The organism is Dyadobacter chenwenxiniae, from assembly GCF_022869785.1.
GTDB lineage: Bacteria > Bacteroidota > Bacteroidia > Cytophagales > Spirosomataceae > Dyadobacter > Dyadobacter chenwenxiniae.
The window spans coordinates 4729067-4784773 of record NZ_CP094997.1 but is presented as its reverse complement, the minus strand read 5'-3'; the positions used below and the strand labels follow the sequence as shown (position 1 = coordinate 4784773).

66 protein-coding genes (2 of these 66 only partly in view) are annotated in these 55707 nt (G+C 43.1%); 55 read left to right on the top strand and 11 right to left on the bottom strand.

Translation table 11 applies throughout. The annotated features are described in order from the left end of the window. The 37 genes from fusA to MUK70_RS20260 all read left to right on the top strand — a co-directional run. Positions 1-328, top strand: the final stretch of a protein-coding gene (fusA, locus tag MUK70_RS20440; protein WP_234607837.1) for an elongation factor G. Its footprint begins 1793 nt before the window's first position; the window shows 328 of its 2121 coding nt (coding positions 1794-2121); its start codon lies beyond the left edge, outside the window; the stop codon is at positions 326-328. A gap of 140 nt (positions 329-468) precedes the next feature. Beyond that, positions 469-774 (top strand): 30S ribosomal protein S10, encoded by a 306-nt coding sequence (rpsJ, locus tag MUK70_RS20435; protein ID WP_026631228.1) that lies wholly within the window; start codon positions 469-471, stop codon positions 772-774. A 280-nt stretch (positions 775-1054) separates the two neighbouring features. After that, positions 1055-1675 carry a 50S ribosomal protein L3 gene (gene rplC / locus MUK70_RS20430; RefSeq protein WP_233854311.1) on the top strand — a complete coding sequence of 207 codons (621 nt, stop codon included), beginning with the start codon at positions 1055-1057 and terminating at the stop codon, positions 1673-1675. Between the two features lie 4 nt (positions 1676-1679). Beyond that, on the top strand, positions 1680-2309 hold the full coding sequence (gene rplD, locus MUK70_RS20425) for a 50S ribosomal protein L4 (RefSeq protein ID WP_234654906.1): 630 nt from the start codon (positions 1680-1682) through the stop codon (positions 2307-2309). 2 nt (positions 2310-2311) lie between these two features. After that, positions 2312-2599, top strand: coding sequence for a 50S ribosomal protein L23 (gene rplW / locus MUK70_RS20420; protein ID WP_056280041.1), 288 nt, complete (start codon positions 2312-2314; stop codon positions 2597-2599). A 41-nt stretch (positions 2600-2640) separates the two neighbouring features. After that, positions 2641-3465 carry a 50S ribosomal protein L2 gene (rplB, locus tag MUK70_RS20415; protein WP_234654905.1) on the top strand — a complete coding sequence of 275 codons (825 nt, stop codon included), beginning with the start codon at positions 2641-2643 and terminating at the stop codon, positions 3463-3465. Positions 3466-3474: 9 nt separating this feature from the next. Next, positions 3475-3753 (top strand): 30S ribosomal protein S19, encoded by a 279-nt coding sequence (gene rpsS, locus MUK70_RS20410; RefSeq protein WP_026631233.1) that lies wholly within the window; start codon positions 3475-3477, stop codon positions 3751-3753. A 53-nt stretch (positions 3754-3806) separates the two neighbouring features. Then, on the top strand, positions 3807-4196 hold the full coding sequence (gene rplV / locus MUK70_RS20405) for a 50S ribosomal protein L22 (RefSeq protein ID WP_234654904.1): 390 nt from the start codon (positions 3807-3809) through the stop codon (positions 4194-4196). Between the two features lie 19 nt (positions 4197-4215). Further along, entirely contained in the window at positions 4216-5073 is an 858-nt protein-coding gene (rpsC, locus tag MUK70_RS20400) for a 30S ribosomal protein S3 (protein WP_233854315.1), read from the top strand. A gap of 44 nt (positions 5074-5117) precedes the next feature. Beyond that, complete coding sequence (gene rplP, locus MUK70_RS20395; RefSeq protein WP_026631234.1) at positions 5118-5549, top strand: 50S ribosomal protein L16; 432 nt, start codon at positions 5118-5120, stop codon at positions 5547-5549. A 36-nt stretch (positions 5550-5585) separates the two neighbouring features. Continuing rightward, complete coding sequence (gene rpmC / locus MUK70_RS20390) at positions 5586-5780, top strand: 50S ribosomal protein L29 (protein ID WP_233854316.1); 195 nt, start codon at positions 5586-5588, stop codon at positions 5778-5780. 15 nt (positions 5781-5795) lie between these two features. After that, complete coding sequence (rpsQ, locus tag MUK70_RS20385; protein ID WP_233854317.1) at positions 5796-6059, top strand: 30S ribosomal protein S17; 264 nt, start codon at positions 5796-5798, stop codon at positions 6057-6059. Positions 6060-6062: 3 nt separating this feature from the next. Next, entirely contained in the window at positions 6063-6431 is a 369-nt protein-coding gene (gene rplN, locus MUK70_RS20380) for a 50S ribosomal protein L14 (RefSeq protein WP_026631237.1), read from the top strand. A gap of 41 nt (positions 6432-6472) precedes the next feature. Beyond that, positions 6473-6814 (top strand): 50S ribosomal protein L24, encoded by a 342-nt coding sequence (gene rplX / locus MUK70_RS20375; RefSeq protein WP_233854319.1) that lies wholly within the window; start codon positions 6473-6475, stop codon positions 6812-6814. Positions 6815-6887: 73 nt separating this feature from the next. Continuing rightward, complete coding sequence (rplE, locus tag MUK70_RS20370) at positions 6888-7448, top strand: 50S ribosomal protein L5 (protein WP_026631239.1); 561 nt, start codon at positions 6888-6890, stop codon at positions 7446-7448. 26 nt (positions 7449-7474) lie between these two features. Continuing rightward, complete coding sequence (gene rpsN, locus MUK70_RS20365; RefSeq protein ID WP_233854322.1) at positions 7475-7744, top strand: 30S ribosomal protein S14; 270 nt, start codon at positions 7475-7477, stop codon at positions 7742-7744. 76 nt (positions 7745-7820) lie between these two features. Further along, positions 7821-8219 carry a 30S ribosomal protein S8 gene (rpsH, locus tag MUK70_RS20360; protein WP_026350532.1) on the top strand — a complete coding sequence of 133 codons (399 nt, stop codon included), beginning with the start codon at positions 7821-7823 and terminating at the stop codon, positions 8217-8219. 21 nt (positions 8220-8240) lie between these two features. Beyond that, positions 8241-8798 carry a 50S ribosomal protein L6 gene (rplF, locus tag MUK70_RS20355; protein WP_234607832.1) on the top strand — a complete coding sequence of 186 codons (558 nt, stop codon included), beginning with the start codon at positions 8241-8243 and terminating at the stop codon, positions 8796-8798. Positions 8799-8841: 43 nt separating this feature from the next. Continuing rightward, on the top strand, positions 8842-9195 hold the full coding sequence (gene rplR / locus MUK70_RS20350; protein WP_234607831.1) for a 50S ribosomal protein L18: 354 nt from the start codon (positions 8842-8844) through the stop codon (positions 9193-9195). A gap of 14 nt (positions 9196-9209) precedes the next feature. Next, positions 9210-9725 carry a 30S ribosomal protein S5 gene (gene rpsE / locus MUK70_RS20345; RefSeq protein ID WP_082217001.1) on the top strand — a complete coding sequence of 172 codons (516 nt, stop codon included), beginning with the start codon at positions 9210-9212 and terminating at the stop codon, positions 9723-9725. Positions 9726-9757: 32 nt separating this feature from the next. Next, positions 9758-9937 (top strand): 50S ribosomal protein L30, encoded by a 180-nt coding sequence (rpmD, locus tag MUK70_RS20340; protein ID WP_031528736.1) that lies wholly within the window; start codon positions 9758-9760, stop codon positions 9935-9937. A 12-nt stretch (positions 9938-9949) separates the two neighbouring features. Further along, entirely contained in the window at positions 9950-10396 is a 447-nt protein-coding gene (rplO, locus tag MUK70_RS20335) for a 50S ribosomal protein L15 (protein ID WP_234607830.1), read from the top strand. A gap of 59 nt (positions 10397-10455) precedes the next feature. Further along, positions 10456-11769 (top strand): preprotein translocase subunit SecY, encoded by a 1314-nt coding sequence (secY, locus tag MUK70_RS20330; RefSeq protein WP_234607829.1) that lies wholly within the window; start codon positions 10456-10458, stop codon positions 11767-11769. A gap of 8 nt (positions 11770-11777) precedes the next feature. Continuing rightward, positions 11778-12575 (top strand): type I methionyl aminopeptidase, encoded by a 798-nt coding sequence (map, locus tag MUK70_RS20325; RefSeq protein WP_234654903.1) that lies wholly within the window; start codon positions 11778-11780, stop codon positions 12573-12575. 12 nt (positions 12576-12587) lie between these two features. Beyond that, on the top strand, positions 12588-12806 hold the full coding sequence (infA, locus tag MUK70_RS20320) for a translation initiation factor IF-1 (protein WP_026631247.1): 219 nt from the start codon (positions 12588-12590) through the stop codon (positions 12804-12806). A gap of 41 nt (positions 12807-12847) precedes the next feature. Next, positions 12848-12964, top strand: coding sequence for a type B 50S ribosomal protein L36 (ykgO, locus tag MUK70_RS20315; RefSeq protein WP_015813811.1), 117 nt, complete (start codon positions 12848-12850; stop codon positions 12962-12964). A gap of 5 nt (positions 12965-12969) precedes the next feature. Further along, positions 12970-13347 (top strand): 30S ribosomal protein S13, encoded by a 378-nt coding sequence (gene rpsM / locus MUK70_RS20310; protein ID WP_233854328.1) that lies wholly within the window; start codon positions 12970-12972, stop codon positions 13345-13347. 41 nt (positions 13348-13388) lie between these two features. Next, positions 13389-13784, top strand: a complete 396-nt coding sequence (rpsK, locus tag MUK70_RS20305; protein WP_026631249.1) for a 30S ribosomal protein S11 — start codon at positions 13389-13391, stop codon at positions 13782-13784. 86 nt (positions 13785-13870) lie between these two features. Next, complete coding sequence (rpsD, locus tag MUK70_RS20300) at positions 13871-14476, top strand: 30S ribosomal protein S4 (protein ID WP_026631250.1); 606 nt, start codon at positions 13871-13873, stop codon at positions 14474-14476. A gap of 124 nt (positions 14477-14600) precedes the next feature. Next, positions 14601-15590 carry a DNA-directed RNA polymerase subunit alpha gene (locus MUK70_RS20295; protein WP_026631251.1) on the top strand — a complete coding sequence of 330 codons (990 nt, stop codon included), beginning with the start codon at positions 14601-14603 and terminating at the stop codon, positions 15588-15590. 72 nt (positions 15591-15662) lie between these two features. Then, the gene (gene rplQ / locus MUK70_RS20290) at positions 15663-16244 is read left to right on the top strand and encodes a 50S ribosomal protein L17 (protein ID WP_234607827.1); all 582 of its coding nucleotides are present in this window, start codon (positions 15663-15665) and stop codon (positions 16242-16244) included. Between the two features lie 153 nt (positions 16245-16397). Then, positions 16398-17501 (top strand): glutamine-hydrolyzing carbamoyl-phosphate synthase small subunit, encoded by a 1104-nt coding sequence (carA, locus tag MUK70_RS20285; RefSeq protein ID WP_234654902.1) that lies wholly within the window; start codon positions 16398-16400, stop codon positions 17499-17501. A 91-nt stretch (positions 17502-17592) separates the two neighbouring features. Beyond that, complete coding sequence (gene eno, locus MUK70_RS20280) at positions 17593-18864, top strand: phosphopyruvate hydratase (RefSeq protein ID WP_234607825.1); 1272 nt, start codon at positions 17593-17595, stop codon at positions 18862-18864. Positions 18865-18922: 58 nt separating this feature from the next. After that, positions 18923-19255: an FtsB family cell division protein gene (locus MUK70_RS20275; protein ID WP_026631255.1), complete on the top strand. Its 333-nt coding sequence runs from the start codon at positions 18923-18925 to the stop codon at positions 19253-19255. 43 nt (positions 19256-19298) lie between these two features. Next, positions 19299-20831 carry a 2,3-bisphosphoglycerate-independent phosphoglycerate mutase gene (gene gpmI, locus MUK70_RS20270; protein ID WP_234654901.1) on the top strand — a complete coding sequence of 511 codons (1533 nt, stop codon included), beginning with the start codon at positions 19299-19301 and terminating at the stop codon, positions 20829-20831. Between the two features lie 91 nt (positions 20832-20922). After that, a complete protein-coding gene (locus MUK70_RS20265) occupies positions 20923-21534 on the top strand; it encodes a hypothetical protein (protein WP_234654900.1) in 612 nt (203 codons plus the stop codon). A gap of 327 nt (positions 21535-21861) precedes the next feature. Continuing rightward, positions 21862-22815 carry a DUF8428 domain-containing protein gene (locus MUK70_RS20260; protein WP_234607821.1) on the top strand — a complete coding sequence of 318 codons (954 nt, stop codon included), beginning with the start codon at positions 21862-21864 and terminating at the stop codon, positions 22813-22815. 63 nt (positions 22816-22878) lie between these two features. Here the strand turns inward: MUK70_RS20260 and MUK70_RS20255 are convergent, their stop codons facing one another. The 4 genes from MUK70_RS20255 to MUK70_RS20240 form a co-directional block, all read right to left on the bottom strand. Then, positions 22879-23772, bottom strand: a complete 894-nt coding sequence (locus tag MUK70_RS20255; protein ID WP_234654899.1) for a polyphosphate kinase 2 family protein — start codon at positions 23770-23772, stop codon at positions 22879-22881. A gap of 30 nt (positions 23773-23802) precedes the next feature. Then, positions 23803-24378, bottom strand: a complete 576-nt coding sequence (rdgB, locus tag MUK70_RS20250; RefSeq protein WP_234654898.1) for an RdgB/HAM1 family non-canonical purine NTP pyrophosphatase — start codon at positions 24376-24378, stop codon at positions 23803-23805. Between the two features lie 85 nt (positions 24379-24463). After that, on the bottom strand, positions 24464-25363 hold the full coding sequence (locus MUK70_RS20245; RefSeq protein ID WP_234607818.1) for an FKBP-type peptidyl-prolyl cis-trans isomerase: 900 nt from the start codon (positions 25361-25363) through the stop codon (positions 24464-24466). Positions 25364-25418: 55 nt separating this feature from the next. Next, positions 25419-26453, bottom strand: a complete 1035-nt coding sequence (locus MUK70_RS20240) for a DHH family phosphoesterase (protein WP_234607817.1) — start codon at positions 26451-26453, stop codon at positions 25419-25421. Positions 26454-26655: 202 nt separating this feature from the next. Here MUK70_RS20240 and MUK70_RS20235 point away from each other — a divergent pair, with 202 nt between their 5' ends. Further along, positions 26656-27075, top strand: a complete 420-nt coding sequence (locus tag MUK70_RS20235) for a nucleoside-diphosphate kinase (RefSeq protein ID WP_234607816.1) — start codon at positions 26656-26658, stop codon at positions 27073-27075. 72 nt (positions 27076-27147) lie between these two features. On the opposite strand, the gene MUK70_RS20230 is transcribed toward MUK70_RS20235, so the two are convergent. Beyond that, complete coding sequence (locus tag MUK70_RS20230; RefSeq protein WP_234654897.1) at positions 27148-27657, bottom strand: fasciclin domain-containing protein; 510 nt, start codon at positions 27655-27657, stop codon at positions 27148-27150. Between the two features lie 95 nt (positions 27658-27752). On the opposite strand from MUK70_RS20230, the gene MUK70_RS20225 reads away from it, so the two are divergent. The 10 genes from MUK70_RS20225 to MUK70_RS20180 all read left to right on the top strand — a co-directional run bounded on the left by MUK70_RS20225 (position 27753) and on the right by MUK70_RS20180 (position 40487). Next, positions 27753-28388, top strand: coding sequence for a 3-keto-disaccharide hydrolase (locus MUK70_RS20225; protein ID WP_234654896.1), 636 nt, complete (start codon positions 27753-27755; stop codon positions 28386-28388). Between the two features lie 128 nt (positions 28389-28516). Then, complete coding sequence (locus MUK70_RS20220) at positions 28517-30676, top strand: TonB-dependent receptor (RefSeq protein ID WP_234654895.1); 2160 nt, start codon at positions 28517-28519, stop codon at positions 30674-30676. A gap of 33 nt (positions 30677-30709) precedes the next feature. Continuing rightward, positions 30710-31369, top strand: a complete 660-nt coding sequence (locus MUK70_RS20215; RefSeq protein WP_234654894.1) for a hypothetical protein — start codon at positions 30710-30712, stop codon at positions 31367-31369. Positions 31370-31390: 21 nt separating this feature from the next. Next, positions 31391-32839, top strand: a complete 1449-nt coding sequence (locus tag MUK70_RS20210; protein WP_234654893.1) for a histidine kinase — start codon at positions 31391-31393, stop codon at positions 32837-32839. Further along, a complete protein-coding gene (locus MUK70_RS20205; protein ID WP_234654892.1) occupies positions 32823-33605 on the top strand; it encodes a LytR/AlgR family response regulator transcription factor in 783 nt (260 codons plus the stop codon). The genes MUK70_RS20210 and MUK70_RS20205 overlap by 17 nt, the downstream gene beginning before the upstream one ends. Before the next feature lie 319 nt (positions 33606-33924). Next, a complete protein-coding gene (uppS, locus tag MUK70_RS20200) occupies positions 33925-34677 on the top strand; it encodes an undecaprenyl pyrophosphate synthase (protein WP_234654891.1) in 753 nt (250 codons plus the stop codon). Positions 34678-34683: 6 nt separating this feature from the next. Continuing rightward, positions 34684-37281, top strand: a complete 2598-nt coding sequence (gene bamA, locus MUK70_RS20195) for an outer membrane protein assembly factor BamA (RefSeq protein WP_234654890.1) — start codon at positions 34684-34686, stop codon at positions 37279-37281. Positions 37282-37333: 52 nt separating this feature from the next. Then, positions 37334-37957: an OmpH/Skp family outer membrane protein gene (locus MUK70_RS20190; protein WP_234654889.1), complete on the top strand. Its 624-nt coding sequence runs from the start codon at positions 37334-37336 to the stop codon at positions 37955-37957. A 7-nt stretch (positions 37958-37964) separates the two neighbouring features. Further along, positions 37965-38633, top strand: a complete 669-nt coding sequence (locus tag MUK70_RS20185) for an OmpH/Skp family outer membrane protein (protein ID WP_234654888.1) — start codon at positions 37965-37967, stop codon at positions 38631-38633. A gap of 255 nt (positions 38634-38888) precedes the next feature. Next, positions 38889-40487, top strand: coding sequence for a hypothetical protein (locus MUK70_RS20180; RefSeq protein ID WP_234607805.1), 1599 nt, complete (start codon positions 38889-38891; stop codon positions 40485-40487). A gap of 33 nt (positions 40488-40520) precedes the next feature. On the opposite strand, the gene MUK70_RS20175 is transcribed toward MUK70_RS20180, so the two are convergent. Next, complete coding sequence (locus MUK70_RS20175) at positions 40521-41333, bottom strand: lipoprotein signal peptidase (RefSeq protein WP_234654887.1); 813 nt, start codon at positions 41331-41333, stop codon at positions 40521-40523. A 51-nt stretch (positions 41334-41384) separates the two neighbouring features. Then, a complete protein-coding gene (locus MUK70_RS20170) occupies positions 41385-42587 on the bottom strand; it encodes a proline dehydrogenase family protein (RefSeq protein WP_234654886.1) in 1203 nt (400 codons plus the stop codon). A gap of 187 nt (positions 42588-42774) precedes the next feature. Between MUK70_RS20170 and MUK70_RS20165 the strand changes: the two genes are divergently transcribed. Then, on the top strand, positions 42775-43869 hold the full coding sequence (locus tag MUK70_RS20165; RefSeq protein ID WP_234654885.1) for a chorismate mutase: 1095 nt from the start codon (positions 42775-42777) through the stop codon (positions 43867-43869). A 67-nt stretch (positions 43870-43936) separates the two neighbouring features. Here the strand turns inward: MUK70_RS20165 and MUK70_RS20160 are convergent, their stop codons facing one another. Next, a complete protein-coding gene (locus MUK70_RS20160) occupies positions 43937-44572 on the bottom strand; it encodes an SGNH/GDSL hydrolase family protein (RefSeq protein WP_234654884.1) in 636 nt (211 codons plus the stop codon). Further along, positions 44569-45156: a thymidine kinase gene (locus tag MUK70_RS20155; protein WP_234654883.1), complete on the bottom strand. Its 588-nt coding sequence runs from the start codon at positions 45154-45156 to the stop codon at positions 44569-44571. Before MUK70_RS20155 ends, MUK70_RS20160 begins: the two co-directional genes overlap by 4 nt. A gap of 102 nt (positions 45157-45258) precedes the next feature. Here MUK70_RS20155 and MUK70_RS20150 point away from each other — a divergent pair, with 102 nt between their 5' ends. Continuing rightward, on the top strand, positions 45259-46371 hold the full coding sequence (locus tag MUK70_RS20150) for a DUF8457 domain-containing protein (protein ID WP_234654882.1): 1113 nt from the start codon (positions 45259-45261) through the stop codon (positions 46369-46371). A gap of 4 nt (positions 46372-46375) precedes the next feature. On the opposite strand, the gene MUK70_RS20145 is transcribed toward MUK70_RS20150, so the two are convergent. Together MUK70_RS20145 and MUK70_RS20140 are read right to left on the bottom strand one after the other, a co-directional pair. Continuing rightward, a complete protein-coding gene (locus MUK70_RS20145) occupies positions 46376-47218 on the bottom strand; it encodes a hydroxymethylglutaryl-CoA lyase (protein WP_234654881.1) in 843 nt (280 codons plus the stop codon). A gap of 227 nt (positions 47219-47445) precedes the next feature. Further along, a complete protein-coding gene (locus MUK70_RS20140) occupies positions 47446-48507 on the bottom strand; it encodes an NAD-dependent epimerase/dehydratase family protein (protein WP_234607797.1) in 1062 nt (353 codons plus the stop codon). 250 nt (positions 48508-48757) lie between these two features. Here MUK70_RS20140 and MUK70_RS20135 point away from each other — a divergent pair, with 250 nt between their 5' ends. The 5 genes in view from MUK70_RS20135 to MUK70_RS20115 are tightly spaced (at most 23 nt apart) and all read left to right on the top strand, a layout consistent with a single transcriptional unit that may run on beyond the window. Further along, a complete protein-coding gene (locus MUK70_RS20135) occupies positions 48758-49483 on the top strand; it encodes a hypothetical protein (protein WP_234607796.1) in 726 nt (241 codons plus the stop codon). Beyond that, a complete protein-coding gene (locus tag MUK70_RS20130; RefSeq protein ID WP_234607795.1) occupies positions 49480-52251 on the top strand; it encodes a TonB-dependent receptor in 2772 nt (923 codons plus the stop codon). The genes MUK70_RS20135 and MUK70_RS20130 overlap by 4 nt, the downstream gene beginning before the upstream one ends. Before the next feature lies 1 nt (position 52252). After that, positions 52253-53404, top strand: a complete 1152-nt coding sequence (locus MUK70_RS20125) for a DUF4249 domain-containing protein (protein ID WP_234654880.1) — start codon at positions 52253-52255, stop codon at positions 53402-53404. Positions 53405-53427: 23 nt separating this feature from the next. Beyond that, complete coding sequence (locus tag MUK70_RS20120) at positions 53428-54105, top strand: hypothetical protein (RefSeq protein WP_244784483.1); 678 nt, start codon at positions 53428-53430, stop codon at positions 54103-54105. Further along, positions 54074-55707: the 5' portion of a hypothetical protein gene (locus MUK70_RS20115; RefSeq protein WP_244784481.1), read on the top strand. Its footprint extends 118 nt past the window's final position; only the first 1634 of its 1752 coding nucleotides appear in the window; its start codon is at positions 54074-54076; its stop codon lies beyond the right edge, outside the window. Before MUK70_RS20120 ends, MUK70_RS20115 begins: the two co-directional genes overlap by 32 nt.

The following is a 55707-nucleotide window of genomic DNA, read 5'->3' as shown; positions in this document are numbered from 1 at the left end:
TTTCAAAGAGGCTGCGCGTCACGCCGGTTCAAAATTGATGGAGCCGATTATGCACGTTGAAGTGCTTACACCTGATGAATATACAGGACCAATCACTGGTGACCTTAACCGTCGTCGTGGTGTGATGAGAGGAATGGATTCACGTAATGGTGCACAGGTTATCAAATGTGATGTTCCTTTGTCTGAATTGTTCGGTTATGTAACGGATCTTCGTACCATGTCATCTGGTCGCGCTACTGCATCTTTGACATTCGCTTACTACGAGATTGTTCCTAATAACATCGCGGAAACTGTAATTGAAAAGGCAAAAGGTTTAGTTAAAGCATAAATGAAATGATCCGCTATCTGTGAAAATAGATAGCGGATCATTTTTATATAGAAGCTTGCGAAGTAAATGGTTCTTTCGCTGGTGGATTGTCGAAACTTGTTTCGTTCAAATGTTCTCAGAACCGGAAATAATAAAACAAAATGAATCAAAAAATCCGTATCAAACTTCGCTCTTTCGACCACAATTTGGTTGATAAGTCAGCTGAGAAAATTGTTAAAGCTGTAAAGGCAACTGGTGCTATTGTTAGCGGTCCAATTCCTTTGCCAACTAAAACTGAGAAATTCACTGTTCTTCGTTCTCCACACGTTAACAAGAAATCACGTGAACAATTCCAGCTTTGTACTTATAAACGTTTAGTAGATATTTTCTCTACAAGTGCAAAAACAGTTGATGCTTTGATGAAGCTTGAATTGCCAAGCGGTGTTGACGTTGAGATTAAAGTGTAGTAAAAGCGGCTTATTAACTTAGGCCAATTACATAGAATTGGATGAAGGTCCTTTTAGGAAACCACATCTGAGCTCATGAAAGTGATTGAACGTAGGCACATTTCGGTGCAGTTTAATTACAATCAGAATTAGAGGTCAGATGGTTCAAATCATCTGACCTTTTTTGCTGATTATCAGCGAGAAATATTGAATAACTGTTTGGATACCGGAATTTGATTTCCTACCTTTGCAGTCCGTTTTAAAGAATAAGGGTTTTACCTGCTAATTTTAATTTCAAAACATGTCTGGTTTAATTGGTAAGAAAATCGGAATGACTAGTTTGTACAATGCTGACGGGCAGGCTCTGGCATGTACTGTGATTCAAGCTGGTCCTTGTGTTGTTACACAAGTTAGGTCCGAAGAAAAGGATGGCTATAAGGCTATCCAATTAGGTTTTGGTGAAAAGAAGGAAAAGAGCTCTTCCCAGCCTATGATTGGTCACTTCAAAAAAGCCAACACAACTCCTAAACAAAAGGTTGTTGAGTTTAAGGAATTTGAAGTGGAGCATGAACTTGGAACTTCATTATCTGTTACGGATATCTTTGAAGAAGGCGAGTTTGTTGACGTTGTTGGTTCTGCCAAAGGCCGCGGTTTTCAAGGTGTTGTAAAACGCCATGGTTTCGCAGGGGTAGGTGGTCAGACTCACGGTCAGCACAACAGAGCGCGTCACCCAGGTTCGATTGGTGCTTGTTCATTCCCATCACGTGTATTTAAAGGTATTCGTATGGGTGGACGCATGGGTAACAATCGTGTAAAAATTCAGAATTTACGTATTCTGAAAGTGATCCCTGAGCAAAACCTTCTGGTTGTTAGTGGCTCGGTACCTGGTTCAAAGAATTCATTTCTAATCATTGAGAAGTAGCACGATGGAACTGTCCGTATTAAATATAAAAGGAGAAGATACCGGCAAGAAGGTAAGTGTGTCAGAAGAAATTTTTGGCATCGAACCTAACACGCACGCGATCTATCTCGATGTGAAGTTGTACTTGGCTAACCAACGCCAGGGAACGCACAAATCAAAAGAACGTGCAGAGATTAATCACTCTACTCGTAAAATCAAACGTCAAAAAGGAACAGGTGGAGCTCGTGCTGGTAGCATTAAATCTCCGGTGTTCATAGGTGGTGGTCGTATTTTTGGACCAAGACCTCGTGACTATGGTTTTAAAATTAATAAGAAAGTTAAGTCATTGGCTCGTAAGTCAGCTTTCTCTGTTAAAGCTCAGTCTGATTCGATTTCTGTTCTAGAAGCATTCACATTTGATGCACCAAAAACGAAATCGTATTTGAATGTTTTAAACTCACTAGCATTAGTGAATACAAAAACATTACTTATTCTTCCATCTGTTGACAGCAATGTATATCTGTCAAGCCGTAACATTCCAAAAGCAAAAGTTACAACAGTGGACGCGGTCAATACGTATGACCTGATGTATGCAGACCGTCTTTTGATAAGTGAATCTGCTCTGTCTATTTTGGAAACCCAATTGAACAAATAATCATGAGTGTACTGAAACGTCCGATTATAACCGAAAAGGTAACGGCTCAGGGTGGTCAAGGAAAATATGCCTTCGAAGTATCCCTTACTTCTAATAAAGTAGAGATCAAAAAGGCTATTGAGAAACTGTTCGGGGTGACCGTAGAAAGCGTTCATACAATGCGCAGCATTGGAAAAAGCAAATCCCGTACATCGGGTGGTAAGTTTGTAAGTGGAAAAACTTCAACTATCAAAAAGGCTATCATCACGGTAGCTGAAGGTGAAATCATCGATATCTACGGTGAAGCATAAGAATAGTTGAGCGATTCAAATCTTTGACGAGTTAATAGCAAATGGCAGTTAAAAAATTAAAACCGACAAGTGCTGGTCAGCGTTTCCGTTCGGCTCCTACATTTGAGGAGATTACTACCGCGAAACCTGAAAAGAGTCTACTGGAAACCATCAAAAGAACAGGTGGTCGTAATAGCCAGGGACACAGAACCATGCGACATATAGGTGGCGGGCATAAAAGAAAGTATCGTGTAATTGATTTCAAAAGAAATCGTTTCGATGCACCGGCCACAGTTCTTACAATTGAATATGATCCAAACCGTTCAGCGCGTATTGCGTTGGTGCAGTTTGAGGATGAAGAAAAAAGATATGTAATTGCGCCAAACGGACTGAAAGTGGGACAAGTAATTGTTTCAGGCAGTTCAGTAGCACCGGAAGTTGGTAACGCACTTCCATTAGGGTCTATGCCGATAGGTACAATTGTTCACAATATCGAGTTGACTCCTGGTAAGGGTGGTCAGTTTGCACGTAGCGCAGGAGCTTATGCTCAGCTTGTTGCCAGAGAAGGAAAATACGCAGTTTTAAAAATGCCTTCTGGCGAAATGCGTATGATACTTTCTACTTGTATCGCAACAGTTGGAACAGTTTCTAATGCAAGTCACATGAATGTGGCATTAGGAAAAGCAGGTCGTCGTCGTTGGTTAGGTCGCCGTCCACGAGTTCGTGGTGTTGCAATGAACCCTGTCGATCACCCAATGGGTGGTGGTGAAGGTCGCTCATCAGGGGGCCAGCCTAGATCAAGAAACGGACAGTTCTCTAAGGGACTTAAGACTCGTGATCGCAACAAGCATTCTGAGAAATTGATTATCAGCCGTCGTAAAAAATAATAGTATAACATGGCACGCTCATTAAAAAAAGGACCATATATCGATTTTCGTTTGGAGAACAAAGTAACTGTGATGAACAGTGCTTCTCGGAAATCAGTAATTAAAACTTGGTCACGACGCTCTATGATATCGCCGGATTTTATCGGGCATACATTCGCGGTGCATAACGGAAACAAGTTCATTCCAGTTTATGTAACTGAAAATATGGTTGGTCACAAATTAGGAGAATTTTCTCCTACTCGTAACTTCCGTGGCCACACTGCAAAAAAAGATAAAGGTAGAAAATAATTAGTCGACGATAGCTGGTTCTGTAACAGGAACGAGCCTATATCTGAAAGAACATGGAAGCAAGAGCTATATTAAAAGATGTGCCTACTTCTCCTCGCAAGATGAGGTTAGTAGCCGACATGATTCGCGGACAAAGGGTCAGCAAGGCGTTGGCACTATTAAAGTTTCAACCGAGAGCTTCTTCACCGGTTTTGCACAAAGTTTTACTTTCTGCAGTTGCTAACTGGCAACAATTGAATGAAGATGCGAAGCTGGAAGACGCTGATCTTATTGTCAAAACCGTATTTATTGACGGTGGACGTATGTTAAAGCGTTTGCGCCCTGCACCGCAAGGAAGAGCACATAGAATCCGCAAGCGTTCTAACCACATTACAATTGTGATTGACGATGCTTCTGTTTCTATCGCAAGCGCAGACAAAGAATCAGTAATCACCGAATCATAAGTAAAACGATCTATATCGAATGGGACAAAAGGTAAATCCTATAGGTCTGAGACTAGGAATTGTTAGAGGATGGGAGTCAAGTTGGTATGGAGGAAAAGACTTCTCTGATAAATTAGTTGAAGATGAGAAAATCCGTAACTACATCAAAGCACGTATCCCAAAAGGATCGATTTCGAAAGTAGTTATTGAAAGAACATTAAAACGTATCACATTGACAATTCACACGGCTCGTCCGGGTATTGTGATTGGTAAAGGTGGTAGCGAGGTTGATAAAATCAAAGAAGAGCTTAAAAAGATCACTGGAAAAGACGTTCAGATCAACATTTATGAGATCAAGCGTCCTGAGATCGATGCGAAATTGGTAGGCGAGGCAATCGCACAGCAACTTCAAGCTCGTATTTCATATCGTAGAGCAATGAAGCAATCAATCGCTTCTGCAATGCGGGTTGGAACACAAGGAATTAAAATTCGTCTTGCTGGACGTCTTGGTGGAGCTGAAATGGCTCGTACTGAAGAGTATAAGGAAGGAAGAATTCCACTACATACTTTGAGAGCTGATATCGATTATGCAATCTCAGAAGCACAAACTATCTACGGTAAGATCGGTATTAAAGTTTGGATCTTCAAAGGAGAGCTTTACGGTAAAAGAGATTTGACACCAAGTGCTGCAACGGCTGCATCTGATAGAGCAGAAAGAAGCGCATCAGGCGGAAACGACCGTGGTGGAAATGATCGTGGCGGAAGAGATCGGAGAGGTGGCGGCCGTGATGGTGGTGCACCACGTGGTGAAGGCGGAGGCGGTGGAAGCGAAGCTGATCGTCGTAAACGCAACGCCAGCGGTGGTGGCAACAATAACAATAGGAATAAGAAGAAGTAATCAGACATTTTCCGATTTCGTATCGGGTCAAATAGATTAAAATCATGTTACAGCCGAAAAGGACAAAATTTCGCAAGCAACAAAAAGGCAAGGGCTCATACAATGGTTTGGCTACTCGCGGACATGAAATCGCATTTGGTTCTTTTGCTATCAAAGCGCTTGAACCAGGTTGGTTGACTGCTCGTCAAATCGAAGCTGCACGTATTTCAGTAACTCGTGCTATGAAACGTGAAGGCCAAGTATGGATTCGTGTTTTCCCTGACAAGCCAATTACCAAGAAGCCAGCGGAAGTTCGTATGGGTAAAGGTAAAGGAGCTCCTGAATATTGGGTTGCACCGGTCAAGCCAGGAACAATCATCTTCGAAGCAACTGGTGTTACTTTGGATACCGCTAACGAAGCATTGCGTTTGGCTGCACAAAAGTTGCCAATCAAAACGAAGTTCGTTGTACGTCGGGATTATCAAGAAGCGAATTAACCCGAATGTTATTAAGAACGCTAATTATTTAAAGCAATGACTAGTCAAGAAATTAAGGATCTGTCGCAGGATCAGCTAAAAGAGCAAATTGCTCAGGAGCGGGAGCGCTTATTGCGATTGAAATTCGCACATGCGATTTCACCCATTGAAAACCCTTTGCGTATTCGTACCTCGCGTAAGGAAATTGCAAAACTCTTAACCGAGCTGTCGGCTAAAAGTAACCAACAGTAAATCAGTTTAGAAATTATGGAGGCAACAGAAAGAAATTTACGTAAAGAAAGAGTTGGCAAAGTAGTGAGCAACAAAATGGAGAAATCCTGCGTGATCACTGTGGAGCGTAAAGTGAAGCATGCCAAGTATGGTAAGTTTATGACTAAAACTACCAAACTTATGGTGCATGACGAAACCAATCAGGTTGGCATCGGTGATACGATCCGCGTGATGGAAACACGTCCGCTTAGTAAGAACAAGCGTTGGAGATTAATAGAAATCCTTGAAAAAGCTAAGTAACAAATGGTACAGCAAGAATCAAGACTGTCGGTAGCAGACAACAGTGGAGCGAAGGAAGTACTCGTTATTCGTGTACTTGGCGGAACTGGCAAACGCTATGCCTCAGTAGGCGATAAAATCGTCGTAACAGTAAAATCAGCTCTTTCTTCGAGCAATATGAAAAAAGGAACGGTTTCAAAAGCCGTTGTGGTTCGTACCAAAAAAGAAGTACGCCGTAAAGATGGAACCTACATCAGATTTGAAGATAACGCAGCTGTTTTGTTAAACAACAATGACGAGCCACGTGGTACACGTATCTTTGGACCGGTTGCAAGAGAGTTGCGTGAAAAGCAATTCATGAAAATCGTTTCATTGGCACCAGAGGTGTTGTAAGAACTCTAGTATTTCTTTGAACTGATAAGAGAATATCTAAAATGGAAAGCAAAAATAAAAAAGCACCAGCTAAGTTGCACATTCGCAGCGGAGATACTGTAAAGGTAATCTCAGGCAATGCAAAAGGTGAAACTGGTGTTATCAAGAAGGTGGATATTGAAAAGCTTAGAGCTGTTGTTGAAGGTGTAAACATGATCACAAAACATGTTAAGCCAAATGCACAAACTCCACAAGGAAGCATTGAAAAGCGTGAAGGTGCAATACACATTAGTAACCTAATGGTGGTTGATCCTAAAACTGGCGAAGCGACCAGAACTGGTCGCAAAGCTGATGACAAAGGTAAGCTTCAGCGTTTTTCGAAAAAGACAGGAAATATTTTGTAATTCTTTGTTCACGTTGAACTTGGAATAGAATATAAACGGTGGGTCGGTAATCCACAATAATATCTTCAAAAAGATGGCACAGCCGAGATTAAAAGAAAAGTATGTAAGCGAAGTTGTTTCGCAACTGAAAGATAAATTTCAGTACAAGTCAGTAATGCAAGTTCCCCGTTTGACAAAGATTGTTATCAATAAGGGAATTGGTGCAGCAGTAGCTGACAAGAAATTGGTTGATACTGGTGTAGAAGAATTGAGCCAGATCACTGGTCAAAAAGCCATCGCAACGATTTCCAAGAAAGCGGTTTCTAACTTCAAGTTGCGTGAAAACATGCCGATTGGAGCAAAGGTAACACTTCGTGGCGATCGCATGTATGAGTTCCTTGATCGTTTGACTGCGATTGCAATGCCCCGGGTTAGAGATTTCAAAGGTATCAGTGACAAAGGATTTGACGGACGCGGAAATTATACTTTCGGTGTTAAAGAGCAAATCATTTTCCCTGAGATTAGTATAGAAAAGGTGAATAAAATCACCGGGATGGATATCACATTCGTTACTTCAACTAATTCTGACGAAGAGAGTTATGAATTGTTGAAGGCACTGGGTATGCCGTTTACAAATGCGAACAAACAAGGATAATTCTTAATATAAGATATTTACCGACAATGGCAAAAGAATCAGTTAAAGCACGGGAGAGAAAGAGAGAAGCCTTAGTAGCTAAGTTTGCTGAAAAGCGTACAAAATTAAAAGCTGCGGGTGACTGGGTTGGTTTAGATAAATTACCACGTAACTCTTCTGCTGTACGTTTGCATAATAGATGCAAAATCACGGGAAGGCCTCGGGGTTATATGCGCAAATTCGGAATTTCAAGAGTTTGTTTCCGGGATATGGCTTCTGACGGCAAGATTCCGGGTGTTACAAAATCAAGTTGGTAAGAATACTTTCAATTCTGATTTCAATTACTTAACTTTGCACTCCCGTTTCAAAGGGGTGTTTAAACTAGGCATAAAAATGTTAACGGATCCCATAGCAGATTATCTGACGAGACTCAGAAACGCTATCAAAGCGAAGCACAGGGTTGTTGAGATACCTGCATCCAACATAAAAAAAGAAATAACTAAAGTACTTTTTGATAAAGGGTATATTCAGAGTTATAAATTTGACGAAGTAGGTCCTCAGGGTGTAATCAAAATAGCTTTGAAATATAATCCTGTGACAAAGCAATCTGCAATTGTGAAATTGGAGAGGGTTAGTAAGCCTGGACTTCGTAAATATTCAGGTTCATCAACATTACCACGCGTATTGGGTGGTTTAGGAACTGTTATCATCTCAACCTCAAAAGGTGTTATGACTGACAAAGAAGCTAAAACGCTTAATGTTGGCGGGGAAGTGTTATGTTTCGTGTATTAATATTTAAAAGTTATTCAGGAAATGTCACGTATAGGAAATAAAATTATCGTTTTGCCAGCAGGTGTTTCTGTATCAGTTGCAGAAGGTAATGTAGTGTCGGTAAAAGGACCTAAGGGAACGCTTCATCAAACAGTTGATAGCGACATCAGTGTTGAAATTGAAGGTAGCGAACTGAAAGTTAGTCGCCCTACTGAGCAGAAGCGTCACAAAGCACTTCATGGGTTGTACAGATCTTTGATCAATAATATGGTGATCGGAGTGGATGCAGGGTATAAGAAGGAGTTAGAAATTATTGGTGTGGGTTACAAGGCAAGTGCGGCAAATAATGTGCTCGAATTGCAGTTGGGATATTCTCACAATATTTTTATGGCTATTCCGCAGGAAATTAAGCTTACAACGACTTCTGAAAAGGGACAGAACCCTAAGGTTATTTTAGAAGGCATCGACAAGGAGCTGATTGGATCAGTTGCTGCGAAAATCAAATCATTGCGTAAGGTTGAACCTTACAAAGGAAAAGGGATTCGTTTTGTTGGTGAGGTTGTTCGTCGTAAGGCTGGAAAATCTGCTTCTAAAAAGTAGTAAGTCACGGAATTAGTTTATAACAAGTAAGATAAGTTGAAAAATGGCTACCGCAAAAGCAGATAGAAGACAACGCCTTAAATATCACATTCGTAAGAAGGTGAAAGGTAGTGCAGAGCGTCCGAGATTATCGGTTTTCCGTTCTAACACGAGTATTTACGCGCAAATTATAGATGATATCAGTGGTGTTACACTTGCAAGTGCATCATCGGTTGATCTTGGCGGAAGAAAAGAAAATTCTAATGTCGAGTCAGCTCTTCAGGTTGGTAAAAAAATAGCTGAGAAAGCGCAAGAGGCGGGTATCCAAACTGTCGTTTTTGACAGAAATGGATATTTGTACCATGGTAAAGTAAAAGCATTGGCCGAAGGAGCTCGTGAGGGTGGCCTGAAATTCTAAGTATAACAAAGACTATGTCTACAAATACAAAACCTTCAAAGGTTAACGAATCGGACTTGAAAGAACGCGTAGTAGCGATCAATCGGGTAGCAAAAGTAGTAAAAGGTGGTCGTCGTTTTAGTTTTTCGGCTATCGTAGTGGTAGGAGATGGAAATGGTGTAGTTGGATACGGGCTTGGAAAAGCTAATGAAGTAACTGACGCAATTGCCAAAGGAATCGATGACGCAAAGAAAAATTTGATTCAGATTCCGATGCTGAAACATACAGTTCCTCACCAAATGGAAGGTAAGTTCAGCGGTGGATTTGTGCTTATCAAACCTGCTGCGCCTGGAACAGGTGTACTTGCTGGTGGTCCAATGCGTGCTGTACTGGAAAGTGCTGGAATTAAAGATGTACTTGCGAAATCCAAAGGCTCATCTAACCCACACAACGTAATCAAAGCTACAATTGATGCTCTTCTGAAAATGAGAGCTCCACATCAGGTGGCATTCCAGAGAGGCGTTAAATTAGATAAAGTATTTAACGGATAATCCATTGGATTGTCCCTTTACCTGAAGTAATCATGTCAAAAGTACGTATTACCCAAGTTAAAAGCACAATTGATCGTCCTGAGAGACAAAAACTTACCATCAAAGCATTAGGCTTAGGTAAGCTGAACAGATCTGTTGAGAAAGAAAATAGCGATGCCATTGCTGGTATGATCCGCAAGGTGAGCCATTTGGTTAAAGTAGAGGAAATTTAACATATAGTAAATATGAATCTTAGTTCATTAAAGCCAGCTGCTGGTTCTGTTAAAACAGGAAAGAGGGTTGGACGTGGTCAGGGCTCTGGTAAAGGAGGAACATCTGCACGTGGACATAAAGGAGCACAATCTCGTTCAGGTTATAGCCGGAAAGTTGGATTTGAGGGTGGTCAAATGCCACTTCAAAGACGTCTTCCAAAATTTGGGTTCAACAATATTAATAGAGTGGAATTCAAGGCGCTTAACCTGGATGCAATTCAGGCGCTTGCGGAGAAGACAAGTGCTTCGGTGATTACGCTTGACTTAATTCGTGAAAATGGTTTGTGTGCAAAGAAGGATCTTGTAAAGATTTTGAACAGAGGCGAAATTTCTGCGGCTGTCGAGGTTCAGGCAAATGGTTTTTCTGCGGCTGCAATTGAGTCGATTGAAAAGGCAGGAGGCAAAGCGGTTAAACTATAATTTTGCTGTTTGTGTTAAGCACTGGTTGTTTTCACAATTAGCTAATGTAAGCCCACGACATGAAACGATTTTTAGAGACTATAAAACATATATTTGCAATTGAAGAGTTGAGAACGCGAATTCTCAACACTCTTTTGTTTATAACGATTTTCCGTTTGGGGTCTTATGTGGCTTTGCCTGGTGTCGAACCAGATCAAATGAACGTATCCACTCAGGGGCTTTTGGGTCTTCTTGATACTTTTTTGGGAGGAGCGTTTAGTAAGGCGTCTATTTTCGCCTTGGGCATTATGCCTTATATTTCCGCATCTATTGCGATTCAGTTGCTGACTATGGCATTGCCGTATTTCCAGAAGATGCAGAAAGAGGGTGAGTCAGGAAGAAAGAAATTGAATCAGATTACCCGCGTATTGACGATCGTTGTCACGTTGGTACAAGGAACTGCTTATTTAAATACAACTGTACCCGATGAGGCTTTACTAGTATCTAGGAGCCTTTTCTCTATCTCATCTGTTTTTGTTTTAACTGCTGGAACAATGTTCTGTATGTGGTTGGGAGAAAGGATTACTGATAAAGGAATTGGTAATGGTATTTCGATGCTAATAATGATTGGTATTGTTTCGAGATTCCCAGGTGCCATTTATAAGGAATTTGTTTCTCGGGGAAGTGGACAGATTTTATTGACGGTTCTTGAAATTGTCGCATTGTATTTTGTAATTATGGGCGCTGTAATGCTTACACAGGCAGTGCGCAGAATTCCTATCCAATACGCGAAGCAGGTCGTTGGAAACCGGGTTATGGGTGGCCAGCGTCAATATTTGCCTTTAAAACTTAATGCTGCGGGCGTTATGCCTATTATTTTTGCACAGGCATTAATGTTTATTCCTTCGTTAGGAGCGTCATATTTTGCTGAGAAAAGCGATTTTGCAAGTAATGTCGCAACAATTTTTGCAAACTATACGACTTGGCAGTACAATTTACTTTTCGCATTTCTGATTATCGTTTTCACGTTCTTCTATACAGCTATTTCGGTTAATCCGCAGCAAATTGCTGATGATATGAAAAGAGGTGGTGGCTTTATTCCAGGTGTGAAACCAGGTCAACAGACGTCTGAATATATTAGCTCTATCCTAGATAGGATAACATTCCCTGGTTCTCTGATGCTTGCGATTGTGGCTATATTACCAGCATTTGCAAGTCTTTTAGGCGTGTCAACAGATTTTGCTCACTTCTTTGGAGGAACATCGTTGCTGATTATGGTGGGTGTTGTGTTAGATACATTGCAGCAGATTGAAAGTTACCTGTTGATGCGAAGATATGAAGGTTTGATGAAATCAGGACGGGTGACGGGAAGAACGGAGAGCGTTGCGATCTGATATTAGGCATGATTTATCTTAAAACGGAAGAAGAGATTGAGCTTATCAAAGTAAGTGCTCAAATTTTAGGAAGAGCTCATGCAGAAGTGGCTCTTTGGGTAAAACCAGGTGTAACAACGCAAAAATTAGATTCTGTTGCAGAGGAATACATAAGAGATCATGGTGGAATTCCTTCGTTTAAAGGATTTAACAAGTTTCCGGCATCATTGTGCATCTCGGTTAACGAAGTAGTCGTTCACGGAATCCCTAGCAGTTATACGTTAAAAGAAGGAGATATTGTTTCGATCGATTGCGGTGTTAAGTTGAATGGGTTTCATAGCGATAGCGCTTACACTTATCCCGTTGGTGAAGTTAGCCCGGAAGTTATGAGTCTCTTAACTGCAACTAAGCGATCGTTATATAAAGGAATCGAGCAGGCGACGGAAGGAATGAGAATTGGAGACATTGGCTTTGCAGTTCAGAGTTTCGTTGAAGAAAAAGGATATACAGTTGTAAGGGAACTAGTAGGACATGGCGTTGGAAGAGATCTTCACGAAAGCCCGGAAGTTCCAAATTACGGGAAACGCGGGAAGGGAATCCGCCTAAAAGAGGGGATGGTTCTTGCGATTGAGCCCATGATTAATTTGGGAGTTAAATCAGTGATGCAAGAACGGGATGGATGGACGATTCGAACTAGCGATAGAAAGTATTCGGCGCATTTTGAACACACAGTCGTTGTTCGTAAAGGCAAAGCCGAAATTCTGACAACATTCGATTATATAGAAAAAGTGACGGCCAACACCAGCCTTATGGTTGAAGTAATGTAATTAACGCTACGAATGGCAAAACAAGCATCAATCGAACAAGACGGAGTAATTTTAGAAGCGCTTTCCAATGCAATGTTTCGTGTAATTTTAGAGAATAAACATGAAGTGATTGCGCATATTTCAGGAAAGATGAGAATGCACTATATAAAAATATTACCGGGCGACCGTGTTAAGTTGGAAATGTCTCCTTACGACTTATCAAAGGCAAGAATTACTTACCGGTACAAATAAGGAGAAGACGACCTCATTATTAACAACAAGTAACATTCGAGATGAAAGTCAAAGCATCAGTAAAGAAACGCAGTGAAGACTGCAAGGTTATACGCCGAAAGGGTAAAGTGTATGTTATTAACAAGAAGAACCCACGGTATAAACAAAGACAAGGTTAATCATTATGGCACGTATTTCAGGAGTTGATATTCCCGACCGTAAAAGGGGCGAAATCTCACTAACTTATATCTTCGGAATTGGACGCAGTTCAGCGAAAAAAATTCTAGAAAAAGCAGGAGTTGACATCAATAAGAAAGTTGTTGACTGGAATGATGAAGAGTCCGGTGCAGTTCGTGCGGTTATAGCAGGTGAATATAAAGTAGAAGGTGCACTTAAATCAGAAGTTCAACTGAGCATTAAGCGCTTAATGGATATCGCTTGTTACAGAGGTCTTCGTCACCGTAAGGGTTTACCGTTGCGCGGACAAAGGACAAAGAACAACTCTCGTACTCGTAAGGGTAAACGCAAAACAATCGCGAACAAGAAAAAGGCTACTAAATAATCAGTGAGCGGTGGTGAAGACCACATTTCTATCCATAAGCAATGGCACAAAATAAAAGAAAAGATAAAGCAAAAAAGAGAGTTGTAGTAGTGGAGTCGGTGGGTCAAGTACACATCAAAGCTTCATTCAACAACATTATCATCTCTATTACAAATAACAATGGTCAGGTGATTTCCTGGGGATCTGCCGGTAAGATGGGGTTTCGTGGATCGAAAAAGAATACACCTTACGCAGCACAAACTGCAGCCCAAAGCTGTGCTCAGGTTGCTTTCGATCTAGGCATGCGTAAAGCTGAGGTTTTTGTTAAAGGACCAGGATCTGGTCGTGAATCAGCAATTCGTACTATTCAAAATGCTGGAATCGAGGTAACTACAATCAGAGATATTACTCCGCTTCCACACAATGGTTGCCGTCCTCCAAAACGTCGGAGAGTATAGTATTTCAATCTAATGCCCATTCGTAATTTGGACACTGGGGTTACAGAATGGTTTTTAAATAATTTAAGTAAAATAAAAAGTTTTTAATGGCACGTTATACAGGTCCCAAATCAAAGATTGCAAGACGCTACGGAGAACCCATTATGGGCCCGAGCAAAGCTCTTGCAAAAAAGAATTACCCTCCCGGAGTTCACGGAAAGGGTCGCCGCTCTAAAAAATCGGAGTATGCTTTGCAATTGATGGAAAAGCAGAAGGTGAAATTCATCTACGGTATTCTTGAAAGACAATTCCGTAATCTATTCGAAAAAGCTTCGGTTAAAGAGGGTATTACTGGTGAGAACCTGTTGAAATACTGCGAAGCTCGTCTTGATAATACAGTTTACCGCTTGGGTATCGCTCCAACCAGACGGGCTGCCCGTCAGCTTGTTTCCCACAAACATATACTTGTTGATGGTGAAATTGTTAATATTCCTTCTTATTCTCTACGTCCTGGACAAATCGTGACAGTTCGTGAGAAATCGAAATCTCTTGAATCAGTTTCAGAGAGCCTTGCTGGTCACAGCTCTAAAGGATTCAACTGGTTGGAATGGGATGGTCAACAATTGACAGGTAAATTCGTAACCTTCCCAGAACGCGAACAAATCCCTGAAAACATCAACGAACAGCTTATCGTTGAGTTGTATTCTAAATAATCTTCATATTACAGCACGCCTAGTTTACCAGGCGTGCTTTTAGCCGAAATCGGCAATTTTGCGATCGCAAAGGTAACGGTAGCGTGATCAACTATCATTTACTACTATAAAAGGAGCAAGGACTATGTCAATATTAGCTTTCCAAATGCCTGATAAGGTCGTCATGGAAAAAGCAGACGACTTTCACGGGTTGTTTGAGTTTAAGCCTTTAGAGAAAGGATACGGCGTAACCATTGGTAATGCATTACGTAGAATACTTCTTTCATCTTTGGAAGGTTATGCCATTACGAGCGTGAAGTTCCCTGGTGTGCTTCATGAGTTTTCTTCTATCGAAGGTATAGTTGAGGATGTAACAGAAATCATCCTGAACCTTAAAATGGTTCGTTTTAAAAAAGTTTCTGATCTGAACGAAAGCAGGATCGTTGTGAACCTTAAAAATGTATCCGTTATCACAGCGGGTGACATTGGTAAGTTTACTAATGCATTTGAAGTTTTAAATCCAGATCAGGTTATTTGCCATATTGATGACCAGAAAGAGTTCGAAATGGAACTTCTTTTGGACAAAGGAAGAGGGTACGTCCCTGCTGATGAGCCGCGTGCAAATGAATTGCCGTTTGGATACATTGCAGTGGATTCTATTTATACCCCGATTAAAAATGTTAAATACAGTGTTGAAAATACACGTGTCGAACAACGCACAGATTACGAGCGTCTTTTGATCGACATTCAAACAGATGGTTCAATCCATCCGGAAGATGCGTTGAAAGGTGCAGCGAACATTTTGATCCAACACTTTATGCTATTCTCTGATCAAACAATGACGTTTGAGAAGCAGAAAGCAGAAGAAGACAATCAGGTGGATGAAGAAATGTTGCGTATGAGAAAACTACTTAAGACTTCATTGTCAGAGCTGGACCTTTCTGTGCGTGCATACAACTGTTTGAAATCAGCTGACGTTAAATCACTTGGTGATCTGGTTAGACTTGAAATTTCAGACATGATGAAATTCCGCAATTTTGGTAAAAAATCTCTTACTGAGTTGGAACAGCTTGTAGCTGATAAGCAACTCACATTTGGAATGGACGTTGCCAAATATCGTTTGGACGAAGATTGATAAATAATTCCATAATAAGTATGTATTCTGTAGCGCGCTAGCCGCCGCTCGAAGCAACTAAACAACAAAACAATGAGACACGGTAAGAAAGGTAATCACTTAGGAAGAACGGCATCTCACCGCAAGGCGATGCTATCAAATATGGCTTCTTCTTTGATTATCCACAAAAGAATTGAAACAACACTTGCTAAGGCTAAGGAACTTCGTAAATATGTTGAACCTTTGTTAACTCGCGCCAAAGAAGATTCTACCCACAATAGAAGGGTTGTATTCTCTTATCTAAATGATAAAGAATCTACAAAAGAACTTTTTGGAGTTGTTTCAGACAAAATTGCATCTCGTCCAGGTGGTTACACCCGTATCATCAAACTTGGAAGCAGACTTGGTGATGCTGCGGAAATTGCACTGATTGAACTTGTAGATTTCAACGACGCATTGCTTCTTGCTAATGCTGACAAGCCTGCAAAAACAAGACGTAGCAGAAGAGGAGGAGCGAAGAAAGAAGGAACAGAAGTAGCAGCTGCTGCACCTGTTAAAAAAGAAGATCATCCGGTAGTTGCAGAAGCGGAACCAGTTGCTGACGAAGCACCTGCAACCAATGACGAAGCTGCTGAAAATAATGAGGCGCCAGAATCTAAGACTGAAAAGGAATAATTTTGGATAAACATTAAGAATATACAGAAAAGGGTTGAACGTTTCGTTTAACCCTTTTTTATGGGTAAAATTTTATAATTTTGCACCGCAGTTTAAAAACACCCGCGCATTGCGCTCAGACAAATAGTAGGCAACAATAGATTTAGCAATAAAATGAGTCAAAAAAAGGAAGCTCTGTTATTACTTGAAGATGGAACGGCATACAAGGGAATCGCTTTGGGAATAAGCGGGACCACCGGCGGAGAAATTTGTTTTAACACAGGCATGACAGGGTATCAGGAAATCTACACTGATCCGTCTTATTATGGTCAAATCATTGTTAATACCAATTCACATATTGGAAATTACGGAGTTCAGCTCGAAGACGAAGAGGAATCTGCTTCGGTGAAGATTCGTGGAATGGTTTGCAACACCTTCTCCCCAATCTATTCAAGACATACAGCTGATTTTTCGTTGCAGGAATATTTTGAAAGGGCCAACATTGTTGGTGTAAGCAATGTGGATACAAGACACATCGTGCGTCATGTGAGGCAACGCGGTGTGATGAATGCAATTATTTCGTCAGAAATTCTGGACGAAAAAGAGCTGATGGCCGAATTGAAAAAAATCCCTTCCATGGATGGCCTCGAATTGTCCTCTGAAGTGACCACTGAGAATGCTTACTTTGTTGGCGAAGAATCTTCAAGCCAATGGAGAATTGCAGTAATGGACTACGGAATCAAGAAAAGTATTCTGCAAAATTTGACGTCGAGAGGATGCTATTGCAAGGTTTTTCCGGCAAAAACGCCTTTTGAAGAAGTAATGTCTTGGCAACCTGATGGATTCTTTATATCCAACGGGCCAGGTGACCCGGCAGCAATGCTTTATGCGGTGGAGAGTGTAAATCAGATGATCAGGACTAGCAAACCGCTTTTTGGAATTTGCCTGGGACATCAGCTTCTTGCATTGTCAAGTGGGATTAATACTTATAAAATGCACCATGGCCACCGTGGGTTAAACCACCCTGTTAAAAATCTGATAACTGGGTTCTGTGAGGTCACTTCACAAAATCATGGTTTTGCGGTGAACCCTGACGAAATTGAAAACCATCCTGATATCGAAATCACGCACGTGAATTTGAATGACAAAACAATTGAAGGAATTCGCAGAAAGGATTATCCTGCGTTCTCAGTTCAGTATCACCCTGAGGCGTCGCCAGGTCCGCACGATTCGCGATATCTATTTGATGAATTTATTAAATTGTTAAGAGCAAGCTGAAAATATCGAAATCCTCTGTAATGCAGAGGATTTTTTGTGTTATTTTGTACCGTTAAAAAATTCTATTTTAAATCAAAACCACAAGCTGCAAATGAGTACGATTCAATCAGTACATGCAAGACAAATTCTGGATTCAAGAGGAAACCCAACAATAGAAGTAGATATTCGTACTGAAAATGGCTATTTAGGACGTGCTGCTGTTCCGTCTGGAGCTTCTACCGGAAAGCATGAGGCCGTTGAACTTCGTGACGACGACAAAAGCGTATACGTAGGAAAAGGAGTTTTGAAAGCCGTTGAGAACGTCAACGATATTATTTTCCCTGAGTTGATCGGTTGTTCAGTATTTGAGCAAAATCTGATTGATAAAATCATGCTGGAATTGGACGGAACTCCTAACAAAGCGAAGTTAGGGGCAAATGCTATTCTTGGCGTATCCCTTGCCGCTGCGAAAGCTGCCGCTCAGGAAGCTAACTTGCCACTTTATCGTTATGTAGGTGGAACCAACGCAAATACATTGCCAGTTCCAATGATGAATATCCTGAATGGTGGAAGCCACGCGGACAATTCTATCGATTTTCAGGAATTCATGATCATGCCTGCGAAAGCAGATACATTCTCTCAGTCATTGAGAATGGGTGTTGAGGTTTTCCATACACTGAAAACGGTTTTGAAAAGCAAAGGATATTCTACTAACGTAGGTGACGAAGGTGGTTTTGCTCCAAACATCAAATCCAATGAAGAAGCTATTGAAATAGTAATCCAGGCGATCGAGAAAGCTGGTTACAAGCCAGGCGAAGATATTTTCATCGCCATGGATGCTGCTGTTTCAGAATTCTACGAAGATGGGTTTTACCACTTCAAAAAATCAGACGGACGCAAGTTGAGCTCTGATGAGATGGCTGATTACTGGACACAGTGGGTTGCTAAATATCCAATCATTTCTATCGAAGATGGTATGGACGAAGACGACTGGGCTGGCTGGGCAACACTTACGCAATCTGTTGGTAAGAAAATCCAGTTGGTTGGGGACGATTTGTTCGTAACGAACGTAACGCGTTTGCAACAAGGAATCGAGTCGCAAATTGCGAATGCTGTGCTTGTAAAAGTAAACCAGATTGGTTCATTGACGGAGACAATCGACACAGTTAACCTTGCAAAACGCAATAGCTACAAGAGCATTATGTCGCACCGTTCAGGTGAAACAGAAGATTCTACAATCGCCGACTTGGCAGTAGCATTGAACACAGGACAGATCAAAACAGGTTCTGCTTCTCGCTCTGACCGTATGGCGAAATACAATCAGCTTCTTCGGATCGAAGAAGAATTGGGCGAAAATGCATATTTCCCAGGATTGAAATTCTGATATCATGAATCAAAACCGGAGCTCAATGCTCCGGTTTTTGTATACACCCGCTTCCCTTATGAAAAAAGGATCATTCTGGTCTCTCCAGACGCTCAAAAACTTCTACATAGCCACTTTTCTTGCGTGGTTTGTCTGGATCCTTTTTCTTGATAATAACAATATGCGGATTGTGATCTCCAACCGGATGAAGATGAAGGAACTGGAACACGAAAAAGGCATTTTGCTCGGAAAAATCAAAGAAGTTAAAAAGGAACGGAATGAAGTTTTCGGTAATCCGAAAATGCTTGAAAAATGGGCCCGCGAGAATTTCATGATGCGCAAGCCCAACGAGGAAGTATATGTAATCGTTGACGAGAAAAATCAACCGGTCGAAGGCAAAAAGAGCGAGTAAGCTTGCGTCGATCATTGCGTGTTAATATCTAATTTTTAAGACATTGAGCAAAAAAGTAATTCTTATAATCATGGACGGCTGGGGCATTGCCAAAGCAGGCGAGGAAAGCCGTTCCGCTGTTTTAGCTGCCAACACTCCTTTTTACGACAGCATTATGCAGAAGTATCCGCACAGCAGACTTGCTGCCAGCGGCCTGGCTGTCGGTCTCCCGGACGGACAGATGGGGAATTCAGAAGTAGGGCATACGAATCTTGGCGCAGGACGTGTGGTTTACCAGGATCTGGTTAAGATCAATCTGGCCGTTACCGAAGGAACATTGGGTAACGAACCTGTGCTGACCAGTGCTTTGGATTTTGCCAAAACAAATAATAAAAAAGTGCATTTCATTGGTCTGGTGTCCGATGGTGGTGTTCACTCACACATTGATCATTTAAAAGGTCTTGTTAAGATAGCTGCCGACAGTGGTTTGACAAATGTTTTTGTTCATGCATTCACAGACGGTCGTGACTGCGATCCGAAAAGTGGTTTGGGCTTTTTAACAGAGCTTCAACAAACATTAGATCAGACAACGGGCCGCATTGCGAGCGTTACGGGCCGCTACTATGCAATGGATCGTGATAAGCGTTGGGAGCGTGTGAAGCTTGCTTATGACGCAATGGTGCATGGCGAAGGTGCTCACGTAGCATCCGGTGAGGTGTTAAAAGCAATTAAGGATTCCTACGAAACGGGCGTTACTGACGAATTTATCATGCCTATCGTTGCAACAAATCCGGATGGGACGCCAATCGGTGTTATTGAAGATGGCGATGTTGTGTTATGTTTTAATTTCCGGACCGACCGGGGCCGCGAAATTACAGAAGTGCTGACGCAGCAGGATTTCCATGAGCAAAACATGCACAAGCTGAACCTTAGATACATCACAATGACCAATTATGATGATACATTCAAAGGCGTAGATGTGATTTTTGATAAAGACAATCTCAACAATACATTGGGAGAAGTGCTCGAAGCAGCTGGTAAAAAGCAGATCCGCATTGCTGAAACTGAAAAATATCCGCACGTAACATTCTTCTTTTCAGGTGGACGCGAAAAGCCATTTGAAGGTGAAAGCCGTTTACTTTGCCAATCGCCAAAGGTTGCTACTTATGATCTGCAACCTGAAATGTCAGCATTTGGCATTAGGGATTCGATCGTGCCTGAATTGGAGAAAGGGGAAGTGGATTTTGTTTGCCTCAACTTTGCGAACCCGGATATGGTAGGCCATACAGGCGTGTTCGAAGCGGCGGTTAAAGCGTGTGAAGTTGTGGATCAATGCGTGCAGACCGTCGTTACAACGGGACTGAATCACGGCTATTCCTCCATCATCATTGCCGATCACGGAAATTCAGATTACATGCTGAATGACGATGGCTCACCCAATACTGCACATTCACTGAACCTGGTGCCTTGCGTGCTGGTTGATAATAATTATCAAAATCCGATAAAAGATGGAAAGCTGGCTGATATAGCGCCTACAATTCTTGAATTGATGGGGATTCCCAAGTCAGCTGAAATGACAGGAGTTAGTATCTTATAAACTAAACCTGTTACAATGATGTTGTTTACCGGAGAGTCCATTGGGCTCTCTGTTTTTTTAGATCTTCTGTGCGATAAAGTCAACATTACCAATGCGTTTTATTTCAAAACTGCCTCCCAGCCGTCCGGTGTTCATTAAATGCATATCTGTTCTTATTGTCGCATGCTTCATCACATTAGTCGGTTGCAGGGATGCTGCAACGGATCCTAATGAGAAAAAGGCTTATTATGATCTCAAAGGTTTCATAGAAAATCAGATCGTTTATCTGAATGAGAAAAAGGCAAAAGTGACCAAAACTGTCCAATTAGATGGAAAGGAAGAAGTGCGCTTGGAGACCGGAACGGATTGGAAAAAAGAGCTGGAATTATTCGTACAAGCTGACATTAATAAGCCTGCGTATCGAAATAGCTATGTAGTTACAAGGAGCGATTCGTCTGTTTATGAATATAAAATCAAAGATGGAGAGAATTTGCCCGTCCGTTTGTTAACGATCAAAGTCGACAGTGCAACACAGCAACCAGTAATGGTAAAAGCGCTGCTGCGGTCTGAAAACAGGATATATAGTTCTGAAAAGACCATCGAATTGACATCAAGCCGGCGAGATAATTTGCTGGAAGTTTCTTCCTATTCTGTGAAAGGTTATCAAAAGCTTTTGTTCATGGACCGCAAGTCTTTTAATATTACAGCAAAAATAGGATTTTAGCGGGTTTTGGGATGAAGTTTGTTTGTTCCGTTACACCATACTTTGGGTAAACATTACCCAATTTCCAAAGCGCCTCCCTCCATACAGCCGTTCAGCACTAATTTTCCCCATTTAATAATACATTTCAAAAAGAGGCTTAGAAAGTTGCTATGCCTCTTTTTTGGTATTATTTATATAATTTAATATGCAGGAAAAGGCTGCGGGATGTAGAAAGTGGCAATTCGGCATAGAATTAGAGATTTAAGTTACAAATCCATGTAGACCCGGATAACTTTTTAACCTGTCAACATGAAAACTAAATCATATTAAATAAATTCTCTAAAATCAATGGAACAAGAACAGAAAAATAAGCAAAGTATCGCCTGGGCAATGGTTGTTGTCCTTGGGCTTGCGACAGCCATGTTTGGCTACTTGTTTACCACTCAGAAAAACGAGTTGACTCAACAGGAAACAATGGTGGTTGAAAAAGCGAGAGAATTGGCTGTAACCAAAACTAAATTAGACTCCATTTCGACCGTGCTGGACGCGAAGATCGCTGAAATTGAAAAACTAGGTGGTGACGTATCAGAATTAACGAAAGTTAAAGAAAAACTGGAAGCAGATAAACTGGCTTTCAGCAGAAGCAAAAGAGTTGAAACTAACAAATATCTTGGCAAGATTAAAGAATACGAAAAATTCCTTGTAGAAAAAGACGAGGTGATTGCTCAGTTGAAACTTGAAAACGAGAAGTTGGTAGCATCAAACGATTCTTTGAGCACACACGTGGGAAGTTTGACCAGCGAGCGTGAGAAGTTAGTACAGCGTCAAGCTGAGCTTAGTGACTCAGTTGTTACTTTCACAGCTGCTAATAAGGAACTTAGCGATAAAGTAACAAAAGCTGCTGCATTGAAAGCACAAAATCTGAAAATCCTTACAGTTAATTCAAGAGGTAAGGTAAAAGATAAAGAAGAGTATAAAGCAAGCCGTGTTGACAAAATCAAAATGGTGTTCACGCTTCCTGAAAATGAGTTGACAGCACAAGAATCGAAAGACATCTATGTTCGTGTGCTTGATCCTGAAGGAGCGGTTGTATCAGATGACGCAACTGGATCCGGAGAGTTCGAAGTTGACGGAGCTCCGTCTAAGTTTACAACGCGTGAGTCTATTGCTTACCAAAACAACAACCAGAAAGTAGAATTGTTGTATGACAATAGCTCACAGTTCCGCCCAGGTAAATACAATGTGGAACTGTATGCCGAAGGATATAAAATTGGTGGTGGAAACTTCACTATCAAGAAATAAGGATTAGACTTCACACCATGCATAACTATCAAAGGCGGCTGAATTCAGCCGCCTTTTTTGTGTTTAACTTTCTGTATTCTGAGCATTTATCACATCAATAAAATGATGTAACTCTTCCGAACGTTCCGGCCCGGACTCGGGATAAGACATATTCATCTTCGTAAGTTCTTCCACAATAATTTTAGACACTGTTAGACGAAGATTTTTCTTGTCGTCCGCCGGGACGACGAACCAAGGTGCTTTCTTCGACGCCGTGTTGTTAATGCAATCTTCATAAGCCTGCATATATTCATCCCACTGCCCGCGCACTTTTACATCCTGCTCCTCGAATTTCCAGTTTTTAGATGGATCCTCTATGCGCTCGATCAGGCGTGAAGCTTGCTCTTCCTTAGATACATTCAGGAAAAATTTGATAACGCGGATTCCATTTCTATATAAATATTTTTCCAGGTTTCTGATATCTGAATATCTGTTCTTCCAAAGCTTGTCCATGTCTTCTGTCAGCTCCACGGGCAGCCGCTGGGAAGTTGTGACGATTTCCGGGTTCACTTTCGCAACAAGCACTTCTTCATAATAACTGCGATTAAAGATAGTGATCGTGCCTCGTTGGGGGAGCACGAGATTGCTACGCCATAAATAGTCATGTTCAAGTTCAGTTTCTGTGGGCCGTTTGAACGAATGTATTTTCACCCCTACCGGATTTACGCCTGCAAGCACGTGTTTGATCGTCCCGTCCTTACCGGCCGCGTCCATAGCCTGAAATATAACCAGTAACCCGTAGCGGTTGTGTGCATACATCATGCTTTGCAGCACATCTAGCTCCTTCGCCGAGTCATCCTGCATGGACTCATATTCTTCCTTATCCTTATAAATATCTTTGAAGCGCGTTTTTGCTTTTTTGATCTGAAATTTCTGCGTCCCATCCACGCGATATTCGTCTGAATTGAAGTCTGGCATAATGAATGCTGTTTAAGAATGATGTTGTTATTACACTTGTCTCAAAAACCCGACCAGCTTGGCAAATGCACGTGCTCTGTGGCTCAGCAAGGATTTTTCATCGAGCGTCATTTCCGCAAATGTCCGGGTTAAATCGCTGGGCATGAACACAGGATCATAACCGAATCCATTACTGCCCCTTTTTTCACTGATAATGTGCCCTTCGACTGTTCCTTCAAACTGTTGATATTCTCCATCAATTACCAATGTAATTACCGTAACAAATCGAGCGCTGCGGTCACTTTCACCAGCCAGATTGGTTAGTAACAGGTCAATGTTATCGTCCGCATTCCGCTGAGGACCCGCATAGCGCGCGGAATATACGCCTGGCTCACTATTGAGCGCGGCTACTTCCAGTCCAGTGTCGTCCGCAAAGCAATTGATCCTGTAATGGTCCCATACATATCTTGCTTTTGCGGCAGAGTTCTCAGCGATTGTTTCAAATGGCTCAGGAATGTCCGTTTCGCAGCCGATATCGCTGAGCGTAACCAGCTCAAACTGATTGCCCAATAGTGCCTGGATTTCCTTTAACTTATGAAGATTGTTGGTGGCAAAGCAGAGTTTCATGGGAATTAATATTTGTTCAAAATGCATTTTACACAAAAAAACGGCTACTCTTGTGAAGCAGCCGTTTTAATTCGTTTCTATTTGATTATCTCGCAGGAGGACCAGGTTGTTGTGCCGGTGCTTTTCCGAAATCGATCAATTCCACATCAAACAACAAAACTGAGTTGGCAGGAATAGCTCCTGGTGATCCCTCAGCTCCATATGCTAGCCCTGATGGGATGATCAAAGTGCGTTTTCCGCCTTTTTTCATCAGCATAATACCTTCTTCCCAGCCTGGGATTACCATGCCTACGCCCACCTGGAAATCAATGGGCGGTCTGCCGCCGTTTTTGGAGCTGTCAAATACTTTTCCATCCAAAAGCTTTCCTGTGTAGTGAACCTTTACATTGTCACCAGCCTTAGGGCTTTCGCCAGTTCCGACCACGTCATCTATGTAAGTCAGGCCGGATGCTGTTTTCTGCGCTTTTGCTTTCAGGTTATTTTTAGTCAGGTAATCTTCGATCACCTTGGCGTCGATTGCTTTTTGTTTTGTTCCTGCTTCCGAAAGTTGCTTTTGGAATTCCTCAGAAGTAAGGACACTTACCACCTTAACCGTAAAATTAAGGTCAGAGCCTTTTTTGATCATCGGAGGCATTGGTTGACCGATTTTTGCAAACATTGTATCCGCATTGATCGATATTTTGGCGCTATCGCCGCTTGCCAGCAAAGCAAGGCCCTCTTCAAAGCTGCCTTTGTATTGAGGAGCCTGCAAAACCATTTTCTGAGGGGCGCCTTCTTTATATGTGTCGCGAAGCGTGGAATCGGTGCCGTTTTTCAAAACAAAGTGGAACGTCATAATATCTCCCAACTTAGCTTTTCTTGCGTCATCTTCGTGTTCGAAAATCTGATATTTCAGACCGGATTCAGTAACCTGCGTTCGGTGTTGGTTGCAAGCGGCTGCTAGAATAGTTACGCCCATTGCATAACCGATTGTTTTTAAATTCATTGGATTGTGTTAATTGGAAAGATTATGATGTGATTTTTGAAGTATAAATTTAAGACTAATCAACGTTTAAAAGTTCTTGCTGGTATTCAGGAAGGATACTTAAAAAAGTTGCAACTGTTTCATTTACTGATTGTTCTGATCTTCCGCCGGAAGCATTCTTATGTCCTCCGCCACTGAAATACGTGCTCGCCAAATCCCTTACCGAGAATGTTCCCACAGAGCGGAAAGAAATTTTCACCTCGCCTTTTCTTTCAATGAACATGGCAGACATGACCACATTTTCGACCTGCAAGCCATAATTAACGATTCCTTCGGTTTCTCCCGTGCTGGAATTGAATTTCTGCAATTCTGCTTCCGTTAAAACCATATAAGCCGTTCTGTATTGGGGTAATACGACCAATTTTTGAGAGAGTACGTAACCTAGAAATTGCAACCTGGAAAGCGGCGCATTGTCGTAAATGAGCCTGTGAACGCGGCTGGAATCAAAACCGGTCAACATCAGGTCTGCAACGGCCAAATGAACTTCCGGGGTGACATTACCGTGTCTGAAAGAGCCAGTATCCGTCATAATGCCTGCATACAAACATTCCGCCATTGGAATATCAAATATTTCAGTCACAGGAGAATCGCCTTCCAGTTCTTTGATCAGTTTGTAAATAAGCTGGGCCGTAGCGGCTGCATATGTGTCCCATACCATCCATTTTGCAAAATGTTCAGGTTCAAGATGATGATCCACCATTAATTTGGGGGCGGCAGCTTCTTCCACGACCTTGCCCAGATCTTTAAGCCTCGAAAGAGCTGAAAAATCCAGGCAGCATATCAATGTCGCCTGCGCAATTTTATTCTTGCATTTAACCTGATCTGCTTGCTTTTCATAAACCAAAACATGCTCAATACCAGATAGCCAGCGCAAATTCGCAGTATAATCCGTTGGGCTGATGACCGTAACTTCGTGCCCTTTCTTGATTAAATAACTTGCCCAGCCCAATGACGATCCCAGCGCGTCGGCGTCGGGGTCACGATGCATCGTAATGATGATTTTTTGTGGTTGGGATAGAAAAGAGCTAAGCTCTTCAACGGTTTGATTCACAGCTACTTAATTCGGACAGAAGAAAATTTGCTTTGCATTGAGCCCACAAAATTAATAAAACTGTTGGGATTTGCTCAATGTTGTCCCCTAAAGGCTGGTTATCAGGCAATGTTTTGATGGTTACGCCGACATACGAAGAGAGGGGCAAGGATATAAAATGAAAAATTGTATAGTTTTGCAGCAAATAAATTTAGCCGATAGTATGCCAACAAATAGAACATTCACAATGATTAAGCCGGATGCCGTTCAAGACGGTAATTCGGGAGCAATTATCAAAATGATTGAGGAGGCCGGATTCCGGATTGTAGCCTTGAAAAAAACACAGCTTACCCCGGAACGCGCCGGAGAATTTTATGCAGTGCACAAGGAGCGCCCTTTCTACAATGATTTATGCAAATATATGTCTTCCGGCCCGATCGTTCCGATGATTTTGGAGAAAGACAATGCCGTTGCTGACTTCCGTACGCTGATTGGCGCCACTAACCCTGCCAATGCTGACGAAGGCACAATTCGTAAGTTATTTGCGAAATCCATCGAAGCCAACGCAATCCACGGTTCCGATTCCGATGAGAATGCTGAAATAGAGGGAAATTTCTTCTTTGCTCACATCGAGCAATTCTAAGTATTAAAGTATCCAATAAAACGGCCCGGCTGAACATTCAACCGGGCCGTTTTATTTACAAATCTTATGGTCTCACCTTATGGCAAGACTGTCGATAATGTGGATGACACCATTTGCAGCGCTGATATCAGAAAGGATAATGTCCGCTCTGTTTACAGAAAAGATGCTGTCCGTTTTGGTAATGCTCAGTTCTTTGCCTCCGATCGCCTTCTTCTTTCCTTCTTTAAGGCTTTTATAGTCAAGCCGCTCTTTTCCTACAATGTGGTTATTTATAAGTTTCCGAACCGAATCTTCTGGCATCGCGGTCAATACGGAGGAAGAGAAAATATTGGCACGGCCAAAGGCAGCATTGTCAGGTGCAAAAAAAGTTACTTCACCGGTCCGCAATCCGTCACTCATTTTGGCATAAAGCATCAGATCTTTCAGAATGCTAAATCGCTCATTCTCCATGATGACCTCTGTAATCGTTTTGCGCTTTACGATGTCCTCATTCTTTTCTTTGCAGGAAATAATTACTCCCGAAGACAACACTGCAAGTAAAAAAAATGCCACATAAGGCCATACAAAACGGTTTTTTTTCATAGCTTTCCCATTGGTTAATTTCCGTAAAACTAATGGAAAATGTATTTTGACCGAATTCTTAATGTAATTTTTTTAATCCTAACCCCCAATCCATTATGTTAAAACTTAGACAACTAGCTGTGCTCTCTGCGGCCATTTTGCTCCTTAACTCAGCATTTCTCGCTTATAAGGCACCCGTTCCCAACCCGTTAAAAAAACCTGTTAAATTATTTAACGGAAAAGATCTGACCGGCTGGAAAGTAAACGGAACAGAAAAATGGTATGTAGAAAACGGCGAATTGATCTGCGAAAGCGGCCCTGATAAGAAATATGGCTATTTGACGACGGACAAGTTTTACAAGAATTTCGACCTTTCCCTGCAATTCAAGCAGGAAGCCAATGGTAACAGCGGCGTATTTTTCCGCTCGACCGTGGACGGCACAAAGGTTGCAGGCTGGCAGGTTGAAGTTGCACCGCCAAACCATGATACAGGCGGAATTTACGAGTCCTACGGTCGCAACTGGCTTGTACAAATCCCCGATGAAAAAGAAGGTTTTCTGAAAATGGGCGAATGGAATACATTGAGAATCCGTGCGGTGGGCGATAATGTTAAAACCTATTTGAATGGTAATCAAATGGTTGATTTCACGGACGCGAAAATCGGCGCTGGTGAAGGCTCAATCGCATTGCAGATCCACGATGGTGGCGGAATCAAAGTACGGTGGAAAAATATTACTGTCGAAGAGCTTTAATCCCGATTTTTCATTCCGGTCGAAACGAAGTTCATACGTTTCAAATGCGCAGTTCGTCGGAAATTACTTAGCATACGGCTTCATGGCTGATAGATTTGTGTCAACAAGGAACACAAATGCTGTTAGCCATGAAGCTTTTTTTTTATTTACTATTATTGATCTCCCCGCTTTGCTCTGCCCAAAAGACAGTAAGCGGGAAGGTTACCGATAAGAAAGGGAATGCTTTACCGGGAGCCAATGTATTTTTAAAAGGCACCTACGACGGGACCACCACAGATGCCAACGGGAGTTTCAGCTTTCAAACAAGCGAGACAGACACCGCTACACTCGCCGCAACATATGTTGGTTATGAAGCATTCGAAAAGAAAATTGGAATAAAGGACAATGCAACCGACCTGTCGGTAAAAGTGGAAGAGCTGGCCAATGAATTGAACACCGTGGTCATTACGGCAGGCGCATTTGAGGCATCCGACGAAAAACGAATGGCTATGTTGAAGCCACTCGACATTGTAACCACCGCCGGTGCAGCCGCGGATATTACCGGCGCCATGCAGTTCCTCCCGGGCGCCCAGCGCGTAGGAGAGCAGGAAGGGCTTTTCGTAAGAGGCGGTTCCGGGCAGGAAACCAAGGTTGTGATTGATGGAATGATCGTTCAGAATCCATTTTTCAGTTCCTTGCCTGACGTGCAATCGCGTGGCAGGTTTAATCCATTTATGTTCAAAGGGACTTCATTTAGCACAGGCGGTTACTCTGCGCAGTATGGACAGGCGCTTTCCTCCGTTTTGCTGCTTAATACCACAGATAAGGTTAGTAATAATGGTTTGGGGATCAGTCTGAACCTTGCCAACGCAGGGCTTAATTACGATTATGCGACCAAAAACCAATCTATCTCTGCTGTTGCTTATTATGGTAATCTCAAACCACTTTTTTCTCTCGTAAAACAGAATGTAGACTGGTTGCAAGAGCCTGAATTCAAAGGCTCTTCATTGACATACCGCCTTAGGCCAACAAAAAACGGCGTCCTGAAAGTCTATGGAATGTATTCGGCCAGTGATTTGAGCATGAATTCCAGGGCACCTGCGAGTGATTCGGGCCAAATGAAGCTGGATCTTGAAAATAAAAATTCCTTCGTAACGAGCACCTATACAGACTCCTGGAAGGATGGACGCTGGTCACTGAACTCCGGATTTTCTTACAGCCGCAACAATGACAACACGACATTAGATGGTTTTAATTTTGACCGTTTCGATGAAAGAACACAGGGCCGCGTTGTGCTTTCAAGGCTTCTTTCAGGGAATAATACGATCCTTTTCGGTGCAGAGGCGCATGCGATCCGTTTGAAAAACGGTGTTGCTGGTAAATTATACAACCTGAAAGACCGCTATACAGCCGCTTTTATTGAATCTGAAATCTACATTACCCGGGAGCTTGCCGGCCGCATTGGGCTTCGGGCGGAATATTCCTCCATTCTCAGAGACGTCAATCTGGCGCCGCGCCTTTCGTTTGCTTATAAAACAGGAAAATACAGTCAGGTTTCACTAGCGGCAGGTCAGTTTTACCAAAATCCCGACTACAAATATCTTTACACCAATAAAAACCTGGATTACGAGCGCGCTGACCATTTGATCCTGAACTATCAGATCATTAAAAACCAGCGTACATTCCGGGCAGAGGCATTTTACAAAAACTACGCGCAGCTTGTGCGCGAATTTACAGGCCAGAAATTCGACGCCGATCCTTACCGTTTTCCCTGGGGCCGAACCAACAATGGTGGAGAAGGCTACGCACGCGGTTTCGATTTTTTCTGGCGGGACCAAAAAACGATCAAAAACTTCGATTACTGGATCACGTACAGTTTTGTGGATTCCGAAAGGCTTTTCCAGCAATTTCAAGAATCCACTACGCCCACGTTCATTTCCAATCACAACATTAGCCTGATCGCGAAGAAGTGGTTTCAGAAAATAACCACCAATGTAAGCATGACTTATGCTTTCACGAGCGGCAGACCCTATTACAACCCCAACAACGAACAATTTCTCGGCGATAAAACAGCACCTGTTCATAATGTGAACATTCAGGCCAGCAAGCTTCAAAATGTGTTGGGTAACCTGGTTATATTCTACGCCTCGGTGGACAACATTTTAAATACAAAAAATGTATTCACCTACCGCTATACGCCGGATGGGAAGACGCGCTATGCCGTCGGCCCGCAGAGTTACAGGAGTTTCTTTGTAGGCATGCAGATCATGCTTTCCAAAAAGGCAAAGGTTTCAAAAGATGACATTTGATCAGAACAGTAATCTATTTAAACAACTATAATTATGAAAAAGACGATTTTCACCGCACTCGCATTCGTGCTTTCAATGTGTATGGTTTTGGCGCAAAATGAAAAATACACGCAGGCTATGACGACAAACATCCAGGCTTTGAATGGACTGGATAAGGAAAAACCGGACGCAAAGGCATTACAGGACATTGCTAACCGTTTTGAGCGCATTGCAGCGGCAGAACCCAAAGAGTGGCTTCCCAAATATTATGCAGCACATTGTAACGTAATCCTGGGCTTCGTTGGGGCCAGTCTGGAGGAAAAAGACAAGTATCTGGAGAAAGCGGGCGCCTTATTAAAGGATGCAGAAGCGATTGCAGGAAAGCCGAATGATGAAATATTGGTGATGCAAGCCTTTCATTCTCAAATACACCTCGCTGCCGATGCGGCGAACAGGTGGGAAGCAGACGGTGCTAAATTTGCGGAATATATAACATCTGCCAAAAAAGTAAATGCAGAGAATCCTAGAATATATTACCTGGAAGGGTCCAGCGTGTTTTTTACTCCAGAGGAATTTGGAGGCGGTAAAAAGCCGGCGAAAACATTCCTGGAAAAGGCAAGCCAAAAATTTGCCGCATTTAAACCCGAAACCAGCATTCATCCCGACTGGGGCAAAGCCGAAACTGAATGGATGCTGGCCCAAACTAATCAGTAAAATGCGTTATCGTTAGGAAATATGGACGACAAAGGAACGAAGCGCCTGCGGATGACGGCTTCATCGCTGGATGGAAGGGATTTTAGTAATATGGACCTGGAAAATGCTGATTTCAGTTTTTCGAGTCTGAAGGACATTAATTTTGATGGAGCCAATCTGCGGAATGCAAAGCTTCGGTTCTCCGCGCTGGACAGGACCACATTCCGGAACTCGGATCTGCGCAATGCAGACCTGAGTTTTAGCAGTTTAACAGACGTAGATCTGACAGGAGCAAAAGTTGAAGGAGCGAATTTTAGTTTTACTTCGCAGGAAAAATCATTCAACTGGCGGGATTTCAGCCTGATCGGCATCATTCAGAACCAGGGCTGGATAGGCACAATGGTTGCGGCAATCCTGGGCGCCGTCCTTTTATATGGGATCAATGCGATTTCCTATTTTACAGCCGAAATTTCCTTCACAAATGAGCCTGTACGCATTAAATTGTACCAATATCTGATCTCACAAAATATCATTGCAGGCGTTTTCACCATTCTGCTGACACAAGGAATCACCATTTGGCTTGATGTATTCATTAAGCGGAACTTTGTCAAGCATTTGATATTGTCAATCATTGTACTGATTTTCAATAACCTGCTGAGCATGGCAATTTATTTCTTATTTGGCGTGGCACTTGTAAGCAATTACCGGACGCTCTACCCCAATGAGTCTGCGCAGAATGCGCCCTGGTATTGGTATATGTGGGGACCGATCATCGTGGCCAACGTATTTTATTTTTTAAGCCGTGAAGGCAAGCAGATTTCAAGAAAAATCTCAGATCAGGAATACCAGCTTCTTAATCTGGAAAAACTCAAAACACGCGCTGAACTGGACGCATTGCAGGCGCGCATTAATCCTCATTTTTTATACAATTCATTAAACAGCATTGCCAGCCTTGTGCATGAAAATCCGGACAAGGCGGAGGAAATGACACTTTTGCTCTCAAAACTTTTCAGATACACGACCGGGAGAAAAACCAACGACTATTTTGACACCATAGAAAATGAACTGGAAATGGTAGCCACGTATCTGCAGGTGGAAAAAGTCCGGTTTGGCGATCGGCTCCGGTTCACCGTGGAAGTAACCGATCCTGCCTTGAAAGAATTACAGGTTCCCAAGTTCATTCTGCAGCCTATCGTTGAGAATGCAATCAAGCATGGTGTCTCCAAAATGGCTGAGCAGGGAGAAATTGTTGTTAAAATTTATGAGGAAAATGACTGGCTGCACTTATGCGTGCATGACAATGGCCCTTCATTTTCCGACACAATGGGCGCAGGTTATGGCATCAGGAGTATTCAGGATAAATTAAAGCTGCTTTATGGAGAAGATGCCCGCCTCGAGCTGCATAACAACCCTCGCAAGTCGGTAAATATTTCCATTCAAAAATCTGCCATCATACAAAATCAACAGCATAGCCATGCAATTCCCACTTAAAACGATACTGATAGACGATGAACCATTGGCATTGAGCCGCCTTCGAAGACTTTTGGAGAAGCATAGTGACGTTTTTTCCATCGTTTCCGAAGCAAAAAATGGCGCAGAGGGTTTGGTTGAAATAGATAAATTTAATCCCGATATCATTTTTCTGGACATCGAGATGCCGCTTTTGAACGGTTTCGAAATGCTTTCCAAACTCACCAAAATGCCCCTGGTAATATTTTCGACAGCCTATGATCAATATGCGATCCGTGCTTTTGAAGAAAATTCTGTGGATTATCTGTTAAAACCGGTGGAGAACGAGCGGCTTATCAAGACCATTGAAAAGATTCGGAATATCACCAAAGCGGGCGCGAACAATGTTGCAGGAATAAACCCTTATTCGGAAAACCTCCTCAAATTATTGGAGGAAATGAAGCCCAAAAAAGAAATTTTCTCGCTTTCCGTGAAATCAGGCGACCGGATCCTGCTGATCCCGTTAACCGAAATCACTCATTTTGAAGCAGAAGAAAAATACGTCTTTCTCAATACATTGGACGGACAAAAATATCTGCTTAACTACACCCTTACCTCGCTTGAAGAGAAGCTTCCAAAGCAATATCTGCGCGTCAGCCGTGCCGGGATCGTAAATTCTCACCACATCAAAGAGATTCAAAAGCATTTCAACAGCAAGTATGTCATTATCATGCGCGACCGCAAGGCATCCCAGGTCACAAGCGGCAGCACATATGGCGATGCAATACGCCATCTTCTTGATAATTAATTGGGTTACTAGTTCAAGCGACTGGAAATATTGATTTTGAAGAGGCCATACTTATTCCTAAATTGCGCCCTGATTTTAAATTCCACTACTATTTTTAAGGTTAATCAGCTGTTCATCAGAAGGTTTGCAAATATTTGAAGCGCCGGTAAGACTAATATTTTTTTAGTCTTCGACACAGAATACTGCAATCCTGCGTATCGTGATGTACAAAGTGATCCCTTTTAGAAAAGCGGGGAAATTTAAAATTCGGTCTGAATTGATAAGATCCTTGTTTATAGTTCATTTGTTTTGTTAAAAAAGGTTAAAGGGGTCAGGAATAATGAAGGAGCTCATTGATACGGGCAATCTGCCTAAGCACATAGCCGTTATCATGGACGGTAACGGAAGATGGGCCCAAAACCAGGGAGCAGCGCGCATTTTCGGCCATCGCAATGCGATTAAGGCCGTTAGGGAAGTAACCGAAGGTTGTGCGGAACTAGGGGTCGGATTTCTGACACTCTATGCATTTTCTACCGAAAACTGGGCCCGCCCCGAGTTTGAAGTAAGGGCTTTGATGGAATTATTGGTTCAGTCGATCAGCAACGAGCTGCCTACCATGCTCAAAAACAATGTGAAGCTGGACACGATAGGGGACACGGATAGTTTGCCAAGAAGCTGCCGCAATACCTTAGCAGAGGCCATTGAAGCAACCAAAGACAATACAGGCCTCAACCTGATCCTGGCGCTCGGATACAGTGGAAAATGGGACATAACCCAGGCTGCGAAGAAGATAGCGGAGGATGTGAAAAATGGGGTTATAACTCCCGAGCAGATCAACGAAGAAATGCTGGCAACCAAACTGGCAACAAAAAGCCGTCCGGAGGTGGATCTCATGTTGCGTACTGGAGGCGATCACAGGATCAGCAACTTCCTGCTTTGGCAGCTTGCTTATGCCGAGTTGTATTTTTACGAAAACCTTTTCTGGCCGGATTTCAGGCGGGAACATTTATACGAGGCGATTGCTGCATTTCAAAACAGAGAGCGTCGTTTTGGCAAAACCGGTGAACAAATAAAAGCAAATAGTGCTAAGTAGAATAATATGAATCTTGTGAAAAATTTGAATAAATCATTAGCACACCTTAAAACTTTCTTAGCATTAATCTTGCTTTGCTGGTGTTTTTCAGCGAATGCACAAAAGATTGGGCTTGGGGCTTCAGGCTCAAAACCTGCTACTGCTGCTGCCAATTTGGGGATCGACCCAGCTAATCCAAAGGAATTTACAATTGCGGAAGTAACCGTTTCGGGAACTCAGTTTCTGGACCCGAATTCCATGGTTTCCATCTCAGGATTAAAACCAGGTGATAAAATAAGAGTTCCGGGTCCTGCTATCCCATCATCGATCAGAAGAATGATGGACTTCGGGACATTGAACGACGTAGAGATCATGGCTACGAAAGTGGAGGGAGAAAAGATCTGGCTGAACATTCACATCAAAGAACGTCCACGTCTTTATAAGGTTTCCTTCTCGGGCATTCGCAAAGGCGAGCGCGAAACATTGAATGATAAGGTGAAATTGATCAAAGGACGCGTGATTACGCCAACCGTAATCAAGAACACGCAGCTTGTCATTAAGAAATATTATATGGATAAAGGGTTTTACAACACGAAAGTTAAAGTGTTGCAAATTCCGGATTCAACGCGCGGACAGGCTACGCTTAACTTTACCATTACAAAAGGTAAAAAGGTTAAGATTGAGAAAATAGATATCCAGGGAAATACAGCGGTAAGCGACAAAATCCTTAAACGCAAAATGAAAGGCACCAAGCAAAAACGAATTGGCCGCCTTTTTAACCCATCCAAATACATTCCTAAAAAATACGACGAGGATAAGGAAAAACTCATTGCTTACTATCGCAAGAACGGATACCGCGATGCTACAATCGAATTTGACTCCATCAAGAATGGTGACGAGACGATCAGCATTGTGATGAAAATTGATGAAGGGACTAAATATTTTTATCGTGACATTACCTGGTCTGGAAATTACCTTTACACTTCTGCCTATCTGGGTGAGCGTTTGGGTGTCAAAAAAGGTGATGTTTACAACCCGGAAGAACTTGATAAAAAGATCAATGGTATCCCGGGAGCCGACGTTAGTTCCATTTACATGGACGACGGTTATCTGTATTTCCGCATTGAGCCTACCGAAAAAGCAGTTGAAGGCGATTCAATCGACGTTGAATTAAGAATGTTCGAAGGGAAGCAGGCAACAATCAACCGCATTTTGCTGAATGGCAATACCAAAACCAGTGACCGCGTGGTATTAAGGGAACTCTTTACATTGCCCGGACAAAAGTTCAGCAAAACAGAGATCATTAACACGCAGCGTCAGCTATCCCAAATGGGCTATTTTGACCCTGAAAAAATCCAGATCAATCCGATCCCAAACCAGCAGGACGGAACGGTGGACATTGAATATACAGTAGAAGAAAAACCTTCTGACCAGATCGAATTATCTGGTGGATGGGGTGGATACATTGGGTTCGTAGGAACGCTTGGTTTGGTATTCAATAACTTCTCTTTGAAAAATATCCCAAACCGTGAAACATGGAGACCATTGCCTTCTGGCGACGGACAGAAACTATCACTGCGTTTCCAGGCGAACGGAAAGCAATATCAAACCTATTCGCTATCATTCAGTGAGCCGTGGCTGGGCGGTAAGAAACCGATCAACTTTGGTGTTTCTCTGCAGCGCACAGTTTACCGTATGACGGATCCTAGTTCTTTTTATTCAGGCGGGGCTAGTGGCGGAAACCTAAGCTACCGTGGGGGATATTTTAATAATGGAATTACGCTATCGCTTGGCCGCCGTCTTAAAGAACCGGATCGTAATCTTGTGATGACTCATTCGCTATCTTATCAGCGGTACAGATTGGATGACTTGGACATTTTTAGGATAGGATACAGTAACGGTGTATCGAACAATATTTCGTTCAACACAACGATTTCTCGGAATACACTTAGTGACTTCCAATTTCCCCGAAGCGGCAGTAATATTTCACTGAGCGGAACTTTTACACCTCCTTATTCAGCTTTAAGAAAAAAGGATTTTACAGACAAAACGGACACATATCGTTGGGTTGAGTATCACAAATGGATGTTTGATGCCAGCTATTATGCAACAATTACCGGGAAACTTGTTTTGAGCGCCCGTACACACATGGGTTTCCTGGGTGCTTATGGAGACAAAGTGGGTTACAGCCCATTTGGCCGCTTCATCGTAGGCGGGTCGGGTCTGGCAGGACAGGGTTCATTCTCGCTGGCTGACCAGGACATCATTGGTCTGCGTGGTTACCAGGATCAGAAAGTCGGGCCGCAGAATGAGCAGGGTTATCCGGCATCAGGAGGTGGAATTGTGTATAACAAATATGTAATGGAACTTCGTTATCCCGTTTCATTGAACCCGCAGGCTACCATCTTTATTCTTGGTTTTGCGGAAGGCGGTAACAACTGGGGAACATACAAAGAGTTTAATCCATTCGACCTGAAACGCTCAGCCGGGGTGGGTGCCCGTATATTTATGCCGGCATTCGGACTTTTAGGTATCGACTGGGGTTATGGATTTGATAAAATACAGGGAGAGTCCAAGCGAAGCGGACCACAATTCCATTTTACGATTGGTCAGCAAATCAGATAATATATTTGACTGTTGTTTCGTTAAGAAGTTTGCAAATTATTAGCTCCCTGGCATGAAGAAGTTTTTTATTTTACTAGTTTTGTCAATTCTATGTGGATCAGCGTCCTGGGCGCAGAAGATTGGTTACACAGACATGGAGTTCATTACCAGTAAAATGCCTGAATATCAATTGGCACAAACAGAGATGAAGAAGTTCTCTGAGAAGTGGGCCAAGGAAATCCAGGACAAGTTTTCGGAGATAGATCGCATGCAGCGCGCATATATGGCTGAGGAGATCCTGCTAACGGAAGACTTGAAAAGGAAACGTCAGAACGAGATCAAAGAAAAGGAGCTCGAAGCCGGGGAATATAATAGTAAGATCTTCGGCATGGAGGGACTTCTTTTTCAGAAGAAGAAAGAACTGATGAAACCTGTCCTTGAAAAGGTGCAGAGAGCAGTTACCAAGGTTTGCAGTCAGCGCAGGTTGGATTTTATGTTTGACAAGTCCAGCGATGTAGGCATGCTCTATACAAACCCCAAGCACGATTATTCGGACTACGTGATGGAGGAGCTTGGCATTGATACAAAAGCAAAAGCAGTGGCTGGCGACAAAGTAGGGAAAGCAGAACAGCCGCCGGTTCCGGCTCCGACAGAAAACTCACCAAAACAAAAAAGTAAAAACAGTAAACTTAAGTAACAAAGCAATGAAACAAAAATTGATAGCTTTTTTGGTCGTGATGACCATCATTACAACCCCTCTGTTAGCGCAAACGACCCCTGCAAGCGGACTTACTAAAATCGGTTATACCAATGTTGATTATATAATTGGCAAGTTACCTGAAAGCAAAGTGATGCAGAACCAGCTTGAAGTTACCAAGGCTCAGTTGGACAAAGCGTTGGGAGAAACTTACAAAGAAGCGCAAGAGAAGTATGAGGCTTATCAGAAAAACGGAGCAAATATGACGGATGTCATCCGTGCAGATAAGGAAAAAGAATTACAAAATCTGCAAACAAGAATTCAGGAAATGCAAAACAATGCACAGACATCATTGCAAACCAAGCAACAACAATTGCTTGAACCGATTTTGACTAAGGTGAACAACGCGATCCAGGAGGTTGGGAAAGAAAGCGGATTCCTTTATATCCTGAACATGGATGCAGGTGCAGGAACAACGCCTATTATCTTGTTTGCAGCTTCCGAAGAGAACAACGCAACCAATCTTATCCTTAGAAAATTAGGTGTGGATCCTGACAAAATTGAAGCAGCAGCTCCTGCGGCAGCAAAACCAGGAACAGCTGCACCAGTAACATCGCCGGCGGCGACATCAAAGCCAGCGACAACAGCACCAGCTACGACACCAAAGAAAAAATAATAGCAGTTTAATTGAACTTAAAATACCGGAGGGTAGTCTTTAAAATGGCTCCCTCCGGTATTTGTATTTAATACGGCCGAAGTTTCTGCACTGCACTATTATTTGAAATGTACAAAAACAATCCATCCGCGGTTACTTTGTTTTTCAAATATCAATTTTAAATTTATTCAAAACGCTTTTCTATACAGTATTTGCTAGTTTTGCGTTAGACTCTAAGGGTTTCTCGACACATGGAATTAATTATATTTAGAAGTTATGATTACAAAGCATATTCATAAGATACTGATACTTCTGGCGGCCGTTTTATTATTCTCAAAGGCGCAGGGGCAGGATAATATGAAGAGTTCTGCGAATGGCCCCTTACAGATTGTTTTCCCTAGTGAGTCAGAATGGAATGTGTTATTGGAAGGGAAAGAGATAAATTTTCATTTGCAAACCAAGGGCGGAAGAAGCGACTCTGTTCGGTATAATGTTTCCTCAGGGTTGATCAAAGACATGAAGTTCGACTCGCTCGGTCATTTCGTCTGGACGCCCAGCTACGACATTGCTGACCGTATTAACACCTCCAAGTCCTTTCCGGTGGTTTTTGAAGCAGTGACCAAAACAGGGGAGAGTGCATCGCGTGAGGTTGTTTTTAAAGTCATACACGTAAACCGGCCTCCACAGGTTGACGAGTTAAAGCCTTTTTACATTCAATACAAAACACAGAACACTTATCAGATTGATATGAATTCTGTTCGGGATCCTGATGGCGACCCGATTGTTTTTATTCCGATTTTAGAGGAGATGCCGGAAGGAATGCGGTTGAGTTCGGCGGGAGAGATTGCCTGGGAACCTTCGACCAAACAATTCAATATTTTAAAGGAGTCCCCAAAATATGTTGAGTTCTATGTGGAAGATCAGCCCTCCAAAGAACGAACAAAAGGGAGATTAAGATTAAATATAACCCAAATGGACCTTGCGCCGGACTTCACAATTGTTCCGCAGGTTTCAACTGTAAGAAGTGCAGAAAACAACCGTATCAATTTACGTTTTGCATTGTCCGATCCGAATGGAGAGGATGACATATCTACATTTGCATTCATCTCCGAGAATAAGAATGTGCCCAAGGAAGCATTGGTGAAAAACGCGCCGACGAGCTACGAATTTATCTGGGAGCCGGGATATGATTTTGTGAAAGACCCTTTCGACACACTTTCGTTTAACATTATTTTTTACGTGATGGATAAGGCGCAGAATAAAAAAGAGAAAACCATCAGATTTGTTATTAAAAACACGGTTGATGAAAGCCTGCGTGACGCCTATGTGTATGGCTTATACAAAGGTGCGCTAGTGAATGCGTGGGGACTTTTGGAGCAAATGCAAGAGAAAGAAATATATCTCAAAAAGGCATACTCAAAAGCAAAGCGGGGAAAAAGGAGCAGATCATTGCTGAATGCGTCGTTAGGGGCAACGACTGGACTTGCGCCGCAGTTTACGCAGAGTGATCCTAAAACTCGTGGCTACATTACAACCATTGGAGGGACGACAGTTGCAACCGTCGGAACGCTTGAAGCGACCGAGGTCATTGGTAAGTCTACAAACGGGTTACTGGATCGCTTTAATTACGTTTTGCAAAAGAAGAATGAACTGCAAAATAAAGGTGATGTTTTTGCAAGGGAATATGCCCAGAAATCAGCGCGCAGGACGCCTGACTTTATTCGCAAACTGGACGAATTCAAATCCCTGATGAACCTGAGCGGTTTGGTCGCATTAGAGCTTGATGCGAACTGGGAGAATAAAAAAGAGGCAACAGACACAGCATTGAAGAAAGCATTCAAAGACTTTGTTCCGCTGACAAAAGACGAGAACTAGATTTATTAATAGTAGGAAACTAAAAAAGAGAGCCTAGCTCTCTTTTTTAGTTTCGTCATCTTCCAGTTTCACCGGGCGAATCGGGCTAGGTTCATCGGGTGAGCTCAACGGTGGGTTTTCGGGACTTTCACTAACACCGTAATGATCAGTTTTCGCAATGTTATCCGTTGGTTCTGTAATGTACTCTGGATCATTTTTCAGCAAAGGATCACTGCGCTCCGGATCGTTGCTATGGTCAGGTTCCTTGTGATCGCCGTCTTTATGATCTGCATGAAAACTTCCCTGGAATATCAGTATGCTGCACACGCCGATAAAGATGCATGAATCGGCAATGTTGAAAATAGGTGTTGAATAATATTGTCCTCCCCAAACAGGCACCCAATCCGGAATAAAACCTTCCCAGAAATCGACAAAGATCATATCAATAACCTGCCCGTGAAACCAGGGAGTAGGAGAACCGTAGGGAGCGTTTTTCAACAGCACGCCGTAGAATGTGCTATCAATCACATTGCCAACCGCTCCGGCAAGGATCATAGCAAGCGCCCAAAGCAAACCTTTGGATGCCCCGGAACGAGCCAGATGAATCAAATACCAGCCAATAGCGCACATGGCCACAAGACGGAACAATGTAAGGAACAGTTTGCCGTATTCGTGGCCCAGCTGCATTCCGAAAGCCATGCCCGGATTGAGCACATAATGTAGTTTTAACCAATTCCCGATCAACGGAATCTGACCAGAAAAGCCAGGCTCCATGTATTTATAGACCAAAAATTTTGAAAGCTGATCCAGTACAATAAGCAGCAAACTGAAAACTAAATATGGTGTTGGATTTCGGGATTGATTCATTCGTTTTTAAAACAATTGACAATTTTCAAGACTGCGAAAGTAATAAGTTACTTATAAAGAACCGATTCCCCTTCTTTTCAATTCATTTTTTACCAGCAGAAACTCCCTGCTACTTTGTCCTGCAATAGACGTATTTTCCTCAGCGCGACGGATCAAATACGGCAAAACAGCGTCGATCGGGCCATAGGGAACATATTTGGCAACATTATATCCTGCTTTTGCCAGATTGAAAGAAATGTTGTCGCTCATGCCCAGCAATTGCGCAAACCAGATCCTGTCGTCATGCTGGCTAATGCCCAGTTTCCTCATTTTAGCGGCGCAATATTGCGAGCTGTATTCATTATGGGTGCCCAAGCAGATCGAAATGTGCTCAATATGGTCCAGACAGAAATCGATCGCCTGGTTGTAATCGTGATCGGTTGCCTCTTTCGAAACATGAATCGGGTTAAAATATTCGTTTTCTCTGGCCCTCAGACGCTCTTTTTCCATATATGCGCCTCTCACCAGCTTCCCACCAAGGAAGTAACCCCTTTGTTTGGCAGTAAGGTATGCTGTTTTGAGCGCTTCCAGTGTCTCATGCCTGTAAAGCTGATATGTGTTGTAGACAATGGCTTTTTCACGATTGAATTTTTGCATCATCTGATAGGCGAGATCATCAATGATACCTTGGATCCAGCTTTCCTCAGCATCAACAAAAATCCTTACCTGCTTATCATGCGCATGCTTACATAATGTCTCCACGCGCTCCTGAATGCGCTGATAGGAAGCTTCTTCGTCACTGGTAAGCTCCTCATTACGTTGGATTTTCTCGAGCAAATCGGCTGATGCAACGCCGGTCACTTTGAAGACTGAAAAAGGAATTGTCTGAGAAGAAGCTGCTTTGTCGATCGTTTTTAGTATTTCTTTTGTGGTAGCATCAAAGCTTGCCTCGTTATCTTCGCCTTCCACTGAGTAATCCAGGATGGTCCCGATGCCAGATTTCCCGAGTAATGAAATCGTTGGATCGCAGTCGCTAATCGTCTCACCGCCACAGAATTGTTCAAAAATGGTTAGTCGGATAACATTTTTTATAGGTAAGTGAAGTTTTAGTGCGAGCTTTATAAAAAAAGTGCCTAAATTTACCACTCGAGCCTGATTCATAAGGCTGAATAACCAGTAAGTTTTCCGCAGGTTAGCGTCGGATTTGGATGCAAATGCTACGGAAGTATCTTCAAAAAATACAGGTATTTCGTCTTTTGGAGAAGGATATGCCATTTTTATTTATACGTTTTTCCTTAGTGAAAATTTAATGGATTTGCTTAAAATCACTGGAAGAAAGTAGTACGCATTAAGAAGTTGATTGACTTTTGTTATATCAAATGTACGTCAATCCCAGAAATACGCATAACACCGGATCAAAATATTACAATTATCATTATTTATTAAGGACAAGTTTTTGAATATGAATGCTTCTTTAGATATCCTTCCGTTAAGCAGTTGGATCAATACCGAAGGTAAGCCTTTGGTAATCGCCGGACCTTGCAGCGCAGAGACCGAGGAACAAATGTTAGAAACCGCAATCCAGATCAAAGAGGAAGGATTTGCGCACGTAATCCGTGCGGGAATTTGGAAACCGAGGACTCGTCCAGGAAGTTTTGAAGGCATGGGAGAAGCTGCTTTACCCTGGTTACAGGAAGTAAAGAAACAAACCGGAATGCCAGTTGCTGTTGAGGTTGCAAACCCTCAGCACATTGAATTAGCATTGAAATATGGCGTTGATATACTTTGGATCGGAGCGCGTACAACCGTGAACCCATTCAACGTTCAGGAGCTCGCGGACGCATTGAAAGGCATTGATGTTCCTGTTTTGGTAAAAAACCCTGTAAACCCGGATTTGCAATTGTGGATCGGTGCTTTGGAGCGTTTGAATCAGGCTGGCGTGAAAAAATTGGGTGCTATCCACCGCGGATTTTCTAATGCGCAGGAAACGAAGTTCCGTAACTCCCCAATGTGGAACATTGCTATTGAGCTGAAAACACTTTTCCCTGAGCTGCCTGTAATCGGTGACCCAAGCCACATGGCCGGAAAACGTGCTTACTTATATGAATTGGCACAACGTGCACTGGATTTGAATTATGAAGGTCTGATCATCGAATCACACCGCGAGCCGGACAAAGCTTGGTCTGACGCTGCTCAGCAGTTGACGCCAGCAGCGCTTGGGCAAATGTTGCACGACCTGCACGTTCGTAAAGAGTCTTATGGCAGTGATTACCAATCACAATTGGAAATTATCCGCAGCAAAATTGACAACCTGGACCGTGAAATGCTTGAAACATTGGCAAACCGCATGGCATTGGTTGAAAAATTGGCTGAATACAAACGCGATAACAACGTTGCCGCTTACCAGGTCGACCGTTTCCGGGAAGTTTTGGAAACGCGCGCAGGATGGGGTAAGAGCATGAACCTGTATCCAAACCTTGTTGACGAGCTTTTCAAACTCGTTCACATGGAATCTATCCGCAAGCAAACTGAGGTGATGAACCAGGTGAATGTTTAGGATTTAATATAGCATAGCATAACGGCTGCCTCGCAAGAAGCAGCCGTTTTTGTTTTATTTATTTATATCAAATTCCCTTTTCCTTTAAAACGCTCTTAATCTCCCGCGCCCAGATTTCATAAGCCTTTTCATTCAAATGGGTCTTATCAACGGCAAACTCCGCCTTCAAGCCTGTGGAATCTGAAATGAAGCGGTTGAGATCAATGTAGGTTAGCCGGTGTTCCTCACAATATTTAATCAAAAATTGATTCAATAAATCCACTTCTGTTTTACTAATTGGATCATTCTGCTCGTAGACTGTCAATGTTACAACCGGGATAATATTGCTGGCCAATAATTTGTCAAGAATCGCTTTGTAAAACCCCTGCATTTTCGCCTGCGACACGCCGACTATAATGTCATTGATTCCACCTTTTACAAAACATATTTTAGGATGCAGGTCAATGACGTGGGTTTGGAGCAATTGCAGGAAATGATAAGTGGTCATGCCGGGAAGTCCACCATTCAAAACGTCGGTGCGGTCGAGTAGTGCGGTCCATTTTCCTTGTGCGGTGATGGAGTTGCCATACATAATGATGGCGGGATTTCCTTTAAACTGCACAAACCTCTGCATGATTTTGTCCCGATATATAAATGCAAATACGCTAATGGAAATGATTAAAATTGCATTAAACACCAACGAAATGATGAGCCATCTTTTCATGCCATTTCACCTAGGTTGAAGCAGCGGCGGCATCGGGCTTCGTAAAGGTCGGTTTCTCCTAACAAAACCCTTTCATTGGAAGAAGATAACCGATAAGAGTGTGAGGCCACTTCCCCGCAAACCATGCATATGGCGTGAACTTTTGTCACAAATTCGGCAATAGCCATGAGTTGCGGCATAGAGCCAAACGGTTTGCCCATATAATCCATATCAAGCCCCGCCACGATCACCCGCTTGCCCGAATCTGCCAGTAATGTGCATACTTCCACAATTTTTCCATCAAAGAATTGCGCTTCATCCAGTCCGACAACTTCGCAGTCTTCGGCCAGATCTATGATTTCAATGGATGTTTGTACAGGAATCGAGCGGATCGAATTGTCGTTGTGTGAAACAATGTTCTCATCATGATAGCGTTTATCCAACGCTGGCTTGAAAATCTGTATCCGCTGCCGTGCTATTTTGGCGCGGTTCAGTCTGCGGATGAGTTCCTCCGTTTTTCCGGAAAACATTGATCCACAGATTACTTCAATCCAGCCGGTTTTGGGATTCTGATTTTCTTTCTTATGCGACGGTTCTAGGAACATGTTTGACGTAATACTGGACTGCTGAAAAGGCAAATTTCTTTATCTTTACAAATCAAGCACATTTTTTTTAAACACAGCCGTTATCAAAAGCTCTTATTCGTTATGCCGGATAATTTGAATTCAATTGCACTCAACCAATACGCTGCCAGGTTCACCACGACTATTTTAAATGAGGTGTACCGGGACCAGGATACGATCTCCGGAGCCGGATTATTGAAGCTCACACCTGTGAGGCAGGTTAACCTCGGAATTTTAAACAGATTATTTGAAGCCTGGAAAAGTAATGCGCAGCAGTTTCGCAGCCCTTACTTCGACTTTGATAATGACGAGGTTAAACAGGCGCTGGAAGATTTTATGAACACGGCTTCACAACACATTGCTGTGAAACGTGCCGATCTTGAACCGCTTTTGTCAGATTCGGTGAAAGATGCCTTGAAATTATTGCTTGCGCCTGAAAGCTATATGGAGGATAAAATAAGGGAAAAGCAAGATGCGGAATTTACGCATGAAAAGGCCGAACATCTTGTGAAATACACCCACATTCACCGCGGATTAGCGGAGGCAATGTTAGGCCGACTTACCGACAGCGGTTCGGACTCGGTGTATCAGACGCAGGCAGTGAGCTGGTTATATGAATTGAAAGGGAATCCAGACCTGATCGATGATTTGGATCCTTATCTGCTTCAGTTCTCCGAAATTTTCCCGTTGAATTTATCCGACCTTAGAATTTCTGAAAGCGGCAAGACAACTTCGACAAGCGGCAGAAATGAGTCGAGATCGTTTTTTGATTCAGCCTTTACCGAATTAGATACGCCAGCTAAACCTGCACCACCCCGCGCTGAGCCAGCTTCGGCGGTTATTGGTGAAATAATAGCAAAAACCAACTCTACCGAAAAAGAATCGCTTAACAACCGCTATAAAGTGGAGCTTCCAATGCACGATGACGATAAGTCATACGGAAATGTGGCTGTAAAAGTCGAAAGCATTGCAGGCTCTATTCCTTTGGGGCAGCGTTTTATGTTTGTCAACCAGCTTTTTAACAAAAATAGCGAGCATTTCGATAAAGCTGTTTATGAGCTGGATACGATGAAGAGTTTTGAAGAGGCACAAAATTTGATCTGGCATCGTTATGCGTCCAAATATGCATGGGATGTGAATGGTGAAGCGGTTACTGCGCTGCTGGCCATTGTAAAACGCAAATTCTCAAATCAATAAGCATTTATATCAATTGAAGGAACTGCTCACGAGCGTTTTGCAAAGCCTGCAAATCCAGATTGAGCAGTTCCTTTTTTTCTTTTGCAAAAGCCACCAGATTTTCGGTCGGCATATTTCCTACCAACTCGTCCTGCGCCATGGGACAACCGCCGTAACCCAGCATTGCGCCATCAAAACGCCGACAGCCTGCTTCATACGCAGCTAAAACCTTCTCCTGCCATTGATCTGGTGTGGTATGAAAATGCGCCCCGAATTCAAGATCAGGTCGGAGTGCTAACATATGTGAAAATACATTCCTGATGTCGCCTTCCTTCGCTATACCCACAGTATCCGCCAGGGAAAATGTGCGGATGCCAAATTGAGCCAGCTTTTCAATGTTCTCAAACACAATTTCAGCATTCCAAGCGTCTCCATATGGATTTCCGAAACCCATTGAAATATAAATAACAAGCGCTTTGCCATTGTTTTCGGCTAAGGCTGCGATGTGCTTTACCCTTTCCAGAGATTCTGCAATGGTGGAATTGGCATTACGGATCTGAAAAGTTTCGGAAATTGAAAAAGGATAGCCAATGTCGGTAATTTGAGAAAACTGGCATGCAGCGGCTGCTCCACGTTCGTTAGCGACGATAGCAAGCAGTTTTGTAGCTGAACCTGCAATGTTCAGCTGGCCGATCAACTCAGCCGTGTCGCTAACCTGCGGCATGGCTTTGGCAGAAACAAAACTCCCAAAATCAATGGTGTCAAACCCAACTTGAAGCAGCTGGTTAATGTAATATGCTTTTTTCTCCGTAGGAATAAAGCGATGAACACCCTGCCAGGCATCACGCGGACATTCGATGATTTTCAAGGTTCAATGAGTGAATGAGTGAATGAGTGAATGACTGAATGAGCGGGCGCCGATGCGCTGAATGATTGAATGAGTGAATGAGTGAATGAGTGAATGGCTGCGGGAATGAGTGATTAAATTAATGCCTTATTGCGTGATCATGAACGAGTTAGGAGTGAGTGAATCCTTTTTTAACAGATATTCACTCATTCAGCGCAACGACGCCCGCTCATTCACTCATTCACTCATTATCTCAATATCGGCGCCAGGTCTTTTTCGTTTTCCTTCAGCCAGGCTGTGATGTCTTCTACGATTTGGCGGATGCCGATTTCTGGTTTCCAGCCGGTGAGCGCCGTTACTTTTGTATTGTCCGTTACGTAAAGTCTGATGTCTGCGGTGCGGTTTTCGGGAACGACTTTGATCGGGATTGTTTTGCCGGTCACTTCCTGACAGATTTTTGTCAGTTCCTGCAGAGAAGCACTGCTTTCCAGTCCGCCGCCTGCATTCAGGATTTCTCCATTTACTTTTTCAAGGTTGTGCAACTGCCAGTCGATCAATCGATAAAGGTCTGCCACGTGCAACATATCGCGGATCTGCTTGCCAGTTCCTCCGTAGCCAAAGTAACCCAACTGTTGCTCAAAATAATGTTTCGCGATCCAAAGTACCATCACGCCCTGGTCCACTTTGCCCATTTGCCACGGACCGGTGATCACGCCGCAGCGGTTGATGACCGTTTTCAGGTTATAAAATTCATTGTATTCCTGAATGATCAGCTCAGAAGCCAGCTTCGTGGTTCCATATAAAGAACGCGCCCCGTTCAACGGGAAATCTTCGGCAATCCCTTTGGAGGAAACACCTGCAACCGGCTGCTCGTCCGATAATGCAAATCGGGTCGGTTCTTCAACGAAGTTTAATGTCTCAATGGTCTTAATCGGATAAACCCGGCTCGTGGAAAGGAAAATAAAGCCAGCCTTATGCTTCAATGCATAATTAAGGCAGTTAATAGTCCCGACCAGATTAGTATTTATCAGATAATCGGGTGTTCCATCCAGGCCAGCCAAAACAGAAGGTTCCGCAGACGCCTCAATGACAACATCAACGGCGGGAACAGAGTCAAAATCCTCCTTGTTCCTGATATCGCCATGCACAAATTCCACGCCATGTGCTTTCAGTCTGCTCAAATTCAATTCGGAACCTCTGCGTTTGAGGTTATCCAATGCATAAACCTGATAATCAGGATAATTAATTTTGAGGTTTATGGCTAATGCGGAGCCCACGAAACCGGCACCTCCGGTAATTAAAATTTTCATAAAGCGATTTTATTAGTAAGCATAAAGTGTGGATGTAAACTGCTTCCAAAGTTAGGAGATTCCATAAGAACGGTTAAGCATGCCAAGAATATTTATATTTAAAACTTGTTATGTTTAATTCAAAAATCCTAATTAAATTAAATAATTTTGAAATGAAGTATGTAACTTATGTCCACATCTTTAATTACATATTTCCCTACTGCAACAAGTCAATAACAAACCTTCGTAACTAATAAAAATCTCGCGATACATGCGTATTTGTACTCTTGTTATTTTCTTTTTTTTAGGTCTCACATTCATGTCATTCGGGCAGGAGGTTGCTGCATCCGGGCCTTCAAAGGAAACTGCATTTCCGATAGCCCTGTACAAAGCGGCCACGAGCCAGTCGCAGAACCTGTACAATGGCCGGCAATATTACGTTTACGACAACCGGTCGGAAGAACACCAGTTTTTTGAATTTAGAAAATGGCATAATGGTGTGCTCATGTACGATGGCCAGCGCTTTGACAGCATTCCTATGCTTTACGATATATTCAAGGATGAGGTCATTATCAAGCATTTCAATGGAGACCATATCCTGCTGCAATCTGAAAAAATCGATTATTTCTATGTAGATAATCACACATTTGAGCGATTGGAAGCGGGAAAGCATATTAACGAGCAAATGCGCACCGGCTTTTACGATGTTTTGTACAATGGCAAAACGAGGACGATTGTGAGGAGAGTTAAACAGCGCCAGGAGAAGATTGTGGATAAAATGGTGATCGCACTGTATCCGCAGAAAAACAACATTTTCGTGAAAAAAGGCGACCGCTATTATGGTGTAGGCTCCAAGAAATCAGCATTAAATCTGTTTCCTGAATACAAAAGGGAGCTTCGGAAAGTGCTGAAAGATCAAAAAATCAAATTTAGAAAGAACCGCGAAGTTGCTATTGTAACCATTGTCGAAACCTACGACAAACTAGCCAGACCATGAAGATACTTTTACCCTTTTTTATCTTGTTCAGCGTTGTTTTATTTTCCAGGGGTGCAAGCGCGCAAGCTACGCAGGAGAAGAAAATCACAATGCGCCTCGACTCGGCACGCTTCAACGATTTCGTGAAGCAGGTTGAAAGTCAGACAGGTTACTATTTTTATTATGACGCTTCTAAATTCGACAGTCTCACGCTCGATCTGGATGTAAAAGACCTTGCAATCCGTGACGTGCTGGATCAGGTTTTCAAGGGGTCCGAATTTGAATACTCCATTGATGCGCAAAAGCGGATTTACATTACACAGGGTCAAAGGATCATTACGCAACTTGTGCCCGGCCTTTTCGAGCCAGATCTGGCGGGTGATAACGGCAGCATTGCCTACTCCGGGCCGGAAAATGATGCTAAAGAAAAACTGCTTTCCACCGCAGAAAGTAAATTACATGAGATTGGGATTAAAAAACACCGCATAACGGCTGGAAATTCGACGATAACGGGTTACGTGCGCAATGCGGTCACCGGCGAGCCTGTGATCGGTGCGGCAGTTTTCATTACTTCACCTTCAATCGGGGTTACAACAGATGCGCTGGGCCTGTATGCCCTCACAATCCCGCGCGGAAAGCAAATTGTGCGAATAAAAAGCACAGGGATGCGCGAAACGCAACGCCAGGTAATGCTTTATTCGGACGGAAAGCTAGACATTGAGATGCGTGAAAGCGTAATCGCGTTAAAGGAAGTTTCGGTGAAGGCCGGAATGGACAAAAACGTGGTCGGAACGCAGATGGGAACGGTTAAGCTGACTATTAAAAACCTGAAACAGGTGCCTACTGTATTTGGCGAGACCGATTTGCTTCGTACGGTGCTTACATTGCCGGGTATCAAGTCAGTGGGTGAAAATAGCACGGGACTTAATGTTCGCGGTGGTTCCACGGACCAGAATCTGATCCAGTATAATGATGCCGTTATCTACAATCCGTCTCACCTTTTCGGGTTTTTCTCGGCATTTAATCCTGATGTGCTGAAAGATGTAGAGCTTTACAAAAGCACGATCCCGGCAAAATTCGGCGGAAGGTTGGCGTCGGTCCTGGATATCAGCAGCCGCGATGGTAATAAGAAAAAATTTGTTGCTTCCGGTGGCATTGGCCTCATCACCGGCCGGTTAACATTGGAAGGGCCATTGGTTAAAGATAAAACATCCTTTTTACTAGGCGGCCGCTCCACTTATTCAAGTTGGCTGATCAAGACATTGGATAACGAGAATTTCAACAAAAGTTCGGCGTCTTTTTACGATGTGAACCTGCACATTAGTCACGAGATCAACGAAAAGAACAGTTTATTCCTCACCGGATACATAAGCGACGACCGTTTCAGGCTTTACGGCGACACACTTTACACTTATCAAAACCAGCTGGCATCTTTGAAATGGAAGCACACATTTAACAACAGGTTATACAGTGTTTTCACAGCTGCGCATACCAAGTATCAGTATGCTATGGGCGCTGCAGGCTTGCCGCTCAATTCCTTTGACCTGAAATTCGACATTAACCAATCCAATTTTAAAGCAGACCTCAGTTATGTGCTGCACCCGAAACACACACTGGATTTTGGTTTAAGCACAATTTATTACAAACTGCACCCCGGATCGTTCCAGCCGAAGGGACCCGAATCATTGATCATCCCCGATGAGCTTGAACCGGAACAAGGCACAGAAAGTGCCATTTATATTGAGGATAAATTTGAGGTTAATCCAAGGCTGTCAATCACGGCTGGGCTCCGCTATTCTTATTATCAGTATTTGGGTCCCAGAAGTGTGAATACATATGTTCCCGGGCTTCCCATTGAATATATTTACCAGAATGGCGTGAAGGAATATGGCTCCGGCAAGAAGATCAAGTCCTATGGCGGTCCCGAATATCGTGCTTCTATCCGATACAGCGTTTTTGATAACCTCTCACTGAAAGTAAGTTACAACACACTGCGCCAGTATATCCACTTGCTAACCAACACCATGACTGTCTCACCGACGGATATCTGGAAGTTGAGCGACAACTATGTGAAGCCTCAGATCGGCGACCAGATTTCCGTGGGGTTATACCGGAATTTCAGAGGAAATAAGATAGAAGTATCATTGGAAGGTTATTACAAAAACATTCAGAACTTCCTGGATTACAAAGGCGGGGATTCGCTGATCATGAACCACAATATAGAAGCCGCTGTGCTGAACACCAAAGCCAAAGCTTACGGGATTGAATTCATGATTAAAAAAATGACCGGCAAGCTGAATGGCTGGCTTGGTTACACTTATGCAAGAACCTTGCTGCGCGCCATTGACCGTGAATCTCCGGACGCACCCAACGATGGTAATTTTTACCCAAGTAATTATGACAAGCCGCATGATTTTACATTGATCTCCAACTATCGGTTCTCGCACCGTCTCAGCTTTTCATTCAATTTCACATACAGCACAGGACGACCTTACACGCCGCCGATCGGGAAATACATGATCGATGGCGCTCAGCGGGTTTATTATGCGGACAGGAACCAGTTCAGGATCCCGGATTATTATCGGACAGACGTTTCACTGAACATTGAGGGCAATCACAGGATCAAAAAGCTGGCGCACAGCTCATGGACGCTGGCAGTTTACAACGTATTAGGCAGGAAGAACCCCACCTCGGTTTATTTCCAGACTGTTGGCGGCAAGGTCAACGGTTACCAGCTTTCTATCTTCGGACAGCCTATTCCGACCATCACTTATAATTTTAGATTCTGACATGGTTGAACGGAAATGGTATTCTGTTGAAAAAATGCATTGTGGCTGTCAGGTGATGATTTTTCTGGCATTGACCCTGGTTATATATGGCTGTATAGAGCCGTTTTCTCCGCCTGAAGTCAACAATACGGAGCGCTTTCTGGTTGTGGACGGGTTCCTGAATGTGGGCAGCGACACCAGCCGGATCACATTGCGGAACACGCAAAATACAAACGACGACACCCGTCCCATTACGGAAGGCGGCGCGCGGATTTCAGCGGAAGCAGAAAGTGGTGAAACGTATAATTTTGAAGAAAAGGGTGAAGGCGTTTATGTGTTACCCCCTGTTAATTTCAATATGACAACGAAATATCGTCTCCACATTCGGCGGTCGAACGGTAGTGAATATTTCTCAGAATATGTGTCGGTAACCAAAACACCGCCTATCGACAGCCTGACCTATAAGCTGGATACGGACAGAAATGCAATGCTCATTTATGTGAACACGCATGATCCTGCAAACAATACGAGATTTTACCGGTGGCGATTTGAAGAAACTTTTGAGTACAGGACTGCCTATTTTTCGGGCCTGGTGCGCGATCCCGAAACAGAATCCATCATTTCAAGGCGTGACAACATTAATACTTGCTGGAACACACTGGAATCCAAGGATATCAAACTGGGCTCAACCATTAAATTAAGCGAGGACATTATTAAGGATTTACCTGTCAATATCATTGATATTTCTACGAACAAGCTGTTTTTCAAATACAGCATTCTGGTAAGGCAATACGCATTGTCGAGGGAAGCATTTGAATACTGGACAGATCTGGCCAAAACCACACAAGGGACAGGAAGCCTTTTTGATCCGCAACCTTCGCAGGTGACGGGCAACATCAAGAACGCAGGGGACCCTAAGGAGCTTGTTTTTGGCTATTTCAGTGCTGTTAACGAAGAAAAGCAGCGTATTTTCCTGTCGCCCGCACTAGGCCGTTTTCCTACGTGCATTGCGCCCGACACACTCGAACCCGCAGATGCTTACAAGTCGTATGGCGTGCTCCTGAACTCCCTGATAGATGCGGCGGGAAGGACTTTTATTTTAAGCTCGTCCGAGGAATGTGCCGATTGCAGGTCGCAGGGAGGAACAACCACAAGACCATCGTTTTGGAAATGATATTTCAATGATCATATAATATTATGAAAAGGACTTTACTCTATTGCTGTATGTTGCTCTGCACCGCGTTTTCATCATACGCGCAGGACGATGCTATGGTGAAATCGATACAGCAGCGATTTGGGCTTTATACCGAAAGAGCATTGCAGGAAAAGATGTACGTTCATCTCGACCGGCCGCTGTATCTGATCGGAGAGACAATCTGGTTTAAAGCATACAACCTGAATGCAGCGACTCACAAATTTGTGGATGTGAGTAAAGTTGCCTACCTGGAAGTGATTGATAATGAAAACAATGCGTTGATCCAGACTAAATTTTCATTGGCCGAAGGCAAAGGGGATGGCTCCGTGCTGATCCCGGCCACCATTGCCAGCGGTAAGTATAAAGTGCGGTGCTATACCAACTGGATGAAGAATTACGGTCCGGAATATTTCTTCGAATCGTCCATATCGATTGTCAATCCATTTGTCCGCTTCGATCCGGATCGGCTGGCCAAAGAAGCTGATAAATATGACGTTCAGTTTTTCCCGGAGGGCGGTTATCTTGTGAAAGGAATTGAGAGCAAAGTCGCATTCCGCGCCATTGGGAAGGAAGGCGTTGGTGTAAATTTTACAGGTGAAATTGTGAACGGCCAAAATGAAAGCGTTGGGAAATTTCAGCCTGAAAAGAATGGAATCGGATTTTTTTACATTGAAACCTGAACCTGGCGTCACTTACAACGCTATAATCAAGGATAGCAAAGGGCAGTCATACACATTCCCATTGCCCAAAACAGAAGAACTGGGTTACGTGATGCAGCTGAAAGACTCAACAAGTAACCTTCTGAAAATTACAGTGACCACGGCCATTGTCAGCGACGAGCCCGTTCCCATTTATCTGATGAGCCACACCCGTCAGCTTAATACATTCGTAGACAGGAAATATTTAAAAAACAATAAGGCAGTTTTCACATTGGATAAATCGCAGTTGGGCGAAGGAATATCACACATTACGATTTTCAATGAGAAGCTGAAACCACTTTGCGAAAGGCTTTACTTCAAAAGGCCGACGAAGGAGCTTGCGATCGAAGCAACGGTTAAGAATGCATTTGTGACACGCGAAAAAGTAAATATGGATATTTCTGCCGCTGTCTCATCCGCATCAGAAATGGCTAATCTGTCGGTTGCGATTTACCTTACGGACTCCATCGTCACACAACCTCAAACAGACATCCGCAGTCATTTATGGCTCTCATCGGATTTGAAAGGCAGCGTGGAATCTCCTGAATATTATTTTTCCAGCGTGAATGTGGATACGGACCGGCAACTGGACAACCTCATGCTCACGCACGGCTGGCGCAGGTTTAAGTGGGAAAATGTGTTTGTTAGTCAGGCTACTCCCTTTGAATTCCTCCCCGAGTTTGATGGCCATTTTATCAACGGAAAGGTTGTTAACAAGGCCGACGGCTCCCCGGCAAAAGGCATTGACACTTATCTGGCCGCCCTCGATGTCCCTGCGCGCCTGTATGTTGCCCAAAGTGACCAGGCAGGAAATGTGATGTACGAGGCCAGGAAGTTCACGGGGCCGAAAGAGATTACATTGCAGACCAATCTTAATGTTGATTCCACTTACCGCATTGAAATTGCCAGTCCATTTGTAAAACAGTTTGCTACACGGCCCATTGCTCCATTCGTTTTCAGCAAAGCCTGGGAAAATCAGTTGCTGAACCGGACCATTAACATGCAGACGGCGAATGTTTTCTTACCGCCGGTCATGGCCGAGCGGAAGGCAACATTAGCTGATTCTGTCGCATTTTTCGGGGTGCCGGATGAGAAATATTTCCTGGATGATTTCACCCGTTTCCCAACCATGGAAGAGGTTTTGAGAGAATATGTTCGCGGCGTGCTTGTCAGAAAAAGGCAGAAAGAATTTCATTTCCGGTTGGTTGATAAGCTGCTTCCAAACACTTTCTACACCACCGATCCGCTGATGCTGCTGGATGGGATACCGGTTTTTAATACGGACAAGATTATGGAATTAGATCCTTTAAAAGTCAAAAAAATAGAGGTCCTGAGCTCCCGATATTTCCTGGGCCCGATGACTTTTACCGGGATTGTAAGCTTTTCAACCTATCGCAACGATCTGGCAGGTTATGAGCTGGACCCCAAAGTAATGGTAATGCCGTATGAAGGTTTGCAGGTTCAACGGGAATTTTACTCGCCGCGATACGATAAAGGCAATGCTGAAAGCCGTATCCCGGATTTTAGGAATCTGCTGCATTGGGCACCCAACATGACCACCGACGCTTCGGGAAAAGCGAACCT

What these genes read in the sequence shown, in the direction of transcription:
- rpsJ (WP_026631228.1), top strand. Translation starts at nt 469, where the DNA reads ATGAATCAAAAAATCCGTATCAAACTTCGCTCTTTCGACCACAATTTG.
- rplC (WP_233854311.1), top strand. Translation starts at nt 1,055, where the DNA reads ATGTCTGGTTTAATTGGTAAGAAAATCGGAATGACTAGTTTGTACAAT.
- rplD (WP_234654906.1), top strand. Translation starts at nt 1,680, where the DNA reads ATGGAACTGTCCGTATTAAATATAAAAGGAGAAGATACCGGCAAGAAG.
- rplW (WP_056280041.1), top strand. Translation starts at nt 2,312, where the DNA reads ATGAGTGTACTGAAACGTCCGATTATAACCGAAAAGGTAACGGCTCAG.
- rplB (WP_234654905.1), top strand. Translation starts at nt 2,641, where the DNA reads ATGGCAGTTAAAAAATTAAAACCGACAAGTGCTGGTCAGCGTTTCCGT.
- rpsS (WP_026631233.1), top strand. Translation starts at nt 3,475, where the DNA reads ATGGCACGCTCATTAAAAAAAGGACCATATATCGATTTTCGTTTGGAG.
- rplV (WP_234654904.1), top strand. Translation starts at nt 3,807, where the DNA reads ATGGAAGCAAGAGCTATATTAAAAGATGTGCCTACTTCTCCTCGCAAG.
- rpsC (WP_233854315.1), top strand. Translation starts at nt 4,216, where the DNA reads ATGGGACAAAAGGTAAATCCTATAGGTCTGAGACTAGGAATTGTTAGA.
- rplP (WP_026631234.1), top strand. Translation starts at nt 5,118, where the DNA reads ATGTTACAGCCGAAAAGGACAAAATTTCGCAAGCAACAAAAAGGCAAG.
- rpmC (WP_233854316.1), top strand. Translation starts at nt 5,586, where the DNA reads ATGACTAGTCAAGAAATTAAGGATCTGTCGCAGGATCAGCTAAAAGAG.
- rpsQ (WP_233854317.1), top strand. Translation starts at nt 5,796, where the DNA reads ATGGAGGCAACAGAAAGAAATTTACGTAAAGAAAGAGTTGGCAAAGTA.
- rplN (WP_026631237.1), top strand. Translation starts at nt 6,063, where the DNA reads ATGGTACAGCAAGAATCAAGACTGTCGGTAGCAGACAACAGTGGAGCG.
- rplX (WP_233854319.1), top strand. Translation starts at nt 6,473, where the DNA reads ATGGAAAGCAAAAATAAAAAAGCACCAGCTAAGTTGCACATTCGCAGC.
- rplE (WP_026631239.1), top strand. Translation starts at nt 6,888, where the DNA reads ATGGCACAGCCGAGATTAAAAGAAAAGTATGTAAGCGAAGTTGTTTCG.
- rpsN (WP_233854322.1), top strand. Translation starts at nt 7,475, where the DNA reads ATGGCAAAAGAATCAGTTAAAGCACGGGAGAGAAAGAGAGAAGCCTTA.
- rpsH (WP_026350532.1), top strand. Translation starts at nt 7,821, where the DNA reads ATGTTAACGGATCCCATAGCAGATTATCTGACGAGACTCAGAAACGCT.
- rplF (WP_234607832.1), top strand. Translation starts at nt 8,241, where the DNA reads ATGTCACGTATAGGAAATAAAATTATCGTTTTGCCAGCAGGTGTTTCT.
- rplR (WP_234607831.1), top strand. Translation starts at nt 8,842, where the DNA reads ATGGCTACCGCAAAAGCAGATAGAAGACAACGCCTTAAATATCACATT.
- rpsE (WP_082217001.1), top strand. Translation starts at nt 9,210, where the DNA reads ATGTCTACAAATACAAAACCTTCAAAGGTTAACGAATCGGACTTGAAA.
- rpmD (WP_031528736.1), top strand. Translation starts at nt 9,758, where the DNA reads ATGTCAAAAGTACGTATTACCCAAGTTAAAAGCACAATTGATCGTCCT.
- rplO (WP_234607830.1), top strand. Translation starts at nt 9,950, where the DNA reads ATGAATCTTAGTTCATTAAAGCCAGCTGCTGGTTCTGTTAAAACAGGA.
- secY (WP_234607829.1), top strand. Translation starts at nt 10,456, where the DNA reads ATGAAACGATTTTTAGAGACTATAAAACATATATTTGCAATTGAAGAG.
- map (WP_234654903.1), top strand. Translation starts at nt 11,778, where the DNA reads ATGATTTATCTTAAAACGGAAGAAGAGATTGAGCTTATCAAAGTAAGT.
- infA (WP_026631247.1), top strand. Translation starts at nt 12,588, where the DNA reads ATGGCAAAACAAGCATCAATCGAACAAGACGGAGTAATTTTAGAAGCG.
- ykgO (WP_015813811.1), top strand. Translation starts at nt 12,848, where the DNA reads ATGAAAGTCAAAGCATCAGTAAAGAAACGCAGTGAAGACTGCAAGGTT.
- rpsM (WP_233854328.1), top strand. Translation starts at nt 12,970, where the DNA reads ATGGCACGTATTTCAGGAGTTGATATTCCCGACCGTAAAAGGGGCGAA.
- rpsK (WP_026631249.1), top strand. Translation starts at nt 13,389, where the DNA reads ATGGCACAAAATAAAAGAAAAGATAAAGCAAAAAAGAGAGTTGTAGTA.
- rpsD (WP_026631250.1), top strand. Translation starts at nt 13,871, where the DNA reads ATGGCACGTTATACAGGTCCCAAATCAAAGATTGCAAGACGCTACGGA.
- MUK70_RS20295 (WP_026631251.1), top strand. Translation starts at nt 14,601, where the DNA reads ATGTCAATATTAGCTTTCCAAATGCCTGATAAGGTCGTCATGGAAAAA.
- rplQ (WP_234607827.1), top strand. Translation starts at nt 15,663, where the DNA reads ATGAGACACGGTAAGAAAGGTAATCACTTAGGAAGAACGGCATCTCAC.
- carA (WP_234654902.1), top strand. Translation starts at nt 16,398, where the DNA reads ATGAGTCAAAAAAAGGAAGCTCTGTTATTACTTGAAGATGGAACGGCA.
- eno (WP_234607825.1), top strand. Translation starts at nt 17,593, where the DNA reads ATGAGTACGATTCAATCAGTACATGCAAGACAAATTCTGGATTCAAGA.
- MUK70_RS20275 (WP_026631255.1), top strand. Translation starts at nt 18,923, where the DNA reads ATGAAAAAAGGATCATTCTGGTCTCTCCAGACGCTCAAAAACTTCTAC.
- MUK70_RS20265 (WP_234654900.1), top strand. Translation starts at nt 20,923, where the DNA reads ATGCGTTTTATTTCAAAACTGCCTCCCAGCCGTCCGGTGTTCATTAAA.
- MUK70_RS20260 (WP_234607821.1), top strand. Translation starts at nt 21,862, where the DNA reads ATGGAACAAGAACAGAAAAATAAGCAAAGTATCGCCTGGGCAATGGTT.
- MUK70_RS20255 (WP_234654899.1), bottom strand. Translation starts at nt 23,772, where the DNA reads ATGCCAGACTTCAATTCAGACGAATATCGCGTGGATGGGACGCAGAAA.
- rdgB (WP_234654898.1), bottom strand. Translation starts at nt 24,378, where the DNA reads ATGAAACTCTGCTTTGCCACCAACAATCTTCATAAGTTAAAGGAAATC.
- MUK70_RS20245 (WP_234607818.1), bottom strand. Translation starts at nt 25,363, where the DNA reads ATGAATTTAAAAACAATCGGTTATGCAATGGGCGTAACTATTCTAGCA.
- MUK70_RS20235 (WP_234607816.1), top strand. Translation starts at nt 26,656, where the DNA reads ATGCCAACAAATAGAACATTCACAATGATTAAGCCGGATGCCGTTCAA.
- MUK70_RS20230 (WP_234654897.1), bottom strand. Translation starts at nt 27,657, where the DNA reads ATGAAAAAAAACCGTTTTGTATGGCCTTATGTGGCATTTTTTTTACTT.
- MUK70_RS20225 (WP_234654896.1), top strand. Translation starts at nt 27,753, where the DNA reads ATGTTAAAACTTAGACAACTAGCTGTGCTCTCTGCGGCCATTTTGCTC.
- MUK70_RS20220 (WP_234654895.1), top strand. Translation starts at nt 28,517, where the DNA reads ATGAAGCTTTTTTTTTATTTACTATTATTGATCTCCCCGCTTTGCTCT.
- MUK70_RS20215 (WP_234654894.1), top strand. Translation starts at nt 30,710, where the DNA reads ATGAAAAAGACGATTTTCACCGCACTCGCATTCGTGCTTTCAATGTGT.
- MUK70_RS20210 (WP_234654893.1), top strand. Translation starts at nt 31,391, where the DNA reads ATGGACGACAAAGGAACGAAGCGCCTGCGGATGACGGCTTCATCGCTG.
- MUK70_RS20205 (WP_234654892.1), top strand. Translation starts at nt 32,823, where the DNA reads ATGCAATTCCCACTTAAAACGATACTGATAGACGATGAACCATTGGCA.
- uppS (WP_234654891.1), top strand. Translation starts at nt 33,925, where the DNA reads ATGAAGGAGCTCATTGATACGGGCAATCTGCCTAAGCACATAGCCGTT.
- bamA (WP_234654890.1), top strand. Translation starts at nt 34,684, where the DNA reads ATGAATCTTGTGAAAAATTTGAATAAATCATTAGCACACCTTAAAACT.
- MUK70_RS20190 (WP_234654889.1), top strand. Translation starts at nt 37,334, where the DNA reads ATGAAGAAGTTTTTTATTTTACTAGTTTTGTCAATTCTATGTGGATCA.
- MUK70_RS20185 (WP_234654888.1), top strand. Translation starts at nt 37,965, where the DNA reads ATGAAACAAAAATTGATAGCTTTTTTGGTCGTGATGACCATCATTACA.
- MUK70_RS20180 (WP_234607805.1), top strand. Translation starts at nt 38,889, where the DNA reads ATGATTACAAAGCATATTCATAAGATACTGATACTTCTGGCGGCCGTT.
- MUK70_RS20175 (WP_234654887.1), bottom strand. Translation starts at nt 41,333, where the DNA reads ATGAATCAATCCCGAAATCCAACACCATATTTAGTTTTCAGTTTGCTG.
- MUK70_RS20170 (WP_234654886.1), bottom strand. Translation starts at nt 42,587, where the DNA reads ATGGCATATCCTTCTCCAAAAGACGAAATACCTGTATTTTTTGAAGAT.
- MUK70_RS20165 (WP_234654885.1), top strand. Translation starts at nt 42,775, where the DNA reads ATGAATGCTTCTTTAGATATCCTTCCGTTAAGCAGTTGGATCAATACC.
- MUK70_RS20160 (WP_234654884.1), bottom strand. Translation starts at nt 44,572, where the DNA reads ATGAAAAGATGGCTCATCATTTCGTTGGTGTTTAATGCAATTTTAATC.
- MUK70_RS20155 (WP_234654883.1), bottom strand. Translation starts at nt 45,156, where the DNA reads ATGTTCCTAGAACCGTCGCATAAGAAAGAAAATCAGAATCCCAAAACC.
- MUK70_RS20150 (WP_234654882.1), top strand. Translation starts at nt 45,259, where the DNA reads ATGCCGGATAATTTGAATTCAATTGCACTCAACCAATACGCTGCCAGG.
- MUK70_RS20140 (WP_234607797.1), bottom strand. Translation starts at nt 48,507, where the DNA reads ATGAAAATTTTAATTACCGGAGGTGCCGGTTTCGTGGGCTCCGCATTA.
- MUK70_RS20135 (WP_234607796.1), top strand. Translation starts at nt 48,758, where the DNA reads ATGCGTATTTGTACTCTTGTTATTTTCTTTTTTTTAGGTCTCACATTC.
- MUK70_RS20130 (WP_234607795.1), top strand. Translation starts at nt 49,480, where the DNA reads ATGAAGATACTTTTACCCTTTTTTATCTTGTTCAGCGTTGTTTTATTT.
- MUK70_RS20125 (WP_234654880.1), top strand. Translation starts at nt 52,253, where the DNA reads ATGGTTGAACGGAAATGGTATTCTGTTGAAAAAATGCATTGTGGCTGT.
- MUK70_RS20120 (WP_244784483.1), top strand. Translation starts at nt 53,428, where the DNA reads ATGAAAAGGACTTTACTCTATTGCTGTATGTTGCTCTGCACCGCGTTT.